At 63.9% G+C, this 57671-nt stretch carries 41 protein-coding genes and 1 pseudogene (2 of these 42 cut by a window edge); 31 read left to right on the forward strand and 11 right to left on the reverse strand.

From position 1 onward, the window contains the following. Together H582_RS29025 and H582_RS29030 are read left to right on the forward strand one after the other, a co-directional pair. Positions 1-4566, forward strand: the 3' portion of a protein-coding gene (locus H582_RS29025; protein ID WP_240479060.1) for a glycoside hydrolase family 66 protein. It extends 549 nt beyond the left edge of the window; only the last 4566 of its 5115 coding nucleotides appear in the window; its start codon lies off the left edge, out of view; the stop codon is at positions 4564-4566. Between the two features lie 174 nt (positions 4567-4740). Next, positions 4741-7131, forward strand: coding sequence for a glycoside hydrolase family 66 protein (locus H582_RS29030; RefSeq protein WP_052333541.1), 2391 nt, complete (start codon positions 4741-4743; stop codon positions 7129-7131). A 123-nt stretch (positions 7132-7254) separates the two neighbouring features. Here the strand turns inward: H582_RS29030 and H582_RS0122050 are convergent, their stop codons facing one another. After that, on the reverse strand, positions 7255-8124 hold the full coding sequence (locus tag H582_RS0122050) for an AraC family transcriptional regulator (RefSeq protein ID WP_028600270.1): 870 nt from the start codon (positions 8122-8124) through the stop codon (positions 7255-7257). A gap of 118 nt (positions 8125-8242) precedes the next feature. On the opposite strand from H582_RS0122050, the gene H582_RS0122055 reads away from it, so the two are divergent. Beyond that, on the forward strand, positions 8243-9589 hold the full coding sequence (locus H582_RS0122055) for an alpha-L-fucosidase (protein WP_028600271.1): 1347 nt from the start codon (positions 8243-8245) through the stop codon (positions 9587-9589). Positions 9590-9913: 324 nt separating this feature from the next. Then, positions 9914-11371, forward strand: a complete 1458-nt coding sequence (locus tag H582_RS0122060) for a SulP family inorganic anion transporter (RefSeq protein WP_028600272.1) — start codon at positions 9914-9916, stop codon at positions 11369-11371. Positions 11372-11488: 117 nt separating this feature from the next. On the opposite strand, the gene H582_RS32210 is transcribed toward H582_RS0122060, so the two are convergent. Continuing rightward, positions 11489-11719, reverse strand: a complete 231-nt coding sequence (locus H582_RS32210) for a hypothetical protein (protein ID WP_127464463.1) — start codon at positions 11717-11719, stop codon at positions 11489-11491. Here H582_RS32210 and H582_RS0122065 point away from each other — a divergent pair. The 7 genes from H582_RS0122065 to H582_RS0122095 all read left to right on the forward strand — a co-directional run bounded on the left by H582_RS0122065 (position 11709) and on the right by H582_RS0122095 (position 17428). Beyond that, the gene (locus H582_RS0122065; RefSeq protein WP_028600273.1) at positions 11709-13334 is read left to right on the forward strand and encodes a copper amine oxidase N-terminal domain-containing protein; all 1626 of its coding nucleotides are present in this window, start codon (positions 11709-11711) and stop codon (positions 13332-13334) included. The two genes, H582_RS32210 and H582_RS0122065, sit on opposite strands and share 11 nt — an antisense overlap. A 202-nt stretch (positions 13335-13536) precedes the next feature. After that, positions 13537-14142 carry a hypothetical protein gene (locus H582_RS32640; protein ID WP_127464464.1) on the forward strand — a complete coding sequence of 202 codons (606 nt, stop codon included), beginning with the start codon at positions 13537-13539 and terminating at the stop codon, positions 14140-14142. Positions 14143-14286: 144 nt separating this feature from the next. Continuing rightward, entirely contained in the window at positions 14287-15132 is an 846-nt protein-coding gene (gene pdaA / locus H582_RS0122075) for a delta-lactam-biosynthetic de-N-acetylase (RefSeq protein ID WP_028600275.1), read from the forward strand. Between the two features lie 117 nt (positions 15133-15249). After that, on the forward strand, positions 15250-15678 hold the full coding sequence (locus H582_RS0122080; protein ID WP_028600276.1) for an SRPBCC family protein: 429 nt from the start codon (positions 15250-15252) through the stop codon (positions 15676-15678). A gap of 4 nt (positions 15679-15682) precedes the next feature. Further along, complete coding sequence (locus H582_RS0122085; RefSeq protein WP_101808550.1) at positions 15683-16066, forward strand: ArsR/SmtB family transcription factor; 384 nt, start codon at positions 15683-15685, stop codon at positions 16064-16066. A gap of 130 nt (positions 16067-16196) precedes the next feature. Continuing rightward, the gene (locus H582_RS0122090; protein WP_028600278.1) at positions 16197-16928 is read left to right on the forward strand and encodes a DsbA family oxidoreductase; all 732 of its coding nucleotides are present in this window, start codon (positions 16197-16199) and stop codon (positions 16926-16928) included. Between the two features lie 158 nt (positions 16929-17086). Continuing rightward, a complete protein-coding gene (locus tag H582_RS0122095; protein WP_228551265.1) occupies positions 17087-17428 on the forward strand; it encodes a hypothetical protein in 342 nt (113 codons plus the stop codon). Between the two features lie 67 nt (positions 17429-17495). On the opposite strand, the pseudogene H582_RS29040 reads toward H582_RS0122095, so the two are convergent. Beyond that, positions 17496-18270, reverse strand: a pseudogene (locus tag H582_RS29040) (ZIP family metal transporter). A 175-nt stretch (positions 18271-18445) separates the two neighbouring features. Between H582_RS29040 and H582_RS0122105 the strand changes: the two are divergent. The 11 genes from H582_RS0122105 (at position 18446) to H582_RS0122160 (ending at position 31597) form a co-directional block, all read left to right on the forward strand. After that, positions 18446-19075: a TVP38/TMEM64 family protein gene (locus H582_RS0122105; RefSeq protein ID WP_043111756.1), complete on the forward strand. Its 630-nt coding sequence runs from the start codon at positions 18446-18448 to the stop codon at positions 19073-19075. A gap of 151 nt (positions 19076-19226) precedes the next feature. Then, a complete protein-coding gene (locus H582_RS0122115) occupies positions 19227-20870 on the forward strand; it encodes an MDR family MFS transporter (protein ID WP_028600281.1) in 1644 nt (547 codons plus the stop codon). A gap of 170 nt (positions 20871-21040) precedes the next feature. Beyond that, positions 21041-22204, forward strand: a complete 1164-nt coding sequence (locus H582_RS0122120) for an MFS transporter (RefSeq protein WP_028600282.1) — start codon at positions 21041-21043, stop codon at positions 22202-22204. 173 nt (positions 22205-22377) lie between these two features. After that, a complete protein-coding gene (locus H582_RS30495; RefSeq protein WP_052333543.1) occupies positions 22378-23712 on the forward strand; it encodes a hypothetical protein in 1335 nt (444 codons plus the stop codon). 94 nt (positions 23713-23806) lie between these two features. Further along, entirely contained in the window at positions 23807-24514 is a 708-nt protein-coding gene (locus H582_RS0122130) for a GntR family transcriptional regulator (RefSeq protein WP_028600283.1), read from the forward strand. Positions 24515-24695: 181 nt separating this feature from the next. Next, on the forward strand, positions 24696-25811 hold the full coding sequence (locus H582_RS0122135; RefSeq protein WP_164820200.1) for an ABC transporter substrate-binding protein: 1116 nt from the start codon (positions 24696-24698) through the stop codon (positions 25809-25811). A 94-nt stretch (positions 25812-25905) separates the two neighbouring features. Continuing rightward, positions 25906-27519, forward strand: a complete 1614-nt coding sequence (locus H582_RS0122140; protein ID WP_028600285.1) for an ABC transporter permease — start codon at positions 25906-25908, stop codon at positions 27517-27519. Continuing rightward, complete coding sequence (locus tag H582_RS29050; RefSeq protein ID WP_052333544.1) at positions 27516-28673, forward strand: ABC transporter ATP-binding protein; 1158 nt, start codon at positions 27516-27518, stop codon at positions 28671-28673. The genes H582_RS0122140 and H582_RS29050 overlap by 4 nt, the downstream gene beginning before the upstream one ends. Beyond that, positions 28633-29580: a ComEC/Rec2 family competence protein gene (locus H582_RS0122150; protein WP_028600286.1), complete on the forward strand. Its 948-nt coding sequence runs from the start codon at positions 28633-28635 to the stop codon at positions 29578-29580. Before H582_RS29050 ends, H582_RS0122150 begins: the two co-directional genes overlap by 41 nt. A gap of 49 nt (positions 29581-29629) precedes the next feature. Then, positions 29630-30478, forward strand: a complete 849-nt coding sequence (locus H582_RS29055; RefSeq protein WP_084137532.1) for an inositol monophosphatase family protein — start codon at positions 29630-29632, stop codon at positions 30476-30478. Positions 30479-30664: 186 nt separating this feature from the next. Then, the gene (locus tag H582_RS0122160) at positions 30665-31597 is read left to right on the forward strand and encodes a manganese-dependent inorganic pyrophosphatase (RefSeq protein WP_028600287.1); all 933 of its coding nucleotides are present in this window, start codon (positions 30665-30667) and stop codon (positions 31595-31597) included. 1647 nt (positions 31598-33244) lie between these two features. Here the strand turns inward: H582_RS0122160 and H582_RS0122170 are convergent. From H582_RS0122170 to H582_RS0122180, 3 genes are all read right to left on the reverse strand, one after another. Then, entirely contained in the window at positions 33245-34753 is a 1509-nt protein-coding gene (locus H582_RS0122170) for a glycoside hydrolase family 30 protein (RefSeq protein WP_028600288.1), read from the reverse strand. 250 nt (positions 34754-35003) lie between these two features. Further along, on the reverse strand, positions 35004-35945 hold the full coding sequence (locus H582_RS0122175) for a hypothetical protein (protein WP_028600289.1): 942 nt from the start codon (positions 35943-35945) through the stop codon (positions 35004-35006). A gap of 70 nt (positions 35946-36015) precedes the next feature. Next, positions 36016-37032, reverse strand: a complete 1017-nt coding sequence (locus H582_RS0122180; protein ID WP_028600290.1) for a LacI family DNA-binding transcriptional regulator — start codon at positions 37030-37032, stop codon at positions 36016-36018. A 247-nt stretch (positions 37033-37279) separates the two neighbouring features. Here H582_RS0122180 and H582_RS0122185 point away from each other — a divergent pair, with 247 nt between their 5' ends. From H582_RS0122185 to H582_RS0122200, 4 genes are all read left to right on the forward strand, one after another. After that, positions 37280-38305: a LacI family DNA-binding transcriptional regulator gene (locus tag H582_RS0122185; RefSeq protein WP_228551266.1), complete on the forward strand. Its 1026-nt coding sequence runs from the start codon at positions 37280-37282 to the stop codon at positions 38303-38305. Between the two features lie 28 nt (positions 38306-38333). Next, entirely contained in the window at positions 38334-39248 is a 915-nt protein-coding gene (locus H582_RS0122190) for an ABC transporter permease (protein WP_028600292.1), read from the forward strand. A 13-nt stretch (positions 39249-39261) separates the two neighbouring features. Then, the gene (locus H582_RS0122195; RefSeq protein WP_028600293.1) at positions 39262-40149 is read left to right on the forward strand and encodes a carbohydrate ABC transporter permease; all 888 of its coding nucleotides are present in this window, start codon (positions 39262-39264) and stop codon (positions 40147-40149) included. Between the two features lie 172 nt (positions 40150-40321). Continuing rightward, positions 40322-41911 carry an extracellular solute-binding protein gene (locus H582_RS0122200; protein WP_307719991.1) on the forward strand — a complete coding sequence of 530 codons (1590 nt, stop codon included), beginning with the start codon at positions 40322-40324 and terminating at the stop codon, positions 41909-41911. Between the two features lie 188 nt (positions 41912-42099). On the opposite strand, the gene H582_RS0122205 is transcribed toward H582_RS0122200, so the two are convergent. From H582_RS0122205 to H582_RS0122220, 4 genes are all read right to left on the reverse strand, one after another. Next, positions 42100-42402, reverse strand: a complete 303-nt coding sequence (locus H582_RS0122205) for a hypothetical protein (protein ID WP_028600295.1) — start codon at positions 42400-42402, stop codon at positions 42100-42102. A 127-nt stretch (positions 42403-42529) separates the two neighbouring features. Then, positions 42530-43141 carry a GNAT family N-acetyltransferase gene (locus H582_RS0122210; RefSeq protein WP_043111758.1) on the reverse strand — a complete coding sequence of 204 codons (612 nt, stop codon included), beginning with the start codon at positions 43139-43141 and terminating at the stop codon, positions 42530-42532. After that, positions 43138-43749, reverse strand: a complete 612-nt coding sequence (locus tag H582_RS0122215; protein WP_028600297.1) for a TetR/AcrR family transcriptional regulator — start codon at positions 43747-43749, stop codon at positions 43138-43140. Before H582_RS0122215 ends, H582_RS0122210 begins: the two co-directional genes overlap by 4 nt. A gap of 134 nt (positions 43750-43883) precedes the next feature. Beyond that, positions 43884-44729, reverse strand: a complete 846-nt coding sequence (locus H582_RS0122220; protein WP_052333545.1) for an AraC family transcriptional regulator — start codon at positions 44727-44729, stop codon at positions 43884-43886. Positions 44730-44854: 125 nt separating this feature from the next. Here H582_RS0122220 and H582_RS0122225 point away from each other — a divergent pair, with 125 nt between their 5' ends. The 4 genes from H582_RS0122225 to H582_RS29075 all read left to right on the forward strand — a co-directional run bounded on the left by H582_RS0122225 (position 44855) and on the right by H582_RS29075 (position 52899). Continuing rightward, positions 44855-46999: a beta-galactosidase gene (locus H582_RS0122225; protein ID WP_028600299.1), complete on the forward strand. Its 2145-nt coding sequence runs from the start codon at positions 44855-44857 to the stop codon at positions 46997-46999. A gap of 1152 nt (positions 47000-48151) precedes the next feature. Then, positions 48152-49390: a DNA-3-methyladenine glycosylase family protein gene (locus tag H582_RS33015; protein ID WP_052333546.1), complete on the forward strand. Its 1239-nt coding sequence runs from the start codon at positions 48152-48154 to the stop codon at positions 49388-49390. 543 nt (positions 49391-49933) lie between these two features. Beyond that, entirely contained in the window at positions 49934-51586 is a 1653-nt protein-coding gene (locus tag H582_RS0122240) for a hydroxysqualene dehydroxylase (protein WP_228551805.1), read from the forward strand. Between the two features lie 23 nt (positions 51587-51609). Further along, the gene (locus H582_RS29075) at positions 51610-52899 is read left to right on the forward strand and encodes a sensor histidine kinase (RefSeq protein WP_052333547.1); all 1290 of its coding nucleotides are present in this window, start codon (positions 51610-51612) and stop codon (positions 52897-52899) included. Here H582_RS29075 and H582_RS0122250 read toward each other — a convergent pair. After that, positions 52877-53317, reverse strand: a complete 441-nt coding sequence (locus H582_RS0122250) for a hypothetical protein (RefSeq protein ID WP_028600302.1) — start codon at positions 53315-53317, stop codon at positions 52877-52879. The two genes, H582_RS29075 and H582_RS0122250, sit on opposite strands and share 23 nt — an antisense overlap. Before the next feature lie 332 nt (positions 53318-53649). On the opposite strand from H582_RS0122250, the gene H582_RS30505 reads away from it, so the two are divergent. Beyond that, a protein-coding gene (locus H582_RS30505) for a CIA30 family protein (protein ID WP_164820174.1) crosses the window boundary here: on the forward strand, positions 53650-57671 show its 5' portion. 1027 nt of this gene lie beyond the right edge of the window; only the first 4022 of its 5049 coding nucleotides appear in the window; it begins with the start codon at positions 53650-53652; the stop codon falls past the right edge of the window.

Raw genomic sequence — 57671 nt, forward strand, 5'->3', positions numbered from 1 at the left:
GGCTACCAGTTCTACGACTGGATGTGGCGCCACGATGTCAGCGTCTATTCCAAAACCGATGCCAGCGGCAAGCCGGTCCGGGACGAGCAAGGGAATTTCGTCACGGAAGCCATTACGCCCGAGGCGCATTATGCCGATCTGCTCGGGCGGGACTTGTATCCGCTCTCGATCAAGCAGCAGGTGGCGGCGGCGCAAAAGTACGGCTCTGCTGCGATGGCCTATCAGATGAACTATGCGGCCCGCGAGAACTACGAGGACTTCGGCGTGTCGCCGAGATGGGGCCTGTTCAAGGCCAAGCCGGATCCCGCCGAGCCGCAGAAGAGCCAGGACGGCTTCACTTTCGACGTGAACGGCAAGACGACCTCGTTGTTCCTGCAGGATCCGGGCAACCCGGAATGGCAGCGGTACATCGCCGGACAGTTCGTCCGGGCAGCGAACGAGTTCGGCTTCGACGGAATGCATCTGGACCAGTGGGGGGCGAACGACAAGAACTTCCTCTACGGGTATGACGGCAGCCAGCGCTACTACTCGCTCGACTACGACAAGATCATCAACGCGACCAAGGACGCGTTGGCCGCCAACGATCCGGCGAAAAGCGACGTCACCTTCAACATGGTCGGAGGCAACGCCGAGTACAGCGCGGTGCCGAATCCGGCGACCAAGACCGATTTCGACTACAGCGAGATCTGGAGCGACCGCAACCATTACCGTGACCTGCAGAAGGTCGTCGAGGATACCCGGTCCAAAAACGGCGGCAAGGCGATGGTCATCGCCGGCTACATGAACTACAAGATGGCGACCGGGGTCAAGACCCGCGGCACGGCTGCCCGGGACGTGCCGGCTGCAGCCGAGTCCCCGTCAAGGATCGCGAAGGCCCATGGCTGGGTCGGCAACTTCGGCCGCAAGGATACGGACGCGGTGACGTTCCGCGTCACGGTTCCTGCGGCCGGAAGCTATCGGCTCAAGCTCGGCTACGGCCATGGCAACGACGGAGGAGCTCCGGAAGGAAGGCTGGCCGTCAACGGCGCGACGGCCGCAGCCGCGATTCCGTTCCCGGAGAAGACCGGATGGGGCGAGCCGACGGCGGAAGCGGTCGTCGAGGCCGCGCTTGTCAAAGGCGAGAACGAGGTCAGGCTGACGCTGAACACAAACGGGCTCTGGCTCAACCTGGCCAGCCTGACCGTCAGCGGCCACGGCTCCGACAAGCGGTACGACGCCGCGGACGCCGAGCTGGACAACGTCATCGTGGACCAGTACAGCCATGTGTACGGCTTCGAGACGAAGGGCGACACGATCCGCTTCGAGGTCGAAGCGCCGCAAGCGGGCGACTATCCGCTGTCGTTCACCTATGCGTCCGACTGGCAGGAAGCATCTCGCGAGCTGAGGGTCGACGGGGAGCGGCAGGCAGACGTCGTATTCCCGGCGGCGGGCGGCTGGGAGTCGTTCGTCCCGTCCGGCGTGCTGGCCCAGGCGCGTCTCAAGGCCGGCAAGAACATCGTCGAGCTGCGCGCTCCGGCGGACGATCTGGGCATCAAGCTGCGGGACATGACGGTCGGAGACCAGAAGCTGCCCGCCTATTTCGCGGAAATACCTCCGGCCGCGAGCATCGTCCTGACGCCTTCGAGCACGGACAATTTCGGCCAGGCGGGACAGAGCGTCACCTACCGGGTCTATGCCGACCGAGCCGTGGATTCTATCGGCGTGCTCTACCGCACGGACAACGAGCCCGCCCTCTCCGTGAAGGTCGACGGCCAGCCTGCGCCTCAGGCGCAGCAGGTGCCGTTCTCCCGCACGCCGGGCGGCTGGGGCGGAGACATGCAGCTCAAGCTGCTGCCGCTCCGCCTGGAAGCCGGAGCGCATGAGGTGCGGCTGGAAATGGCGACTTCGGGCCAGTACGCGAACGTAGCCGGCATCGTAGCAGACGGACGGCTGTACAGCTCCGGCGGCGCGGCGCCGGAGGGCGGCGTCCAGCCTGTCGTCGGGTACGCTTCCGGCTTCGACAACGTGAACGACCGCGTCGCCTTCGAGGTGCAGGCGCCGGAGGACGGCCTCTACGATCTCGACTGGATCTACCGCGCCCAAGGACAGGCAGCCGCGGTCCGCAGCGTGTCGGTGAACGGCAGCGCCGCCGGCGAGCTGACGCTCGATCCGGCCGCAGCGTGGACGGACAAGCGCCAGGCGGGCGTCGCGCTTCGCCAGGGCAGCAACGTCGTCGTCATCAGTCAGGAGGCCGGGCAGGCAGGCTCGATCCAGCTGGACCGGCTGGACGTACGGCCGGCGCAAGGCTCCGGTGCCGTTCGGAGCTATGAGGCGGAAAACCCGCGAAGTGACACGAGCTTCGCTCTCGTCAAGGACACGGTCGTGAACTTCGGCGAGGTCGGGCAGCAGGTCACGTACCCGCTCGAAGTGCCGGCCGCGGGCGAGCAGAGCCTCATCTTCACCTACGCCAACGCGGGCGCCTTCACGACCCGCTCGGTCTATATCGACGGCGAGCGGGCCAAGGATGCGGGCGGCAATCCGCTCAAGATCGGACTCGACGGCACGAAGGGCAAGGACGCGTTCAGCGGCGACGGCTATGTGATCCTGCCGCATCTCGGAGCGGGAGCGCATCAGGTGACGCTGAAAATGGAAGCCGACGACGTGCCGGGATCGATCCAGCTGCGCGGCGTGACGGTCGGGTATTTCGACGAGCCTTCGGTGCGTCTGATGGACGCGGCGCTGGCATCGATGGGTGCGACCCACATCGAGCTCGGGACGGCGGAGCAGATCGGCGAGGGGCCGAACATGCTGGCGCACGAGTATTACCCGAACCGCAGCAAGAAGATGACCGAGAGCACGAAGGAGGCGATGAAGGACTACTACAAGTTCTTCGCCGCCTACGAGAACCTGCTGTTCGACAGCAAGGCGGATGCGGATGCGGCGGTCGAGGCGTTCGACGCTTCGGGGCAGGCGCTGCCGACGAGCCGGGACGGCTCGGAGCGGACGCTTTGGACGACCGTCCGCACCAACGCCGGCAATGAGGGGTATGCCGACTACGACGTCATCCATCTGATCAACCTGCTGGACAACGACTCCAACTGGCGGAACGAGGCGCGGCAGCCGAAGGCGGCGCACGATCTTGCGGTCCGCTATGCGATCGGCGGCCCGGCGGCGGAGCGGCCGGAGCTGAAGGTGTACGCGGCCACGCCGGACAGCCGCGAGGGCGCCATGCAGGAGCTCGACTATGTCTGGGACGGCGATTCCATCGTGATCCAGGTGCCGGAGCTCGACTACTGGACGATGCTCGTCATCGACCGGCAGCCGCAGTCGCCGGAGCCGCAGGCGTTGTTCGGCGGAGACGGCTCCGAGACGAGCCCGACGCCGTCCCCAAGCGCAAGCCCGACGTCGCCTCCGGCCGAGCCGCCGGCGTCCGGCGCAGCGGCATCGGCCGCTCCTTCGCCATCCGCATCGCCAGCGCCGGCAGTCCGCGTCATCGGCGAGAGTGAGCTGTCGGGCGAAGGCGCGGCAGGCCGGATCGACTTGCGTCTCGAGGCTGGAACCGGCCGGGCGCGGATTCCGGTGGCAGCCGCGGGCAAGATTTCGGCCAAGGAAGTCCGGATCGGACACGATGGGGCAGCAGCCGTTTGGAAAAGCTCCGCGCTGAACGCCTTGCTGGCTGCCGCCGCCAAGGATGGAGCGGCCTGGCTTGAGCTGGAGCTGCGGCCGGCAGGGGAGGCCAAGGCTCCGCACGCGGCGTGGACGCCGAGGAGCGCAGTCTATGAAGCCCGCTTGAGCGCAGTCGGCTCCGACGGAACAGCGGTGGGCAGCGCGGCGCTGTACCCTCAAGGCCAGCTGGAATTCCGGGTGCAGGCTCCGCTGCTCGGAGGCAAGACGCTCGGCCTGTACCGGGCGGGCGCAACGGACGCCGAGTGGAGCTACGCCGGCGGCGTTTATAGGCCGGGAGAGCGCGTCCTGCGTGCGGATTGGACCGAATCCGGCTCCTACGCTGTCATGGATCATCTCAAGACGTTCGCGGACGTGCCGCCCAGCCACTGGGGCTACGAAGCGATCGCGTCGCTGGCCGCCAAGCAGATTGTGACCGGCATGACGGAGAGCCGCTTCGAGCCGTCGGCGACGGCCACCAGAGCCCAGCTCGCGGCGCTGCTCGTCCGGACGCTTGGCCTCTCATCCGGCGGCAAGCCATCCGCTTTCCCTGATATTCCGGCAGGCGCATGGCATGCCGATGCGGTCTCCTCCGCCGTCTCGGCCGGCTTGATCCTCGGACGGGAGGATGGCCGGTTCGATCCTGATGCCGCTGTCTCGAGACAGGAGCTGGCGGTGATGCTGGATCGCACGCTCGACTACCTGGGCGGGCAGAAGCAGGCGCCGGCAGCCGCCGCGTCCTCTTCCTTCTCGGATCGCGCGCTGATCGCGGCCTGGGCTCAGGCGGCGGTGAGCCGCCTGGAGCAGGCCGGGCTGCTGCTCGGCGACGCCCGGGGACAATTCCGGCCGCAGGCCGCCAGCACGCGGGCCGAGATTGCGGCCGTGCTGGACCGGCTGCTGGAGCGGACGGCCGCGGCGGACTGACGCCGTCCTGGCGAGGACGGCACGAGATGGCGCAGGCAAGGGGCGGAGGGCTGCAAGTGTGGCTTTCCGCCCCTTTTTTCCATCCAGCGGAAGGGAGGCGATGTCCTGGAATCCGGACGATGCTGGATTCCATGCGCAAGCGACAAGCGATGAACAAAACGAGGAGGAACGATCATGACCAGCAAGCTCTTGCCTGTGTTCGGCCTGGTTGTCCTGCTGCTCGGCCTGGCTGGGATGGCGCCGGAACAAGCTTCGGCCGGCACCGCGCCGCTCCTGCAGCGGGTCAATACCGACAAGGCCCGCTACAATCCGGGCGAGCAAGCCGCCATCTATTTGGATTTGAAAAACGGGACCGGGTCCAGCTTCGCCGGCTCGGTGACGCTTTATTTCCGCCATCTAGGAGCGGAGGCAGGCCCGGACCAGACCCGGACCGTGTCCCTCGGCGCGGGACAAGCGACAACGCTGACGTATGCCTGGACGCCCCCGTCGACCGACTATCGGGGGTATCTGGTGGAGGCATGGGTCCGGGACCAGAGCGGCGCGGTCGTCGACTCCGGATCGACGGCGATCGACGTCTCGAGCAACTGGACCAGATTTCCGCGGTACGGCTATGTGAGCGAGTTCGCGGATACGGTCGATACGGCGAACTCGACGTGGCAGCTGAAAAACTACCATATCAACGCGCTGCAATTTTATGACTGGCACTGGCAGCACCATCGTCCGAACCCGGATCCGCAGTCCCCGTCCTGGCAGGATATCGCCAACCGCCGGGTGGCGCGCTCGACGGTGAACGGCTACATAAGCAGCGCTCACCACTACGGCATGAAGGCGATGAACTACAATCTGATCAACGGCGCCTTCGACAACTATTGGAACGACGGGGTGCAGGTCGCATGGGGACTGTTCAAGGACAGCGGCGGCAGCTACGACCCGAGCCGCCAGGATCTTCACGGGCTTCCGGGCGGCTGGGCAGGCGGGGGAGGAAAGATCTATCTGTTCAATCCCGCGAACCCCGGCTGGCGGAACTACATCTTCACGAGGGAAGAGGAGGTGTTCCAGAACTTCGCATTCGACGGGTGGCACATGGATACGCTCGGTCCTCGGGGCACGCTCTACGACTGGAACCGCAATGCGGTCCAGCTGGACTCGACGTATGCCGGATTCATCAATGCCGCGAAGGCGCGCCTTCAGAAAGAGGTCGTCTTCAACAGCGTCCTGGCCTACGGACAGGATCAGGTGTCCGCGGACTCGAGCGCGGAATTCGTCTACACGGAGCTGTGGGATGACGACGAATCGAACGACGACTACATCGATCTGCTGCGTCTGGTGGAGCGCTCCAAGGCGCGCAGCGACAAGGCCGTCGTATTCGCCGCGTACATGAATTACAAGCATTCGCAGGAGACTCCAGGAGGAACGCAGCGACTGTTCAACGAAGCGTCGGTCAGGCTGGCGGATGCCGCCATGTTCGCTGCAGGCGCCTCGCACATCGAGCTCGGCGACGGCGGAAGCATGCTGTCGAACGAGTATTTCCCGAACAAGAATCTGGTCATGAGCGACAGCCTCAAGGCGGCGATGAAGAATTACTACGGGTTCCTGACAGCCTATCAGAACCTGCTGAGGGACGGCGTCGTCAGCGGGTCGAGCCGGATCGAGCTGACAGGCTTGCCGTCGAGCACGGAGGGCGATGCGGGAGCGGTGTGGAAGTTCTCGAAGTCGAAGGACGGCTACGACATCATCCACCTCATCAACCTGGAAAACAACGTCTCGACCCGCTGGCGCGATGAGAACGCAGCCTACGCGGCGCCGGATCAATTCGCCGCTGTTCCGGCGAAGATCTACTACGAGGGAACGCTGCGCCCGAACGCCAAGGTCTGGGTGGCGTCGCCGGACTACGACCATGGCAAGGCGTACAGCCTGAGCTACTCGACCGGATCGGATGCCGGTGGCAGCTATGTCTCGCTGACGGTGCCCAAGCTGCACTACTGGGTCATGATCTGGATCGAGAAAGGCTCGAATGAAAGCGGCACGGCGCTTTCGGAAACGTTCGAGGACGCATCGGTCGAATCTATGCCGGCCGGCTGGCAGAACGTCAGCGGCTCCTGGCAGGTGTCCCAGCCTGCCGGAGCGACCAAAGAGCTCAAGGCCGCCGCGGCCAACAGCGTCGTGAACTACATTCGCGGCTTCAATACCGGGGACTACAGCGTCGAAGGCCATGTCTACCTGCCGAACACGGCCCATAATGCCGCTGTTCTGGCCCGGATGCAGAAAAGCGGAGGCTTCTATCAGCTGGAGCTGAGGGACGGAGCCTCCTGGAAGCTATATAAATTCGACGGCCGATCCACCTGGACGGAGCTGGCGTCAGGCGCGCACGTCTATTCGCCGGGAAGCTACCATTATTTGAAGCTGACCTGCCGAGGGAACCGCCTGACGGTTGAAGTCGATCTTCAGCAGAAGGCGACGATCACCGACCTGAACCAGCCTTTCCTGAAAGGGACGGTCGGCTTGCGGGCGGAGTCCGCGGACTACCGGTTCGACAACATCATCGTAACCGGACTGGCTGGCTGAGCGCTCTTGAAAAAAGCCCTCCTTTCGTTGCCAAAGGAGGGCTTTCGTGCGTCTGATCCGCCATGGAGCTGACGCGGCAATCGAGGCTGGACAGACCCGGCCCTTCTTCTCTTCCCCTTCAAGTCAGACCGGCTCTTCGCCGCGTGCCGCCCTCGCTCTGGAGGCCTGTCTGGCCCGGTACTCGGACGGAGAGCAGCTCATCTCCTTGCGGAACACCTTGGAGAAGTGGTTGGTGTCCGGAAAGCCGACCTGCGCGGCGATGTCCTTGATGCTGAGTCCGCCGGCCTCCAGCAGGGCGCGAGCGCGCTGCATGCGCTTGCGGTTCAGGTACTTGAGCGGAGAGACGGCGAGATGCTTGTTGAAGTAGCGCACGAGATAGTTGGGATGCAGATGGACATGCCGGGACAGGTCGTCCAGCGTAAGCGCCTCGGACAAGCGCTCTTCGATGAAGGAGTCGATCTGCCGCAGGCGTTCGATCTCGTCTCGCTTGCCGGGGGTGATCCGCAGCTGCGGGTTCGACTCGGCGAGGAAAAAGCCGATGACTTCGAGCAGGACTGCTTTCTCCCGGATCCGCGCCAGCCAGCCGCCGTCGGCATGCAGCTCCGCAAGCTCGCGGAACAGCCGGGTCAGCGAATCCAGCCGGTCCGGCGGAACGTTCAGCAGCGGCGGGACGTCGATCCATTGAAACAGATCCAGCCCTCCCAGCGCTGCGGTGAAATGACACCAATACTTGCGGTAGGGGCGGTCGCTTATGGCGGAGTAGGACTGGCGGACATGCGCCGGCATATGGCAGAGCTGGCCCGCGACGGGGGCATAGGAGCGGCCGTCGATGTCGATCCAGCCCTCGCCGCCGCAGATCAGATAGAACTTATTGTAAGACGGCACATAATCAAGCTCGCGCCACTCGGGCGAGCACTCCGTGTAGTAGGCTTCGACCAGGCTGACTTGAAGATGCTGGAGCATCGCGCCCGGCATGGCGTCATGGTCGTGCATCCGCATCCCTCGTTCAATTGGTTAATTTCATCCCCGCAGGAAGCTAACTTGCTGCCTATAGCTTATCACAATTCATTGCTAGACTTGGGCTATACCGAACATGGGGAGGCGCTAGGGCATGAATGAGTTGATCAGGCAACGTACCGAACGGACGGAGTGGTTCCGACATGACCGCTTCGGCATGTTCATCCATTGGGGAATCTATGCGATTCCGGCACGGGGCGAATGGGTGCGCAGCTTCGAGAGGATGAGCGACCAGGACTATCAGACTTATGTGGACGAGTTCAACCCGGAGCGGTACGATCCGAAAGCGTGGGCGAAGGCGGCCAAGGATGCGGGCATGACCTATACGGTGCTGACGGCCAAGCATCATGACGGCTTCTGCCTGTTCGACAGCAAGCATACGACGTACAAGTCGACGAACACGCCATGCGGAAGGGACCTCGTCCGCGAGTTCCTCGATGCGTTCCGCGAGGAAGGGCTGAAGGTCGGCCTCTACTTCTCGCTCATCGATTGGCATCATCCGGATTTCCCGGCGTACGGAGACCGCATCCATCCGATGCGCGACGACGAGAGCTTCCGGCGCGATCCGGAGCGCTTCGACGCCTACCTGGACGACATGCATGCGCAGGTGCGCGAGCTGCTCACCGGGTACGGCAAGCTGGACATCATGTGGTTCGACTTCTCTTACGACGACATGAGAGGGGAAAAATGGCGGGCGACCGAGCTGATGACGATGATCCGCGAGTTCCAGCCGCAGATCATCGTCGACAACCGGCTCGAGGCGAGCGGAGAAGAAGGGGGCTCGATCTATTCCCGGACCCCGAGCTTCTTTTCGGGCGATTTCGCTTCGCCGGAGCAGATCATCCCTCCGCAGGGCATTACGGACGAGGACGGACGACCCATCCCCTGGGAAGCCTGCATGACGCTGAACAACAACTGGGGCTATGCGGCGAACGACCATGCGTACAAGTCGGCGAAAACCGTCATCCGCAAGCTGGTCGAGTGCGTGAGCAAAAACGGCAATCTGCTGCTTAATGTCGGACCGGACGCGAAGGGAGAGATTCCGCGGCGATCGCTGAGCGTCCTGACGGAGGTAGGAGCCTGGATGCGCCGCAACGGGGAAAGCATCTACGGCTGCGGGGAAGCGGGCCTCGACAAGCCGGAGTGGGGCCGCTACACGCGCAAGGGCGACAAGCTGTATGCGCATATCTTTGAAGAAAGCGTCGGTCCGGTTAATCTGTCCGGTCTGGGCGGCCAGGTGAAAAAAGCGAGGCTGCTGGAAGACGGCTCGGAGCTGTTCGTCTCCCGTCCGTGGAATGCCAAGCTGTATCCGAACGACGAATTTTTCAATTTCGCGCAGCCGGAGCACTTCACCTATCCGCTGCCGGATGAGCTGGATACCGTCGTCGAGATCACGCTGGACGATCCGCATGGGAAATCGGGAAGCCAGGGGAGGCCGTAAGGGCTTGCCGGCACGGCGGCCTCTCCCGCGCCGCATCGCCTGAACAAGCGTCCGCCAACCGGCGAAGCACTCGTTGCTTCGCCGGTTCGCTTTTTATGGCGCGAATCCCCACGGGGCAGGGGGCCGTCTCCCGCCCCGATCTTGACCTTACTTGAATCGATCCCCATAGAAAAGAGCCGCAGCAGCGAGAATGGGCGCGATTCATTTCGATGATTGCGCTTTCTTTGACTTCCGGGCTTGTCGCCTGCTTTTCCTAAAAGCCTTATAATGCTCGGTTAGAAGAGGTGCATCGGAAATTCCGCTCATCAGGAGGGTACATTCGTCTTGAACCGCATATCCCGCTGGAAGCAGGAGTGGCTCCCGAATCCGGGAACGAACATCCTGTCCGGCATCACTGTCGCTTTGGCGCTCATTCCCGAGACGCTGGCCTTTTCGATCATCGCGGGCGTCAGCCCGATGGTCGGGCTCATCACGTCCTGCATGATCGCCATCATCATCTCGTTCGCCGGCGGCCGTCCGGCGATGATCTCCGCCGCCACCGGCGCGCTCGCGCTGCTCATGGTCGGCCTCGTCCGCGATCACGGCGTGGAATACCTGTTCGCCGCGACGATCCTGACCGGCATCATCCAGCTCGTCATCGGCTGGCTGAAGCTCGGCAGCCTGATCCGCTTCGTGCCGCATTCGGTCATGAACGGCTTCGTGAACGCGCTGGCGATCATGATCTTCATGGCCCAGCTCGTGCACTTCCAGGGCCAGGGCTGGACGATGTACGCGCTCGTCGGCCTCGCGCTCGCTATCGTGTTCGGGCTGCCGAAGCTGACCCGCGCGTTCCCGTCCGCGCTCGCCGCGATCATCGTCGTGTCCGCCGTCGCCATGATCTTCAAGCTCGACGCGCTGACCGTCGGCGACATCGCCGACTTCTCCGGCACGCTGCCGATGCTGCATCTGCCGGACTTCGTTCCGAACCTGGACAATCTGCTCATCATCCTGCCCTACTCGGCCTCGATGGCGCTCGTCGGGCTGCTGGAGTCGCTGCTGACGTCCAACATCCTCGACGAGATCACCGATACGCCGAGCGACAAAAACCGCGAGGTCAAAGGCCAGGGCATCGCCAACTTCGCTACCGGCTTCTTCGGCGGCATGGCGGGCTGCGCGATGATCGGCCAATCGGTCATCAACGTGCGCTCCGGCGGACGCACGCGGCTGTCGACGCTGACGGCGGGCGTCGTCCTGCTGCTGCTGATCCTGTTCCTCAGTCCGGTCGTCAAGCAGATCCCGATGGCGGCGCTCGTCGGCGTCATGTTCATGGTCGCGATCGGCTCGTTCAACTGGAAGTCGCTCGGCGAGCTGAAGCGCGCCCCGATCGGCGACTCGATCGTCATGCTGGCGACCGTCGGCGTCGTCCTGTACACGCATAACCTCGGCCTCGGCGTCATCGTCGGCGTGCTGCTGAGCGCGGTCATCTTCGCCCGGCGCATCTCGCGCATCGCCGTGAAGGCGCAGCCGCAGCCGGACGGCAGCCTGCGCTATGCGGTGAGCGGCCAGCTGTTTTTCGCGACGGCGACCGATTTCGGCGACGCCTTCGACTCGGCCGGCGATCCCGAGCTCGTAACGATCGACTTTTCGGACGCCCATGTGTGGGATCACTCCGGCGTCAATGCGATCGCCCGCATCCGGGGCAAGTACCTGGAGGCCGGCAAAAGCTGCGACGTTGTCGGGCTCAACGAGGAGAGCGGCCGGCTCGTCGAGAAGATGGGCTTGGAATCGTACGGCACGCTGTAGAGGAAGACGCATCGCGCAGCCAACAAAGGATGGGAGGAAGCAGCCGCTTCCTTCCATCCTTTTTTGCATGCGCTCCTTTTGAATTAATGTAATATTATGTAATTTGACATGGGCAAGTCAGGGGATGTTGAAGAAGAAAACAATGAATTTACCCGGATAAAACCAGGTTGAAACCGGTTTAAAAAAATAAAAAATAAAGCAAAAAAGAGTCATCCAAACGGATCCGGCCTGCGTTCCACTCCATGAAAGCAGCTCAAGCCGACCGCCGGGCATCATCCCCGGACGGAGCCAGCCACGGCAATCCGCATTGACCCCATACCCGAAGGAGTGACTGTTCATGAAGATCACGAAAGCGCTCGCCCCTGTCCTGACCCTCGCCCTCGCCATCCCAGCCGGATGGGCTGCGGCCGTCCCCGCCCCGGCCGCGGCGCCTACGGCCGTGACGCCGGCCGCCGATCTGCGCGCCAGCCTCGACCATCTGCTCTCGGAGCACTTCGCGCTCGCCGTCGCGGCGATGACCAAAGCGTATGACGGCTCCAAGGATGCGGCGGCCGCCCTCAAGGCGCTCGACCAGAACGCGCTCGACATGCTGCCGGCGATCGAGATGCTGTACGGCAAAGCCGGAGCGGACGAGTTCGGCCGCATCTTCCGTTCGCACAACGCTTCCACCGACGAGCTGGCCAAGGCCAAGAAGATGAACAACGCCGACGCGGTAAAAGCGGCGGAAGCGAAGGTGCAGGGCTTCGTGGACGAATTCTCCACGTTCCTCGCCGCGGCGACCGCGAACAACCTCCCGAAGGCAGCCGCCATGGACGCGCTGAAGCTGCATGAGGCGCAGGTGCAGACCGTATTCGATGAGTATGTGCAGGGCGACTACGCCGATGCGTACAAAGCGTATCGCGAAGGCTACAAGACGATGTTCACGATCAGCAAGGCGCTGTCCGGCGCGATCGTCAAGCAGATGCCGGATAAGTTCGGCGGCTCCTCCGTCGATACGAAGGCCGCCGATTTGCGCTCGACGCTGAATAGGCTCGTGTCCGAGCATGTGGCGCTGTCGGTGCTGCAGATGCAGAAGCAGTTCGACGGAGCGAAGGACGCCTCCGCGCTCGTCGGCGCCGAGGCGATGAACACCGCCGACTGGAAAGCGGCGATCGCGTCCCTGTACGGCAGCGCCGGAGCCGACGCGTTCGAGAAGCTGTGGACCGGCGACCACATCAACGCCCAGTCGGACTACGTGAACGCCGTGAAGGCCGGCGACATGGCCGCCAAGCAGGCCGTTCAAGCGCGCTTCAACACGTTCTCGAAGGACTTCGGCTCGTTCCTCGGCACCGCCACCGAAGGCAAGCTGCCGGCTGCCGCCGCTACCGAAGCGCTTCTGAAGCATGAGAGCCAGATCCAGATGGCGTTCGACAGCTACGCCGCCGGCAATTACGATGCGGCTTACGCGACGGACCGCGAAGGCTTCAAGTTCGTCTTCGGCGTCGGCCAAGGCCTCGGCGACGCGATCGTCAGGCAGAAGCCGTCGATGTTCGCCGAAGCGACGCCAGCGCCGACACCGACGCCGACTCCGGTCGAGCCGTCCATGACGACGGTCTGGATGAAGCTGAACAGCATGCAGCTGAACATCAACGGCGGCACGACCCAGATGGATACGACGCCGGTCATGTGGAACGGCATGACGTACATCCCGCTTCGCTTCCTGAGCGAGGGCATCGGCGCGACGGTCAGCTTCGACGGCAAGGCCAAGGCAGTCTGGATCAGCGCCGGCTCCGACAAGCTCGGCTTCTGGGTGAACCAGAAAACGTACTCGGTCAACGGCCAAAGCATGACGGCTCCGGCCGCTCCGGTCATCGACAAGAACGGCCGCACGCTCGTGCCGCTGCGCTTCATCGCCGAGCTGCTGGACTGGAACGTCGCTTTCGCCGCCAAGGACGGCTCCATCACGCTGACGAGGATGAACTGATCCGTGCCGAGCGCGAGGGCGCTCGCAGCGCCATCGCCGACGAGCCGGACAACGCCGGCATCGCGGCCCGCATCATCCGTGAAGCTCCCGCCCATGGGCGGGAGCTTTTTTGCGTTCCCAGCTGGACTTTAGTCGGGTTTTGCGCCAGCGGGCAACTTATCCAAGCCCCCGCTCGTTGTAGGGATTGGAGGTGTCACTTCATATGAACAAACGTACATCACGGTCAAAAACGAGGCTGCTGTCTCTATCCGGAGCCGTGCTGCTGCTGGCGCTGGCCGGCTGCTCCGGCTCGAACGAGTCGCTGCAGGGGGCATCCCCGTCGCCGCTGCCTAGCGTCAGCCCTTCGCCCTCCGCGGCTCCTTCTCCTTCGCCAAGCCCGCCGGCACCGTCGGCATCGCCTTCGGAAGAGCCTGCGCCATCCGCCGCTCCGTCCGAGCCGGAAGCCAAAAAAGGCGAAGGCAAGTTCAGCGGCCTGGCCGATTCGCATACGATCGAGATCGAGATGGACGGCCGGCATGAGTCGTTCCAGCTTGGCGAAGGAACGGCCGAAGCGGCCTTCGAGCTGGAGCCGGGCGATCTCGTCTCGTTCGAGTATACCGAGCAGCCGGTCGAGGGCGACCCTCAGGCGAAGCAGCTGATGCTGACGTCGCTGGCCAAGGCCGAGCCTCCGGCGAGCTTATCGTCCATCCCCAGCCCTTCGGCCCCGAAGCCGGCATCCGCGTTTTGTCGCGGAGCCGGCTTTTTGCTTTATGCACAGAATTATCCCCACTATGAACAGCCGCTATGCCCAGGAAAGTTAAGCTTGTGAAAAGGTTGCACAGTTATCCACATGAAAAGTTATGCACATGTAAATTAAACGTCGTAACGGATTCCCCTCGGCTTATGCATAAGCGGCCGCCGTTTGCGGCAAAACAAAGCAGAGCGCGCATCATGAAAGCGGGAGGGGAACAGAATGGCGAAACGTTGGTGGCAAGCCGCCGGAGCGGCTGTGCTGATCGCGGGAGCGGTCGCAAGCGCGGGGCTGCCGCTCGGCCGGGCGGCGGCGGAGCCGGCTCCGCCGTCAGCGGATGCGGCTCCTGCCGCAGGCTGGAGCAAGGCGTACCATTTCGGCTTCAAGAAAAGCAAAAACGGCGAGCTGCCGTCGATCGCGGAGGAAGGCTTCCAGCCGATGCTGGAGAAGCATGGCGCCGTATTCCTCGGCGACACGTCCCGCAAGGAGCTGTACCTGACGTTCGACAACGGCTACGAGAAGGACGGGCTGACGGGGACGATCCTCGACGTGCTCAAGGAGAAGAACGTGCCGGCGATTTTCTTCATCACCGGGCATTACGTCAAGACGGAGCCGGAGCTTGTCAAGCGGATGGCGGCGGAGGGCCATCTGATCGGCAACCATTCGTGGAGCCACCCGGACATGAGCACGCTGCCGCCGGAGAAGATCAGGCAGGAGCTGGCCGATGTGAAAAAGGCGGTCGCCGAGCTGACCGGCGTCCAGAAGATGGATTATCTGCGCGCCCCGCGCGGCATTTTTTCGGAGCCGATGCTCGCCGCCAGCGGAGCCGAGGGCTACCGCAACGTCTTCTGGTCGGTCGCCTACAAGGACTGGGACACGTCCGCGCAGCGCGGAGCGGATTACGCTTACCGCAACGTGATGGAGCAGCTGCATCCGGGCGCGGTGCTGCTGCTGCATGCGGTGTCGAGCGACAATACGCAGGCGCTGGGCCGGATCATCGACGGCGCGCGCGCGCAAGGCTATGAGTTCAAAAGCCTCGACGGAATGGAGAAGCGGACTTACCGCTGAGCGCCGCAAGAGGGAAGCGGAGCTGGCAGTCGGCGGTCTCCGTCCCGCCGGGATTGCTAAAAAGGATACCATATGGTATCCTTTTTCTATGTTCAACGAACTCAAGGAGGAATTATGATGCCATCGTCATCCGACCGCCAGCTGCCGGAAATCCGTCAGGTGCAGGTGCTTCGAGCGCCGATCGAAAAAGTATGGGAAGCAGCCGCCACCTCGGCGGGCATTGAGGCCTGGTTCATGCCGAATACGTTCGTCGCCGAGGAGGGCGCCGAATTCATTCTGCATGCCGGGCCGTTCGGCGACTCGCGCTGCCGCGTGACCGAGCTGTCCCCGCCGCATCGCCTGAGCTTCGACTGGGGCGAGCAGTGGAGCGTCGCGTTCGAGCTGAAGGAGCTGGAGCCCGGCGTGACCGAGTTCACCGTCATCCACGGCGGCTGGTCGGAGGACGGCGTGACCGAGTTCGGCCAGTCCCACCGCGAGGTGCGCGAGCGGATGAACGGAGGCTGGGCCGGCATCGTGAAGAAGCTGGCCGCCGTGCTGGAGGGCTGAGCCCGTGCCGCTGCGGGAGCCAAGCGCGGATGTCTATCAGGCGATCGCCGACCCGAGCCGTCGCCGCATGCTGCAGCTGCTTCAGGACGCGGGGGAGCTGCCGCTCAAGGAAGTGACGCCGCATTTCGACATGACCCGAGCCGCCGTCTCCAAGCATCTGCGCATCCTCGCCGATGCCGGGCTCGTGCATGAGCGCAGGACCGGCCGCGAGACGCGCTACCGCATGGACGCCGATCCGCTGCGCGAGCTGAAGCGCTGGCTGGCCTACTTCGACCGCTACTGGGAAAACAAGCTGCAGGCGCTCCGGCTGCATGTGGAAGGGCCGGAGCCGGCGGAGGCAGGCGGCCCGGCGGAGGATCAGCCGGCTGGCGAAGGCGGAGGCTCGTAGCCGGCGGCAAGGCCGCGCGCCGCGAGCCTGCCGGCCGTACGTTTGCCCGCGGGCGATGTCGTATGATACCATGTAACCAATATGGTTACAGTTCAAAGGCGGCTGCAGCCGCCGGAAAGCGGGTATGACGATGAAGGTTGAAATTTGGTCGGACTACGCCTGTCCGTTCTGTTTTATCGGCAAGAGGAGATTCCAGGAGGCGCTCGAAGCGTTCGAGCACAAGGACGGCATCGAGGTCGTCTACCGCAGCTTCGAGCTCGACCCGTCGGCCGTGCACGAGCCGGGCCGCAGCATTCATGAGCTGCTCGCCGCCAAGTACGGCATGTCGGTTGAGAAGGCGCGCCAGAGCAACGAGAATCTCGGCCAGCAGGCGGCGCAGCTTGGCCTCAAGTTCGACTTCGAGGCGATGAAGCCGGGCAATACGTTCGACGCGCATCGCCTCATGGCGTGGGCCAAGGAGCAAGGCAAGGGCGACGCGATGGCCGAGCGGCTGTTCAAGGCCTACTTCACCGACGGCCTGCTGCTCGAGGACCGCAAGGTGCTGGAGGCGCTGGCGGAAGAAGCGGGGCTGCCGCGCGCGGAGGCGTCCGCGGTGCTGGAGTCGGACCGCTACTTCGAGCAGGTGAGGGCGGAGGAGCAGGACGGGGCGCAGCTCGGCATCCAGGGCGTGCCGTTCTACGTGCTCGACCGCAAATACGGCGTCTCGGGCGCGCAGCATCCCGACGCCTTCCTGCAGGTGCTCCGCCAGGCCTGGGACGAGCGCCAGGCGGAAGCCGCCGGTCCGGCCCCCGAGTCTGCCGGCGATGCGGGCGCGGCCTGCGCTCCGGGCGACGAGGCTTGCGAGCTGCCGGAACGGAGCTAGCAGGCCGGCATTACACGCACCTGCGTCTAAAAGGAAAAAGGCTGGCTCCACAGGTCTCGGAAGAGGGACCTGTGGGGCCAGCTTTTTTGTTCGCAGCAACTTTATCGGCTTGAACCGCGTTCATGCAGGTGAAATCATTTTAGAACGGGGGGATGCGGATGGCGGTCATTCTTTTTTGCCTCGTTTTTCTGTTCGGCTCCGCAGCTGCTTTCAAATGGGCGGGGGTTCCGTTGCCGTACGCAAAGGGCATGCTCCTTGCCCTCTTGCTCTGCTTCCTTGCGACTATCTGTCTGGCGCAAAATTACACGCACAACCTGATTCCAGGAGCAAGCGACGGAATTGCTCCCTCCAATTTCGTTGCCCGTTGGGTTTTCGGGGAAGACGGATGGACGATGCAAAAGTTCAGGAGCTCCTTCGAGTTCTCCACAACCCTCGCCGTTCTTTTTCTCCTGGCCTATCCTGTCGTTGTCGCAATCGAGTCGAAATGGGCAAAAAAATAAAGCAAGGAGCCCCCTCCTCCGTCAGGAAGAAGGGGGTTTCTTGCTTCAGGGCCGACATCGCCCCGCCTTACCCGAGCGAATGCGTCATCGCGATCATCGTCAGCAGGCCGATGATGAACGAGAACGTCGCCACGCGCTCGTTGCCGTCGCCGTGGCTCTCGGGGATGAGCTCCTTGTAGACGACGAACAGCATCGCGCCGGCGGCGAAGGCGAGTCCGTAAGGGACGACCGTCTCGATCGCCGCCACGAAGCTGACGCCGACAAGCGCGGCGATCAGCTCGAGCACACCGGTGCCGATGGCCATGAGCACGGCGTAGCCGCGGCGCATCCCTTGGGTAATGAGGAACAGCGCCGTCAGGAAGCCCTCCGGAATGTTTTGCAGGCCGATGCTGATCGCGACGATCGGACCGAGCTGGGCTTCGCTGCTGCCGTAGCTGACTCCGACCGACAGCCCCTCCGGCAGGTTGTGCAGCGCCATCGCCGTCAAGAACAGCATCGAGCTGCGGTCCATGCCGAGCCAGCCGCGCCGCGCCGCGGCCGAGCCGGGCGACAGGTCGAGGTCGGAGTCATGCGAAGGATCGGTATGGGGCAGGATGAGCTCCAGCAGCATGAGCACGATCGATCGTGCCGAGCAGGATGCCGATCGCGACCGCCGGCAGCCCGGACAGCTTGAGCGCGCTCGGGATGAGCCCGTACGTCGAGGCGGCGACCATGATGCCGGCCGTGAAGGCGAGCAGGATGTCCTTGCCGCGGTGAGTGATATTCGTAATGAACAGGGCGGGCAGCGCGCCGATGACCGTGCACACCGCCGTCGCGATGCTGCCGAGCAGGATGGGATTCATAGACTCTCCTTCGTGCCGGCCGGCTGGCCGGTAGGTTCGTTTTGTAGGATATGCCGATCAAGGGATAATATGCCGCGTCCGAGGCTTCCTTCCGCGCCAGGCACGGAGTACAATGAAGCCGATAGCCCAAGGAGCTTCCGGCCGCGCCGGCTCCTGCGGAAGGAGTCCATGCCACATGCTTGACCAATTGATGTCTTATATGACGGAAGAACGGCTGCTGGAGCTGCTCGAGCGGTACCGATCCTATGGTCCGCTGCCCGGCATCCTGCTTCCTTTCCTCAAATCCTTCGTGCCCCCGCTGCCGACGCTGCTGCTCATCGGCACGAATGCCGCGGCGTACGGCCTCTGGGCCGGGTTCCTCTACTCCTGGCTCGGCCTCGTCGCCGGCTGCATGACGACGTTCCTGGCCGTGCGGGCCGCCTCCGGCCACCGCCTCGCCCGCCGCTGGGCGGACAAGCCCAAGGTGAAGGCGAGCATGAGCTGGATCCGGCGCAACGCGTTCAGCTACGTGTTCGTCCTCAGCCTGTTCCCGGTCGGACCGTTCGTGCTCGTCAACATGGCGGCCGCGGTGTCGCGCATGCCGATCGGCCGCTTTTTCGCGGCGGTCGGCGTCGGCAAGGGGATCATGGCGCTGGTCGTCTCCTATGTCGGCCACGACGTCGGGCGCTTCTACCGCGACCCGCTGCAGCTCGCCTTCGTCGCGCTGCTCCTGTTCCTTTCGTGGGCGGCCTGCAAGGCGATCGAGAAAAAATTCATGAAGCCGGCGTCGGAGGAAGAGGCTTCCGCACCTGCGTCCACCCCCTGACAGGCAGCTGTCAGGGGATTTGCTTTAGAATAAAAATATCGCCGGGGACATCCGTCTGCGGGCTGATTTTGCGGACGGCTGCCGTGGCTATAATGATGAAGGACGCGTCCCGGCCAAAGGGACGCAAGCAGGAAAGGAAGAGGATCAGCAAATGAAACAAGCCACCCGCAATCCCGTTGGGCTGGTCATTGCCGGGCTGCTGCTCGGCATGCTCATGGCCTCGATGGATCAGACGATCGTGTCGACGGCTATGGGAACCATTGTAGGCGAGCTCGGCGGACTCGACAAGTTCGTCTGGGTCACCTCGGCGTACATGGTCGCCGAAATGGCCGGCATGCCGATTTTCGGCAAGCTGTCCGACATGTACGGGCGCAAGCGGTTTTTCGTGTTCGGACTCATCGTCTTCATGATCGGATCGGCCCTTTGCGGCACGGCCGCCTCGATCGAGCAGCTGGCGCTGTACCGGGCGATCCAGGGCCTCGGCGGCGGCGCGATGATTCCGGTCGCCTTCACGATCATGTTCGACGCGGTTCCGGCGGAGCAGCGCGGCAAGCTCGGCGGCCTGTTCGGAGCGGTGTTCGGCCTCTCCAGCATCTTCGGGCCGCTGCTCGGAGCGTACATTACGGATTACATCCACTGGAACTGGATCTTCTACATCAATCTGCCGCTCGGACTGATCTCGCTGATCTTCGTCTGGGGCTTCTATCGCGAGTCGCAGAAGCATAGCCGCCAGATCATCGACTGGGGCGGAGCGGCGACGCTCGTCGGGGCGGTCATCTGCCTTATCTTCGCGCTCGAGCTCGGCGGCAAGACGATCGGCGGCACGACGTACGGCTGGGACTCCGCGCTCATCCTCGGGCTGTTCGGCGGCTTCGCCGTGCTGACGGTGCTGTTCGTGCTGTTCGAGCTGCGGGCCAAGGAGCCGATCATCACGTTCCGCATGTTCCGCAGCCGCGTCTACGCCTCGAGCAATCTCGTCGGCATCTTCGCCGGCGCGGCGTTCATCTCCGCCTCGATGTACATTCCGATCTTCATCTCCGGCGTCATGGGCGGCAAGGCGACCAACTCCGGCCTCGTGCTGCTGCCGATGATGGTCGGCTCGGTCGTCACGGCGACGCTCGGCGGCTTCCTCATGACCAAGTTCAAGTACCGCACGCTGATGATTCCGACGCTCGCGCTGCTCGTGGTCGGCCTCGCGCTGCTGACGACGATCGGCGCCGGCACGAACATCTGGGTGATGCGCCTGTTCATGGTGCTCGTCGGCCTCGGCATCGGCGCTTCGTTCTCCGTGCTGAGCAACGCCTGCATGTTCTCGGTGCCGGTCCAGGACCGCGGCGCGGCGAGCTCGACGCTGAGCTTCCTGCGCACGCTCGGCATGGCGGTCGGCATCACGGTGTTCGGCATCATCCAGAGCCATCTGTTCACGCGCAAGCTGGAATCGGCGCTTGGCGGAGCGGCCGGCGGCGCCCAGCCGGGGGCGGCTGCCGGCGCCGACGCGGCGGGAGCCGCGGGCACGGCGGGCGGAGCGGTCGCGGGCGCGGCCGACGGAGCGGGCCTTCCCGGCTTCACGCTGCATGATCCGCGCGAGCTGATGGACCCCGCCCTGCGCGCCCAGATTCCGCCGGATCTGCTCGAGCGGATTACGGGCGGCCTGTCGTCGTCGATCGTGCAGACGTTCGCTTGGGCGATCGTGCCGGCGGCGCTGGCGCTGCTATGCGCCTTCTTCATGGGCAACGGCAAGATGGACCCCGCGGCCGTCGCCGAGCAGGAGCGCGAGTACGCTTCGGCCCATTGAGCTCATGCATGCGTTCCCCGGACCGGGGGCTGCAGGGATTTTCCTGCGGCCTCCGGTTTTTTTGCGCAGGCCAGCCCCTCGGCTGTGGTATGCTGGGTAGACGCGCTTCCCATGTCCGACGCCACGATCCGCATGCGCGCGAATTTCCGTGAAAGAGGCTTGACCATCCGATGCGCCAAGGAACGTCCACTCTCAAGGCCTACAACTTCCTCTATTTCTCCCTGCTCGCCATGTTCGTCTCGTTCATGCCCGTCTATCTGGATCAAAAGGGACTGACCCCGATGCAGATCGGGCTCATCACCGGCACCGGCGGCTTCGTCACGATCATCGCCCAGCCGCTCTGGGGCATGATCAGCGACCGGCTGCGCACGGTGCGCAAGATCATGCTGCTGCTCACCGTCTGCTCGGCGGTCATCGGGTATTTCCTTTACGGCACGGCCAGCTTCCCGCTGCTGCTCGGCCTGGCGATGCTGCTGTACTTCTGCTTGATGCCGATCGACCCTCTGCTGGAAAGCCTGAACTTCCGCACGGCGGAGAGCCGCGGCGTCAGCTACGGCTCGATCCGCACCTACGGCGCGTTCGGCTATGCCGTCATGTCGCTGGCGGTCGGCTACATCATGTCCGGCTTCGGCGCTTCCAGCCTCGGCCTCACATTCGCCGCCGTCGGCGCGCTATGCCTGCTGGCCGGATTCCTCATGCCGGATGCCGACGCTTCCGGGGAGCCCGTGCGGCTTGCCAGCCTGGCCGGCTTCCTGCGGAACCGGCAGACGGCGCTGTTCCTGCTGCTGATCTTCATCAGCGCCGTCCCGCAGCGCGTGAACGACACGTTCCTCGGCGTCTACATCGGCTCGCTCGGAGGCGGGCCAGAGCTGCTCGGCCAAGCCTGGTTCCTCGCGGCGGGCAGCGAGATCGCCGTATTCGCGCTCAGCTTCTGGTGGCTGCGCCGCGGCCGCGAGCTGCTGCTCATCTCCATCGCCGGCTTCTTCTACTTCATCCGCTTCTTCCTGAGCGCATGGATCACGGAGCCGTTCGGGCTCGTCCTGCTGCAGCTGCTGCAGATCATCACGTTCCCGGTATTCTACTCGGCGGCGATCCAGTACCTGTACCGGATCGTGCCGCAGGAGTGGAGGGCGACCGGCCAGACGGTGCTGGCGCTGCTGTTCTTCGGCGTGTCCGGCATCGTCGCTTCCTACGCCGGCGGCTGGCTGTTCGACCGCTTCGGCGGCCAGACGATGTATGTGACGATGTCGGGCCTGTCGCTGCTCGGGCTGCTGCTCGGCCTGGCGCTGGCCCGCAGCCGTTCCTCCCGGGCTCTTTCGGACGAAGGACGTTGATTGAATTCGAGCGCAAGGCCCCTTCGGGGGCCTTTTTCGGTTGGATTCCCTGATCCAATTCGGCTTTTCATTTAACAAAGCGCGTCTAGATCGGCGGTGAGGAGCGTGCTTATAATCATAGATGTCAGACAGCTTCAAAAAATAACGCTCGATTTGAAATGGAGGAGCAAGGAATGTGGAAGAAACTGGCTCTGGTCGGATCGGTACTGGCGGCATCGTTGTTGGGAGGCGCAGGCGGGACGAGCCATGCGGCGCCGAGCTATGCGGATCTGGCGGCTCATTGGGCGCCGCAAATTTATCAGGACGTCAACGCAGACCTCGACGCGAGGGCGGACTTCATCTCCAGCTTCAACTATGACGGGGATTATTTGCCGCTCAACAACTGGGACAATCTGCACAACTACGAGCAGAAAGCGTATGTGTACTACAAGGTCGCGGAGACGCTGACGCATTATTTCATCGAGTACGATTTGTTCCATCCTCGGGACGACGCCTATACGAGACCGCTCGACGCGCATGAGAACGACCTGGAAGGCATCATCGTCGTCATCCGCAAGGACGGCTCCGAGTACGGCAAGTTCCATCTGATGGAGACGATGGCGCATAACCAGTGGTATGACTACACGAACGATCCGACCATCACCTCCGGCTCGGACAACGTGGACGGCGGCGTGCTGTTCAACGGAAGCCATCCGAAGGTGTTCAGTCAGGCGAACGGCCAAAGCCCGAGCGGCGGGCACGGCATCAAAGCCTATGACGGGTCGAGCGCGCCTGGCGGCGACGGCATCGTATACGACTATACGGGCACGGCGGAGTTCCCGACGAACGCCACCGGCAGCTACGTCCATCACTACGGCTATGCGCTCCTGGAGTGGGGCGACCTGTGGGCAAAAAGGCATGATTCCTCGATTTTCTCGTCCTGGGGAACGATCCGAGGCGACAACTACACGTCCAATTCCGCCAATGCGCCTTGGGGCTGGGACGACAGCGACGACGGTCCTGCGCTGCAAGGCATGAACTGGTCCGATCCGGCCCATCATGTCGACGTGCATCTGAACGGTCTCGGCGCGTTTTCGCATCAGTATGTGCACAACCCGTATTACTCGCACAAGATCGTGCTCGAGAGCGTGCAGAGCCTGGAGGACCGGGATCCTTTCGGCGGCAAGAGCGACATCTTCATCAAGGCGTACGTCAACGGCCAGGGGCAGACGGATGCGAGGTTCTGGAAAAAGAACGACGCTCCGAAATTGCAGGACTACCGGATCGTATTCGGCGCCAACGATGCGGAATTCGGACCTCAATTCTCCGACAGCTACAATGCCGTCTATGTCGCCAAGCCGTCGAATACGAATGTCGAGATCCACGTGTATGATTCCGACGGAACGTCGGGAGACGACGACATGGGCTATGTGTCCGCCGTCGTGGCGCCAGGGACGACCGCGTCCTGGGTCAATGCCGTGACCAGCAACGGCCAAGCCAAGCTGACCGCATCCGTCGAAGCGAAATAAAGACCGGCGCCGCTCGGCGCTCCGGCATTGCGTTGCCTTCCCTTTTGCGGAATAATGAGGGTATTCTAGCCAAAGACAAAGGGAAACCCGCCAAATGGAAAAGAAACCTCGTTATATCCTGGTCAAAGAAGAAATCGAGCGCAGAATTCAGTCCGGGGAGCTCGAGCCGGGCGACAAGCTTCCGTCCGAGCCGGCGCTCGCCAAGCAATTCGACGTGAGCCGCCCCACTTTGCGGGAGGCGCTGAAGATGCTGCAGAGGGAAGGCGTCCTGCTCAGCCGGAACGGCGTCGGCACCTATGTGAACGAACGGCCTTTTTCGATCGAGAATTCGTTGAACAAGCTGCGCAGTCTCGGCGAGATGATCCAGAGCGTAGGCTACAAGGTGAGCGAGGCGGACGTCAGCGTGTATACGCGCGAGGCCGAGCCGGAATGGATGGAGAAGCTGCGGACGGACGAGCCGGTCGTGGTGCTGGAGCGGATTCGGACGGCGGACGGGCAGAAGGTGGCGTTCTACTACAACATCTTTCCCCGGGAGATCGCAGGCGGTCATTTCGACGAAGGCTTCTCCGGCGCCATATTCGACTTTTTAGACCGCAAGCTCGGCATCCGCATCGCCTATGCGCTGACCGAGATCAGCGCGGTCGGCACGGCCAGCGAACGGGATCGGAAGGCGGCCGAGGTGCTCGGCGGCGAGCTGATCCTGCTGAAGCAGCTGCATGTCGACGAGAACGACCGTCCCGTGTTCTACTCCTTGGATTATTTGAAAAGCAGCGCGTTCAAGCTCGTCGTCCGGCGAGACTGAACGATTTCTCCCCGGCTGCATGAGCATGAATCAGGAAGCATGAAGCATGAAGCATCCGCCTTAATGGCGGATGCTTTTTTTTTCTTAAAAAAGGGTTCACAAAATGCTGACATGGGGCAAATCATTCTCCGTTATTCTAAAGCTGTCAGACAGCTTGGGAGAGATAAAAGGAGGATCTGGCATGGAGTGGAGATGGGGTAAAACGAGAAAAGGCATGATTCTGGCGACTGCGCTTGCCGCGACATTGACGGTGACGGCTTGCGGCCAGAACGGCGGCTCCGCCGGAGAAGCGAATTCCGGGTCGGGCTCTGCGCAAGCGGAGGCCGGAGCCGAGCCGTCGCCGAGCGCGCCGGCGTCGAAAAAGCTGGTCGTCTACTCGGCGTTGAACGAGGATGACGTCATCCAGCTCAAGGACCAGTTCAAGAAAGATACCGGCATCGAGATCGAATCGCTCAACCTCGGCAGCGCTGGCGAGGCGAGCACTCGGGTCCAGGCCGAGAAGGATGCTCCCAAAGCGGACATCCTGGTCGGCGGATCGGTCGAGTTCTACCAGCCGCTGGCCGAGCAAGGACTGCTGGAGAAGTATACGTCGGCCAACGCCAGCCAGATCGATGCCAAGTTCAACGATCCGAACGGCTACTGGCAGGGCTGGTATATGGGCGTCCTCGGCATCGTGCTGAACACGGAGCGCTTCGAGAAGGAGCTTGCGCCCAAGGGCGTGCAGGAGCCGAAAACATGGGACGACCTGCTGGATGAGTCGTACAAGAGGCAGTTCATCACGTCCAATCCGGCGACCGCGGGCGGCGGCTACATCTTCGTCGCGGACCAGCTGTTCCGCCTCGGCGAGCAGCAGGGCTGGGAATACCTCGAGAAGCTGAACGGCAACGTCCATCACTACACGCAAAAGGCCGGCGACGGAATCAACCTGACCGCGACGGGCGAATTCATCGCGGGCATGTCCTGGGCGCACGACATCGTCAAGACGATGAAGCAAGGCTATCCGATCAAGGCGATCGTGCCGGAGCAGACCGCATTTGAAATCGGCGGCGTCGGCATCGTCAAGGGCGGGGCCAATGTCGACAACGCCAAAGCGTTCGTGGACTGGCTGCTGACCAAAGAAGCCGGAGAGCTGAACACGAAGCTGTCGAACCGCTACTCCGTCCGGGCCGATGTGGCGCCTCCGGAGGGCATGCCGAAAATCGAGGAGATCAGCCTCGTCGAGTACGACCGCGAAAAGGCTGCCGCCATGAAGGAAGAAGTCGTGAAGCGGTTCGTCGGAATGACCGGCACGAACTGAAACGCCGAAGTCAGCCTGCTCCGCCGTCTCGCTCCGCTCCGAACCCGGGCGGAGAGCGGCGTCGGAGCAGGTAGTTTTTTCTGAAACGGGGTAGATGGCCATCAAGAAGCTCAAGCGCGAGCCCGTCCTTTTCCTTGTCCTCGCCGCCGTCCTGGCGACTGCCTGCGTATTTGTGCTGTGGCCGGTCGTCAAGGTCGTCAGCTATCCTGGCGCGGCCGATTATTTGCAGCTGCTGACCAACGAGCGCTGGATGCGCGCCGGCTTGAACAGCTTGTTCATGACGGTGCTGTCGACCGCATCCTGCACCGCGCTCGCGTTCCTTTTCGCTTATTCCATCGTCAGGCTCGACATCCCGCTGAAAGGCTTTTTCCGGTTCATTACGCTGCTTCCGGTCGTCTCGCCGCCTTTCATCGTGGCGCTTTCCTATATCCTGCTGTTCGGCAGGCAAGGACTCGTATCCAAGCATCTGCTTCATCTGAACCTCGACATTTACGGCTGGCAGGGGTTATGGCTCGTGCAGACGATCACCTTTTTCCCTTACGCCTTCACGGTCATCCACGGCGTGATGCAGGCCGCGGCCGCTCATCTGGAGCATGCGGCGCATAATCTGGGCGCCTCGCGCTGGCAGGCGTTCCGGCATGTCTTTCTGCCGCTCTGCCGTCCGGGCATTGCCGGAGGCGCGCTGATCGCCGCGATGAACGTGCTCGCGGACTTCGGCAATCCGATGATCATCGCGGGCAACTTCGCCTTGCTTCCTACGGAAGCCTACATGCAGATGTCCGGCTGGTTCGACCTGTCGGCGGCGTCCGTGCTGTCGACCGCCCTGCTCGTGCCCGCGCTTGTCCTCTTTCTCGTCAATCGGCTGTGGGTGGGGAAGCGCTCGTACGTGACCGTCACGGGCAAGGAATCGAGCCTCAAGGCTTATCCCGCGCCGCCGGCGCTCAAATGGAGCCTGTTCGCCTGCTGCCTGTTCGTCTCGCTCTTCGTGCTCGCCGTATACGGCGTACTGGTCTACGGGGCGTTCGCCCGGACATGGGGCTATGACTGGAGCCTCACCTTGCAGAACATGAAGTATGTGACCGCCAAAGGCAGCGAGCTATGGAACAGCATCCGCTTCGCGGCCGTCTCCTCTCTCGGCGCCGTCGCGCTGGCTATGCTGCTCGCTTATCTCGTCCAGCGCAAGCAGGTCGGCATCAACCGGCTGCTCGACGTCCTGGCGATTCTGCCCGGCGCCGTTCCCGGCGTCTTTCTCGGCCTCGGCTTCGCGATGGCGTTCAACGGGCCGCCCTTCGAGCTGGCAGGCACGTCCGCGATCATGGTGCTGGCGCTGCTGTTCTGGAACTTGCCGACCTGCTACAGCGCATGCCTCGCAGGCCTGCAGCAGATCGGAAGATCGCTGGAGGAGGCGTCGCTGAACCTTGGCGGAGGCACCCTCCGCACGCTGCGAAGCGTCCTGCTGCCGCTGCTGAGAGGCCCGATCCTCTCCGGCTTCACGCTCTCGTTCCTGCGTTCGGTCACCTGTCTGAGCGTCATCATCTTCCTGTATTCGTCGTCCACATCCGTCGGCACGATCTCCATCCTGAGCCTCGTCCAAAGCGGCGTCTGGGGAGGCGCGTCGGCGCTCACCGTCACGCTCATCCTGATCGCCTTTGCCCTGCTGGCCGCCTCGCGGCTGATCCTGTTCGCCTACGATCGGAGGAAATCATGAACAACGCTGCTCAGCCGCATATTCGAATCGACGACGTGACCAAGTCGTTCGGCGCCTTCTCCGCCCTGCGGAGCGTCACGCTGGACGTTCCGCGAGGCAGCTTCACGACGCTGCTCGGGCCGAGCGGCTGCGGCAAGACGACCTTGCTGCGGCTGCTCGCCGGCTTCGACGAGCCGGACAGCGGAAGCATCCGCATCGACGGAGCCGAGATGAACGGAGTTCCGGCATTCCGCCGCAAGACGCCGCTCGTTTTCCAGGACTATGCGCTGTTTCCCCATATGACGGTGCAGGAGAATATCGCCTACGGCCTGAAGCTGCAAAAAGCCCGCAAGGCCGAAACGGCCGCGCGGGTCGGCGAGATGATGGACCTGTTCGGCCTGCAGGGGCTGGAAAAGCGGCTGCCGAAGCAGCTCAGCGGCGGGCAGCAGCAGCGGGTGGCGTTCGCTAGGGCGCTCGTCACCGGCCGTGACATCCTGCTGATGGACGAGCCGCTGAGCAATCTCGACGCCAAGATGCGGGTCGAGGTCCGCCGCGAGCTGCGCGAGCTGCAGCGGCGCGCCGGCATTACCGCCGTATTCGTCACCCACGACCAGGACGAGGCGCTGTCCTTGTCCGACTATGTCGCGGTGTTCGAAAAAGGGCGCATTCGCCAGGCCGGCACGCCCTGGGAGGTCTACTACGAGCCGGCCAATGCGTTTGTGGCCGACTTTGTCGGAACGGCCAACCTGCTGGCCGGCATCGTGGAGGACGTGCGGGACGGAGTCCTGCTCGTCCGCTGCCGGGACGTGCTGCTGCGCGCCTCCTCTGCCGGGAGGACGTTCCGGCCGGGCGACAGGGCGACGCTGATGATCCGGCCCGAATGCCTCCGCATCGGAGCGGACGAGGGCGATGCGGAGCCGGAGAACCGCTGGATGGGGGCGATATCCGGCAGCAGCTTCCTGGGGCGCCAGGTCCGGTATGAGGTGCAGTGCGGGGAGACGACGCTGATCGTGGACGATGCCGATCCGAGCGTCACCGGCGTGCTGGACGGCACGGTCCGCCTGTCGTGCGCCGCCGACAAGATCCATGTCCTGTCGGATGAGGCGGATTCCGAAAGAAAGGAAGGCGAGACGCATGAACGCATCCGTCCACTTTCTGAACGTCGGCTGGGGTGACGCCCATTTCATCCGGCTGCCGTCCGGGGCGTTGACGCTGATCGATGGCGGAGACGGCTCGCTCGCCGAGGGGCGGGACCATCCGCTTCGCTGGATGGAGCGCCGCGGGTTGCGCCGGCTGGACGCCATGATCGTGACGCATCTGCATGAGGATCATCTGAACGGCTTGCTCGACGTCGTCCGCAGCGTCGAGGTCGCGCTCGCGATTTTGCCGTACGGGCTTCCCGAGCGGGCCGTCCGCTTCCGTCCGGAGCTGGAGCGGGAGGCTTCGGAGCTGACCAGGCGCGTTTGCGGCATCCTGGAGACGTATCGGGAGCTGATCCGGCTGCTGGAGGCTCGGGGAACCGAGATCCGCTGGAGATCTCGGCACGCATCGGCGGAGAGCTCCGTCGTCTGGGAGGAGCACGGCTTCCGGCTGGAGCATCTGTACCCGTGGCAGGACGATCCGCTCCCCGCGCTTGAGGTTCTCCACAGCGTTTTCGATGCGGACGGACGTCCCGAGGAGGAGCGGCTGGCCGAGCTGGCCGGCTTTTTCGACAAGTCGAACGACGACAGCTCGGTCTACCGGCTGACGGCGGATGGCGACGAAACGGTCGGCGTGCTGTTCGGCGGCGATCTGATGGAGGGGGGCTGGACGCGTCTGGCGCGAAGGAGCCGACTGGCGAGCCGGATATGGAAGGCGCCGCATCACGGGCTGGAGGACAGCTTTCAGGCTTGGCTGCTGGAGCTGGTGCGGCCGGAGGCATGCGTCATCCCGATCTGCGCGGAGCGGGCGGAGCCGCTGGCAGAGCGCTGGAACGGAATGCTTCGCGGCTCCGGGAGCAGGCTGTGCCTGACGGGATCGGTGCCGCCGGGGGAGAGCCTCCTGCTGGCGCGCGGACGGATCCACGCGGAGATCGGCGGCTGAAAGGCGGCGCTCCGCGATTCTAGGCCAAGAAAGGGAGTTTCCGGATTCAATGAATAGAGACCAAGAAGGCGGAGAAGCGATGCTGGCTTCGGCGATCCGTTATGCCAAAGAGGCGGGCGACCAGATTCTGCGAGGCATGAGCGAGCCCTACCGGATCCGCGACAAAGCGAACCACGCCGACCTGGTGACCGAGGTCGATCTGCGCAGCGAGCAGCTGCTGCGGCAGGCGATCGCGCGAGACTATCCGGACCACTGGATCCTGTCGGAGGAGACGGACGGCGCGGGCGATCCGTTCCGCTTCATGGAGCAGCCGCTGCCGGGCTGCGGCTGGATCGTCGATCCGATCGACGGAACGATCAATTTCGTGCACGGAATCGAGCATTTCGCCGTGTCGATCGGCATCATGAAGGACGGCTGCCTGCTGCATGGCGTCGTCTACAATCCTTCGACGGGGGAGCTGTACCATGCTTCCGCCGGCAAAGGCGCTTATCGGAACGGCCAGCCGATCCGGGTCAGCGAGGAGCGGTCCTTGCCCGACGCGACGCTCGCGACCGGCTTTCAGGCATCCGACTGGCGCGAAGGCTCGCGAGCGATCGCGCAAATGAACCGCATCGCCGGCACGGCGCGCACGGTCCGGATCTTCGGCGCCGCCAGCCTCGATCTATGCCTCGTGGCCTGCGGCAGGCTGAGCGGATTTTGGCATGACGGGCTGTATCCATGGGATGTCGCGGCCGGGCTGATCATCCTGCTCGAGGCGGGCGGCGCGGCGACGACCGCCTCCGCCGGCCCTTACCGCTTGAGCGAGCGCAGTCTTGTCGCCTCGAACCCGGCCCTGCAGAGCGGGCTTCTGGACGCGTTGAGGCTGAAGGGAGACGAGGCGCGGGCCGGCAGCGTTTGAACGGGCCGGCGGGGAGGGCGTCCGTCGGCGGCAGAGGAGAAAAACCGAGCGGGAACGGGGGGCCGCAGCGCGATCGGAGGGGTCGGATTGACGATGAAAGGGATGGTTCTCGGGGCGGATTTAAGGTATAATCGGGGACAGGTCTTATTCGAATCCCGATTCCAGTTAGCGAAGGAGAACATTGACATGAGCAAAGTACTTGTTTTCGGCCATAAAAATCCCGACACGGACACGATCTGCTCGGCGATCGCCTATGCGGAGCTCAAGAACCAGATCGGCGTCGAAGCGGAAGCGATCCGCCTCGGCGCGGTCGGCAGCGAGACGCAGTATGCGCTGGACCAGTTCGGCGTCGCCGCTCCCCGTCTCGTCGAAGCCGTAGCCGCCGAAGCGAAGCAAGTCATCCTCGTCGACCACAACGAGCGCCAGCAGAGCGCGGCCGACATCGACGAAGTGACGGTCATCGAGGTCATCGACCATCACCGCATCGCCAACTTCGAGACCAAGGCTCCGCTGTACTACCGCGCCGAGCCGGTCGGCTGCACGGCGACGATCCTGCTCAAGCTGTACAAGGAGCACGGCGTGCCGGTCAAAAAGGAAATCGCGGGCCTCATGCTGTCGGCGATCATCTCCGACTCGCTGCTGTTCAAGTCCCCGACCTGCACGGAGCAGGACGTGGCGGCCGCTCGCGAGCTCGCCGAGATCGCCGGCGTGAACGCCGACGAGTACGGCCTGAACATGCTCAAGGCCGGCGCTGACCTGAGCGACAAAACCGTCGCCGAGCTGATCAGCCTCGACTCCAAGGAGTTCTCGATGGGCTCCGCCAAGGTCGAGATCGCGCAAGTGAACGCGGTCGACCTGAACGACGTGTTCTCCCGCCAGGCCGAGGTCGAAGCGGCGCTGAACGACATCATCGCCTCCAAAGGGCTGGACCTGTTCGTCTTCGTCACGACGGACATCCTCAACAACGACTCCGTCGCGATCGCGCTCGGCAAGCATACGGCCGCGTTCGAGGAAGCGTTCGGCGTCAAGCTCGACGACAACAAGGCGACGCTGAAGGGCATCGTGTCCCGCAAGTCGCAGGTCGTTCCGGTTCTGACGGACATCCTGTCCAAAAAATAAAGGGACCAGGGGGGGGGGCCGAAAGGCCGATCCTGCTCCTCGTTGCGGTTGCGCAAGATCAAAATCGGCCCTGGCGACAGGGCTGATTTTTTGCGTGAAAGGACTGCTTTGAGCGGGCCTTCGGAACGAGCGGGAGCAGCCGGTTTATGGGACAAGGAGGCCGCTGCGCAGGCCAAGGGGAACTGCCTCCCGCATACCCGGGAGACGGCAGTCTTAGTCGAAATCGAGCTGGCAGGTGCTTGGAGGCGCGAAGTCGAGCCAGCAAGTCGAAGAAATCGAGTTGGTTGGAGTGCGCTGTCGGCGGAACGGGCGGAGTTGCGCGGAAAAACCGAGTAACTCAGGTGTGCAGTAGGGGAACCGGGCGGAGTTGCGCGGAAAAACCGAGTAACTCGGGTGCGCAGCAGGGGAAACGGGCGGAGTTGCGCGGAAAAACCGAGTAACTCGGGTGTGCAATATGGGAAAGGGGCGGAGTTGCGCGGAAAAACCGAGTAACTCAGGTGTGCAGTAGGGGAACCGGGCGGAGTTGCGCGGAAAAACCGAGTAACTCGGGTGCGCAGCAGGGGAAACGGGCGGAGTTGCGCGGAAAAACCGAGTAACTCGGGTGTGCAATATGGGAAAGGGGCGGAGTTGCGCGGAAAAACCGAGTAACTCGGGTGCGCAGTAGGGGAAACGGGAGGAGTTGCGCGGAAACACCGAGTAACTCGGGTGTGCAGACAGTTGGAGAATTAGGGAGCAATGGTCAGCGGAGCGCTTGGATGTGAGTCCGATTTCAGTAATCGGAGGCTCCCCCGCGAAGCGGTGCATGTTCAAGGACCAGCAGCGAAGAGCACGGGGACTCGTGGAGAAGCAGCAGCGGTTCCCTTGGAGGCCGAATTCCCCCCTGCAGGGGAGTGGGTTCAATGGAATCTGGGCAGCAGGGAGATCGGAGCGAGTCCCTGCTCCGCGAAGCGGTTTGCCGGTTTCGATGCCCGCTCTGAAAAGCGGGGCCTTTTCGGTCCCGCTTTCCGGTCGTCTACCCCATTTTATTCACGTTTGAGGACATCTGCTTTGCGGGCGGCTCCGCTCTCCGGAGAGCCCGCAACCCGATTTTATCGGGTTGCAGCACTGGAACCGAGCTGCCGAGAGCCTGCAACCCGATTTTATCGGGTTACAGCACTGGAACTGAGCTGCGGATAGCCTGCAACCCGATTTTATCGGGTTGCAGCACTGGAACCGAGCTGCCGAGAGCCCGCAACCCGATTTTATCGGGTTGCAGCACTGGAACTGAGCTGCGGAGAGCCCGCAACCCGATTTTATCGGGCTGCAGCACTGGAACTGGGCTGCCGAGAGCCTGCAACCCGATTTTATCGGGTTGCAGCATTGGAACTGAGCTGCGGGGAGTCCCTAACCCGATATTATCGGGTTGCAGCACTGGAACCGAGCTGCGGAGAGCCCGCAACCCGATTTTATCGGGTTGCAGCACTGGAATCGAGCTGCGGTCTCCCCGGACTGCAGCCTGTTTTTTGTACGGAAGAGCCCGCCTGCCGTCCCGACCTACCGGTCGTGGCCGTCGGCTCGGGCATCGGCCATGGCCCTCCGCCTGCCGTCGCCGCCTGCCATCCCGGCCGATAGGCCGTCCCGTCCTGCCCGCCGCTCTCCCGGCTTCCGCTACGAGCGGTTGCCGTACCATTTGTACGTCATCGCGGACTTGCCGGGCACGCTGACGTTGAAAGACTGGCTGCCCCACTGGACCTTGACGTTCCGGGCCGAGCTGGACGAGTTGTAGGCGACGACGACTTTGGAGCCGTCCGGATTGCGGAACGCGACGCTTTTGATCTCGCTGCCGGTATTGCTCTGCACGCGGTACGCGCCGGGCACGACGAACTTGCTGAAATGGCCGAGCAGATAATACTGCTTGTGATACGTCACGACGTTCTCCGGCGCGTCGTTGCGGTTGTCGGAGTTGCGGATCGTAATCATGCCCTTGTTGGTGTTGTTGGCCGCGAGCAGCGCCGGGCCGTCCTTCTGGTCGAGCGCGGCGTTCCAGAGGATGATCGTCTTCGACCAGTTGCGGGTGATATTGATGAACTCGTTCATCATGTTGTCGAAGCCCTGTGACGTGCCGTTCTGCGGATCGTTCCAGTTGCCGAAGCCGCCCTCGGTGAACCAGATGCCCTTGTCCGGATGGTTGTTCCGCAGCTGCGTCATCGTGGAGCCGTCGCCGCTGTCGTAGTGATGGAACGCGCTGCCGTCGATGTAGCCGCCCTTGCCGGAGCTTTTCAGGCTGTTGATGACGGTGTTCGGGAAGCTCCAGTCCAGGAAGTTGTGGTCGAATGCGATGATCTTCGTGTTGATGCCGGCGCCGCGCAGCGTCGGGCCGAGATAGTCGCCGATGAAGCCGATCTCGTCTTGCGTGTTCATGCCCATCGAAGGGTAATGCGTCGGCTCGTACAGCGGCTCGTTCTGCACGGTGACGGCGTAGATCGGGATGCCTTGGGCCTGGTAGGCCTGAATGTATTTCTTGAAATAGTTCGCGTACGTGCCGTAATGCTCCGCGCGCAGCTTGCCGCCGTTGAGCGTATTGGAATACTTCATCCAGGCGGGAGCGCTCCAAGGGGAGCCGAACACCTTGATGTTCGGGTTTTTGGCGATCGCCTGCTTGACCATCGGCACGATGTAGGGCAGATCCCTTCCGATGGAAAACTGGTTCAGCGCCGTGTCATTGGCCGTATCGGCATACGTATAGGCGGACCAGGCGAAGTCGGAGCTGCCGATCGGCTGGCGCAGCACGCTGAGGCCGATGCCGGTCTGTCCGAACAGCCGCTCCATCACCTCGGCGCGTTTGTTCGCGTCCAGCTTGTAGTTCATCAGCCATGCCGACGAATCGGTCATGGAGACGCCGAAGCCGTCCATCTGCTGGAACGTCGTGTTCTCATCGACGCTGATCGTGAAGTCGGCGCTTCCGGCGCTCGTACTGAAGCTTTTGTCGCCGATGCGCGTCAGGCGGGCGCTCGGGCTGAGGCCGACGGCGGGCTCACTGTTCGGATCGGACGTGGAAATCCACACTTCGACCTGCTCTCCTGCGGCTTTGGCGGGCGGGGCGGAATAAGTGCCTCCGGCGGAGACGAGGGCAGCGGCGAGCGCGACGGCGGCGGTTTTTTTCTTCCAGTCGGACATGATCGGGTTCTCCTTTCGGGGATGGGGTCGGGATGAGAAGAATTGATGCGGACAGGCACGGACAGCTCTGCAGCCGGCCGCGGATGGCTGCCTCACCTCGATTCAGAAGCATGAATTTGTAATCGATTACAAACTTCCATTGAAAAAAACTCGCCCGAAAACGGCTTGCATTGATGCAGCTTCTGGAAGCGTTTCCTGCGGAGTGGGAATATCGTACTCGATGAATGGGCCGGAAATCAACCCCTTTTTTTCAGGTGCGCGCGGCAGGTCGCTTTCTCGTGCGCGCTCGGCAAAAACAGGTCGGGCCATGGGAGAAATCGCGCACCGGCGCCACGAGGGAGTCGAAAGTGCCTTGGTTGGCGGGAACCCGGCGCGGCGACGCGGCGAGGGAGTCGAAAGTGCCTTGGATGGCGGAAACCCGGCGCACCGGCGCGGCGAGGGAGTCAAGAGTGCCTTGGTTGGCGGAAACCCGGCACATCAGCGCGGCGAGGGACTCGAAAGTGCCTTGGTTGGCGGAAATCCGGCGCAACAGCGCGGCGAGGGAGTCAAGAGTGCCTTGGTTGGCGGGAATCCGGCACATCGACGCCACGAGGAAGTCGAGAGTGCCTTGGTTGGCGGAAACCCGGCGCACCGGCGCAACGAGGGAGTCGAGAGTACCTTGGATGGAGGGAACCCGGCACATCAGCGCGGCGAGGGAGTCGAAAGTGCCTTGGTTGGTGGAGACCCGGCGCGGCGACGCGCCGAGGGAGTCGAGAGTGCCTTGGATGGAGGGAACCCGGCGCACCGGCGTGACGAGGGAGTCGAGAGTACCTTGGATGGCGGGAACCCGGCGCAACGGCGCGACAGGGGAATCGAAAGTGCCTTGGTTGGCGGAAACCCAACGCGGCGACGCGCCGAGGGAGTCGAAAGTGCCTTGGATGGCGGGAATCCGGCGCACCGGCGCGGCGAGGGAGTAGAGAGTGCCTTGGTTGGCGGAAACCCGGCACATCAGCGCGCAGAGGGAGTCGAGAGTGCCTTGGATGGCGGAAACCCGGCACATCAGCGTGACGAGGGAATCGAAAGTGTTTTGGATGGCGGGAATCCGGCGCACCGGCGCGGCGAGGGAGTAGAGAGTGCCTTGGTTGGCGGAAACCCGGCACATCAGCGCGGCGAGGGACTCGAAAGTGCCTTGGTTGGCGGGAACCCGGCACATCGACGCCACGAGGGAGTCGAGAGTACCTTGGATGGCGGAAACCCGCCTCGGCAGGCGGCTGAGAGTCAGGCTAGCCTTCCCGTCGGAAGGACGAGCTGCCGCGCACGAGCAGCTCGGAGTCGACCTTGAACACGCGCTTGTCGCCGAACTGGTCCTCGTTCATGGAGTCGATCAGCTTCTCGACGAGCAGCGCGCCCATCGTGTACTTCGGCTGGTTGACCGTGCTGAGCGACGGCGAGATGTACTTGCTGATCCGGTTGTTGTCGACGCCGACGACGGCGATATCCTCGGGGATGCGGAGGCCGCGCTCGCGGCAGCATTTGTAGACGCCGAGCGCCATCTCGTCGTTGGCCGCATAGACGGCGGTCACGGAGCCGCCGGAGCGGTCGAGCAGCCGGCCCATCGCCTCGTAGCCGCCGCTCTCGCTGAAGCCGCCGCTGTCGATGAGCTCCGGCCGGAACGGCAGGCGCTGCTCCTTGAGCGCCTTCATGTAGCCCTCGAGCCGCTCGTAGCTGTCGATGGAGTCGGCGAAGCCGCTCAAGAACGCGATGTCGCGGTGGCCCATCTCGGCCAGATGGCGGACGACCTCGAGCGAGAACTTGACGTTGTCCGTATAGATGCACGGAATCTGCTCATGCCCGATATGCCGGCCGATGACGGCGATCGAGTAGCCGCGCTCCGCGATCTCGGCGAGCTGCTCGTCGCCGACGAGCGGCGAGACGAGGATGGCCGCGTCGACCGTGCGGTTCATGAGCAGGTTGAGGTACTCCAGCTCCTTGGCCGCCTGGTTTTCCGAGTCGCAGATGAGCACCTTGTAGTGCTTGACGTACGCCATATTTTCAATCCCCTTCACGATCTCGGTGAAGTAGGAGACGTTGATGTCCTGGACGATGACGGCGATCGTCTTCGTTTTCTGCACGCGCAGGTTTTTGGCGACCGCGTTGGGATGATAGCCGAGCTCCCGCACGGCGGATTCGACGCGGCTGCGCGTCTTCGGCGTGACGCCGGGGCTCCCGTTCAGCACGCGCGACACGGTTGCGGTGGAGACGCCGGCAGCGCGGGCGACATCGATGATTTTCACGTCCATCGTAGACTCGACCTTCTTTGCGGAGTAATCGTTTTCAGACCAACTTTCATTTTAGCCGACATTCGCAGCCCGAGGCAACCGGAAAAAAAGTTGTTGAAATCGATTACAAATTGCTGATATATTCGGCTTACCGGATGAAGAAGCGCCGGATGCGAGCCGGTTCGGACCGCAGGAGCGCTTTCGGGGCCGCTTGGCTTCGTCCGATGTAATCGATACCAATCGGGTTCGGGAGAGAAAGGGATGCCATTTGCCATCACGCAAGCCGGATGCCACGATTGTAGACGTGGCGCGGACGGCCGGCGTGTCGGCGGCGACGGTGTCGCGGGTGCTGAACGGCAGCGGTCCCGTCAGTCCGTCGGCGCGCGGCCGGGTCGAGGAGGCCGTCCGGCGGCTCCGCTACATGCCCAACGCCTCGGCCAAGAGCCTGCGCCACCTGAAGACGTCGACCTTGGCCGTCATCGTCTCGGACATCCTGGTCTCCTATTATGCCGAGATCATCAAGGGCATCGAGAACACGGCCGGCGCGCTCCGCTACAAGATCCTCATCTGCGACGCGCAGAACCAGCGGGAGAAGGAAGCCGACTACATGACGCTGGCGATGGACCGCACCGTCGACGGCATCATCCTGATCGCGCCGATGCTCGGCGACGCGGAGCTGGCCGCCTATGCCGACCGCGGCTACGCGCTCGGCGTGATCGGCCGCCGGATCGACCATCCGGCCATCCCGTGCGTCTATACCGACAACGTCGGCGCGGCGACAGAGGCGGTGACGCATCTGATCGCGCAAGGGCATGAGCGGATCGCCTTCCTGAGCGGCTTCGCGGACGCGACCGACAGCTACGAGCGGCTCGAGGGCTACATGAAGGCGCTGCGCCAGGCGTCGCTGCCGTTCCGCCCGGAGCTGATCGACAGCGGCGGCTTCAGCGAGCCAGGAGGCTACGAGGCGTTCCTGCGGCTGCGCGAACGATCGTCCGCGTTCACGGCCGTCTTCGCCGCCAACGACGAGATGGCGCTCGGCATCTACCGCGCCTGCGCGGAGCTCGGCATCCCGATCCCCGCGGGCATGGCCGTCGTCGGCGTCGACAACAACCGCGTCGGCAGGCATGTCGATCCGGCGCTCAGCACGGTCGATCCGCCCAAGCATGCGATGGGCGCGCTGCTCGCCGAGAAGCTCATCGACCAGCTCGGCGAGGGCCGCTGCCCTGGCACGCGCTGCTTCGAGGTCGGCTCGCGGCTGCTCGTTCGGGGCTCGTCCATTTTCAATAATAAGTAATCGATTACACAAATTCGGAGGTGCTCTGATGCAAGGCTTCTTGAGGGAATGGTCGCGCAACCGGATGCTGTTCCTCATGATCGCGCCAACGCTGCTGTTCTTCGTCGTCTTCTCCTACCTGCCGATGATCGGCGTCTACTACGCGTTCACCAACTTCAGCTTCGACGGAGGGCTGTTCGGCAGCGAGTTCGTCGGGATGCAGAACTTCCGCTTCCTGTACGAGTCGGGCGTGCTCTGGACGCTGACCAAAAACACCGTGCTCTACAACCTGGCGTTCATCCTGCTCGGCAACGCGCTGCAGCTGATCTGCGCCATCTTCCTCAGCGAGCTGCCCGGCAAGTGGTTCCGCAAGATCACGCAGTCGGTCATGTTCCTGCCGTTCTTCGTCTCGTTCGTGCTCGTCGGCGCGTTCGTGTTCAACCTGTTCAACTCCAGCAACGGGCTCGTGAACACGGTGCTCGTGCAGCTCGGCTTCCAGCCGTACGACTTCTACCTGAACACGGCGCCGTGGAAGTACATCATCGTCTTTTTCAACCTGTGGAAAGGACTCGGCTACGGCACGATCATCTACCTCGCCGCGATCATGAGCATCAGCGACGAATACCACGAGGCGGCCAAGATCGACGGGGCGAACATCTTCCAGCGCATCCGCCACATCACGCTGCCGCTGCTCGTGCCGACGTTCATCCTGCTCATACTGCTCAGCCTCGGCGGCATCCTCAAGGGGCAGTTCGACCTGTTCTACCAGATCATCGGCAACAACGGCGTGCTGTTCAACTCGACGGACATCATCGACACGTACGTGTACCGGTCGCTGGCCGTCAACTTCGACATCGGCATGGGCACCGCGGCGGGCCTGTACCAGAGCTTCTTCGGCCTCATCCTCGTGCTGGCCGTCAACTACGTCATTCGCAAGACGCGCGAAGACTACGCCCTGTTCTAGGAGGAATGAAAAGGTGAAGATCCGTACCGAACGCTCGACCGTACTGTTCAACACGATCGGCTATGTCCTCATCAGCCTGTTCGCGCTGCTCTGCCTGCTGCCGTTCCTGCTCGTGCTGTCCGGCTCGTTCTCGTCCGAGCAGGAAATCATCGCCGAGGGCTTCAAGCTCATCCCCGACCAATGGTCGCTCGAAGCGTACCGCGCCGTCTTCAGCAATCCGGAGCAGATCTTCGACGCTTACCGCGTCACGATCCTGCTGACGCTCGCCGGCACCGCGCTGGGGCTGTTCCTCACCTCGATGGCGGGCTACGTGCTGAGCCGCCAGGAGTTCAAGTACCGCAACAGCTTGAGCTTCTTCATCTACTTCACGACGCTGTTCAGCGGCGGCCTCATCCCGTGGTACATCCTCATCGTCAACTACCTGCAGCTCAAGGACAGCTACCTGGCGCTGCTCGTGCCGGTGCTGGTGAGCGCGTGGAACATCATCCTGATGAAAAACTTCATGAAGTCGATCCCCGAGTCGATCCCGGAATCGGCCAAGATCGACGGCGCCGGCGAGTTCACGATCTACCTGAAGCTGATCCTGCCGCTGTCCGCGCCGAGCCTGGCGACGATCGGGCTGTTCATGGCGCTCGGCTTCTGGAACGACTGGTTCATGGCCAATCTGTTCATCACGACCGAGTCCAAGTACCCGCTGCAGTTCCTGCTGTACAAGATCCTCGCCAGCGCCGCCGTGCTCAAGACGAGCATCGCCGGCAACCTGTCGCCGGACTTCAAGCCGCCGGCGGAGACGCTCAAGATGGCCGCGGCGATCATCGTGACGGGGCCGATCGTGTTCCTGTATCCGTTCGTCCAGCGCTTCTTCGTGAAGGGACTGACGATCGGGGCGGTGAAAGGCTGACCGAAAGCGGGCCTCTCCGCGTCCGTGCCGGAGCCGGATCAGGCGCGGACGGCCGGGTCCGATCGGGCCCGGCGAAGCGACTGTCTCTGCCGAGGCAGCCGCTTCGCCGGGCTCGACCGGACGGCGGAGGACTTTTTCAAAGCATAGGGATGAACCTAGAGGAGGAGTCAACGTGAGCAAAAAAACAATCGGCCTGCTGATGACGACGGCGCTGCTGGCGACGGCGCTCGCCGGCTGCAGCGGCAACGGCAATGGAAACGGCAGCGGAGGCAGCGAGGCGAACGCGAACGCGGGGGCGGCGGCGAACAGCGGCTCCGGCGAAGCGAAGGCGATCGACACGTCCAAGAAGGTCGAGCTCGTCTGGTACGTGCTCGGGGACGGCCATGCCGACAGCCCGAAGATCCAGGACCAGATCAACGCGATGCTGGAGAAGGACATCAATGCGACGATCAAGCTGAACTTCACGACGTGGAACGACTGGCAGACGAAGTACAACCTGCTGCTGACGTCCGGCGAGAAGGTCGACATGGTGTTCGCCTCGACATGGGCCGACTACTACAAGTTCGCGGACCAGGGGGCGTTCAAGGAGCTGAACGACCTGCTCCCGACCTACATGCCCGAGACGTGGAAGGCGGTGCCCAAGCAGGACTGGGACGAGGCGACCGTCAACGGCAAGATCTACGCCGTGCCGAGCACGTACCCCGAGTACACGCCGGACGGCCTCGTCTATCGGGAGGACTGGCGCAAGGAGCTGAACGTGCCGGAGATCAAGGATCTCGACTCGATCGAGGCGTACCTGGACGCGGTCAAGACGCAGAAGAAGGTGACGCCGATCAACGGCAAGGCGTGGAACGAGGTGTTCACGCTGTTCAAGGCATACCACGGCTACGAGCAGATTGGCGGAGACAGCGGCGTCATCGTCGCCAAGTCGTATGATGCGCCGCGCGACATCGTCAACTACGCGGAGACGCCGGAGTTCGAGCAGTTCGTGAAGCGGATGAAGACCTGGTCGCAAAAAGGCTTCTGGACCTCCGATACGCTGAGCTCGCAGAAGGAAGCCGGCGATGCCCTGAAGGCCGGCACCGGCGGCGCCTACTGGCGCAACGCGCCGGGCGCGGGCGGCTTCATCGTCGACGCCGAGAAGACGAACAAAGGCACCGACTACGCCTACTTCCCGTTCACGCGCTTCCATGGCTACGCGATGCCGACGCTGTCGGTCAACAACGCGATGGCCGTGCCGAAAAGCTCCAAAAACGCCGAGCGCTCGCTGATGGCGCTGGAGAAGATCCGCACGGACTCCCGCTACTTCGACCTGCTGACGTACGGCATCCAGGACACGCATTACTCGCTTAGCGACGATGGCAAGCTCGCCATCTCGCCGCCGAAGGGCAAGGAGAACGACAAGAACTTCAAGGGCTACGGCATCACGAGCTGGGGCTGGCGCGTCACGAGCCTCGCCAAGGAGCAGCAGGCGGGCGGCTGGACGGAGTTCCCGGCGCTCATGGAGGAGTTCAAGGCCGAGAGCAAGCCGAACATCTTCGCGCCGATCATCATGGACTATAAGCCGGTCAAATCGCAGCAGGCGGCCGTCAACCAGGTCATCCAGCAGTACGGCATGCCGCTGATGATGGGCCTCGTGCCGGACGTCGACAAGGCGCTCGAGACGTACCGCAAGCAGCTCAAGGCGGCCGGTGTCGATCAAGTGCTCGCCTATGTGCAGGAGCAGGCGAACGCCTACTTCGACGAGAAGGGCATCCAGTAGGAGCGGCGGTACGGCGCCGTCAGGCAGCTGAACCCTGTCGGCAAACCAAACACGCCCCGGTCCACATCAGGACCTTGGGGCGTGTTTTGGCGCGTCGATGAACTCTTTCTTATCCTTCACTTTTCCTATAATAGTCTACCTTATGAAATGATTTGAGGGGAGACCTTTCATCCCGTGAACGGTCAACGTCAGCAAGGAGCGGCTGCGGAAGCCGCGACGAGCGGCACCGCCTTGGCTCGCTTTGACCAGAGGCGGTCATGCGTCTGCAGCAGGCGCGGCCGCAGCGGGCTGCGCGGGGAGTTGACGGAGCGGCGCAGCAGGACGGGAACCGCTGAGCTGCCGACGAAAACGGCGACGCGGGTGAAGTCGTTCTCCTCCATCACCCATCCGCAAAGCGAGCTGGCGCCGAAGTCGCACCAGAGGAACTGATGGATGGAGTACCTCGGCACGATGACGAGGATCATCCGCTTGCGGAGCAAGCGCTGGAGCACGGCGGTTCGCCTCCCTTCCGGACGCGGATGCGGAGTGTCTGCGCCTCAGTGTATGCCGGCGAGGAATTGTCCCATGATGGAGAGTTGAACAAAGCCTGCCCGAATCTCGGGCAGGCTTTGCAACGTCTCACGCCTTCTCCAGACGCAGCGAGATCATGTGATGGAACCCGGCTCTGCGGGCCTGCTTGGGGGATAGGGACTTGCGCTTGTATTCCGTGAACCCCAGCTTCTCATACAGGCGCATGGCCGGAACATTGGTATCCGCGACCTCTTCGATCAGATAGGTGCGGTACGGCAGATGATCCAGCATATGTCGAATCACCGCCGAAGCCGCTCCTTGGCCGCGGAAGGACAAGGCGGTGCCGATGAACTCGACCGACCCCGTTTCCGCCGGCGGGTCGACAAAGGGCTTTTGGAATTCCCTCTTCAGAATGAGAGCGGCCATCGAGCCCTTGAACCAGCCCAGATGCCGGCGGAGAGGCGCGCTCTGAAGGTTTACGGAGAAGCGGCGACAGTCGGTGCAGGCGCCGAAGGCCGCCACGCGATCGCCGGCGAGCGCCACATAAAATTGATCCAGCACGAACATATGGGCGAATGCCTTTGCGATGATATCCCGGTCCTTGGAAAAAAACGAGAGCCACTGCGAGAAGCCTTCGGCGAAAATCTCCGCCATTTGGTTCCTGGCCTCTGGGCCCGCGCGGTCGGCCCGAACAACTTCAAAGGCGTCGGAATGCTTCATGACGATTCCCCTTCCTTTTTGAAAACCAAGGTCAAGAGCGGTCTCGACGGCATCGAAAATCCTTCCCCCAGCATCACCTTCATCGTCGCCAGTCCCTGAATCGAGGAAAAGAAATAGAGCGCCATCTCGAGAGCATTGCCATTGCGAATCTGGCCTTGACGCTGTCCTTGAACGATGAGCGCGGCAGTCGCTTGCAGAAGATCGGCATTGATCTGCATGAGAGCCGCTTTCCGATCGGCCGTCTCCGCGGAGAAGAAGGATTGCGTCATCAACAGCATGAGGTGTCCCAAGTCATCGCCGGAAGACAGATCCGAATACACCTCGTCCGCGAACCGTGCCAGTTCCTCAGCAGGCTTGTCGCAGGTCTGAAATCTGGCGATCAGCGTCTCCAATCCGGAGATGGCGAACTGCAGCAGCTCCTCGAAAAGCTGCTCCTTTGTCTTGTAATGACGGTACATCAGACCCGTGCTGATGCCCGCTTGATCGGCAATATGCTGAACATTGGTGGAACCGTATCCTTGACGAACGAACAGCTGCATCGCCGCTGTCTGGATTTTGACTCGGGTTGCAAGGCGCATGGCCTCATATTGTTCCGGTGTACGGGGCACTTCACCCTCCCCTTTAATGAATGAAATTTTATTCATTATAAAATCAATGAAGCAGACTGTCAACGTGCACCGTCAAGGCGCATCGCCGCGAGCCGACTCGGCGAGTACGGTCCGAATCGGCTGATTTCGCCGGCTTACGGCCGGCCGCTGCGGAACCGGTCCGGCGTATCGCCGGTCAGCCTGCGGAACGTGGCGATGAAATGGCTGACGTCGCGGAAGCCGCTGTCCTGGGCGATCGCCCGCAGCGGAGCGCCGGGGCGGCTGAGCAGCAGCTCGCGCGCCCGGCGGATGCGCAGCCGCAGCAGATAGGCGTAGGGCGAGAGGCCGAACAAGCTGCGGAACAGCGTGTTCAGCCGCCGGCCGGATACGCCGGCCTGCGCCGCCATGTCGTCCAGGCCGACGGCCGGCCGGTGCAGGTTCGCCTCGAGCCAGGCGAGCAGCGGCTCCAGCTGGCGCAGCTGCTGCATGACGGCGGTGCCGGCGTCGGCGCTGGCGTACGTGCCGAGCGCGAGCAGGAAGCGGTACGCCTGCTGCGACGCTTCCAGGCCGAGCGGATCGGACGCGGCCTCGAGCTGGCCGAGCGAGCCGAGCAGCAGCGAGCCGAGCGGAGATTCCTCCTCCCAGCGGTACAGCCCCGGCGCGGCGAGGCCGAGCGAGGCGAGCAGCGCCGCGGCCTCGCCGCCGCTGAACGTCATGTAGACCGTTTTCCAGATCGAGTCGTCCGCGCTCCGGTACCGGTGGGGCGCTCCCGGAGGCAGCAGCAGGCCGCTTCCGGAGCGGAGCGTCTCCGAGCGTCCGCCCCATTCGATCCGGCCTTCTCCGGAGACGGTCTGCAGCCAGTGGTAGACGGAATAGCCGTCCGGACGATGGAACGGCTCCTGGTCCGGATTGAAGCCGAGGCTTTCCAGCCGGAGCGGAAGCGGCCTTTCCTTGAGCTCGACGGCGACGATGCGGCGATGACGCGGTCCGGGCTGCTGCATGCGGCTCTCTCCTTTCGACAGTTCCATATTGTTATATTAGATGTCCATATCCTTGGATATCAAGGGAATTGGGGAAGGGATACAATGGGGATATCCTTATATCCCATTCGAAAGAGGGGCTTCTGATGATCTCGAACAAGCTGCCTAAGATCTGGTATGGAGGCGATTACAATCCCGAGCAGTGGGACGCCGAGACATGGTCCGAGGACCATCGGATGTTCAAGCTCGCCGGCATCGACGTCGCCACGATCAACGTGTTCTCGTGGGCGCTCGACCAGCCGGACGAGGACACGTACGACTTCGCCTGGCTCGACGAGCAGTTCGAGCTGCTGCACGGCCAAGGCATCGGCATCTGCCTGGCGACCGGCACGGGGGCGCATCCGGCGTGGATGGCGCGCCGCCATCCCGACGTGCTGCGCGTCGATTTCGACGGGCGCAAGCGGCGCTTCGGCGGCCGCCACAACTCCTGCCCGAACAGCCCGGCCTACCGCAAGTTCAGCGCCGCGCTGGCGACGAAGCTGGCCGAGCGCTACGGCAGCCATCCGGCGCTGCTCATCTGGCATGTGAGCAACGAGTACGGCGGCTACTGCTACTGCGACAACTGCGCCGCGGGCTTCCGCTCCTGGCTGCAGCAGCGCTACGGCTCGCTCGAGGAGCTGAACCGCTCCTGGAACACCCGTTTCTGGGGCCATACGTTCTATGATTGGGAAGAGGTCGTGCCGCCGAACGCGCTGAGCGAGGAGTGGGGCGGCAGCCGCACGAACTTCCAGGGCATCTCGCTCGACTACCGCCGCTTCCAGTCGGACAGCCTGCTGGACTGCTTCAAGCTGGAGCGCGATGCGGTGAAGGCGCTTACCCCGGACATTCCGGTGACGACGAACCTGATGGGATTTTACCCCGAACTCGACTACTTCAAATGGGCCAAGGAAATGGACGTCGTCTCCTGGGACAACTACCCGTCGATCGACACCCCGCACAGCCTGACCGCCATGGCCCATGACCTGATGCGCGGCCTGAAGGACGGCCAGCCGTTCATGCTCATGGAGCAGACGCCGAGCCAGCAGAACTGGCAGGCGTACAACTCGCTCAAGCGGCCCGGCGTCATGCGGCTGTGGAGCTGGCAGGCGGTCGCGCACGGCGCGGACACGGTCATGTTCTTCCAGCTGCGCCGCTCGATCGGCGCCTGCGAGAAGTACCACGGCGCGGTCATCGAGCATGTCGGGCATGAGCATACGCGCGTGTTCCGCGAGGTGGCGGAGCTCGGCGGCGAGCTGCAGGCGGTCGGCGGCGAGCTGCTGGACGCGCGCGGCGACGCCGCGGTCGGCATCGTCTTCGACTGGGAGAACCGCTGGGCGATCGATCTCAGCAGCGGTCCGACCGTGGCGCTCGATTATGTGAAAGAAGCCCACAAGTACTACGACGCTCTCGCCAAGCAGCAGGTTGCGGCCGACATGATCGGCGTGGACGCGGACTTCTCGCGCTACCGCGTCGTCATCGCGCCCGTCATGTACATGGTGAAGCCGGGCTTCGCCGCGGCGGTCGAGCGGTTCGTCGAGGCCGGCGGCACGTTCATCACGACGTTTTTCAGCGGCATCGTCGACGAGCGGGACATCGTGCGTACGGGCGGCTACCCGGGCGAGCTGCGCCAGGTGCTCGGCATCTGGTCGGAGGAGATCGACGCGCTGCTGCCGGAGCAGCGGAACCGCATCGTGCTGAGCTCGGCTTGGAGCGGCGGCGCGGAGGATGCAGCTGCCGAGGCGCAGCGGCAGACCGCGGCGGGCTCGGAGCATGCCGGCACGGCGGCGGCAGGGACGTCCGCGCGGATAGCTGGCGGCGCGTCCGGGCTCGCCGAGTACGAGTGCGGCCTGCTGTGCGACCTCATCCATAGCGAGGGTGCCGAGGTGAAGGCCGTGTATGGCGACGACTTCTATGCGGGCATGCCGGCGCTGACCGTCAACCGCTTCGGAGCCGGACGGGCGTGGTACGTCGCGACGAGCCCGGACGAGGCGTTCCTCGGCGACTTCCTGCGCGAGGTGTGCGCGGAGAACGGCATCGAGCCGCTCGTCGCCGAGGCGTCGGCGGAGCTGGAGACGGCGGCGCGCGTGAAGGACGGCCAGCGCTACCTGTTCCTGCTCAACCATGCGGCCGAGGAAGGCTGGGCCGAGCTGAGCTCGGGCGGCGACGACCTGCTCGGCGGCGGCGCGAGCGTGGCGGCCGGACGCGTCAGCGTGCCGGCGCGCGGCGTGCGGATCATCCGCCAGCGGGCATAGCGCCGGCGCGCGGCGTGCGAAGCCAGCTCTTTATAATTGAAGCCGCTCCGAACGTCCGTATGGACGCTCGGAGCGGCTTGTTTTTCGTGGAGGACATGAGACTCCCTCGAGGCGTCGCCGCGCCGGGATATCCGCCAGCCAAGGCACTTTCGACTCCCTCGTGGAGTCGCCGCGCCGGGTTTCCGCCAACCAAGGCACTCTCGACTCCCTCGTCGCGTCGATATGCCGGGTATCCGCCAGCCAAGGCACTTTCGACTCCCTCGTGGAGTCGCCGCGCCGGGTTTCCGCCAACCGAGGCGCTCTCGACTCCCTCGTCGAGTTGCCGCGCCGGGTTTCCGCCAGCCAAGGCCCTCTCGACTCCCTCGTAGCGTCGATGGGCCGGGTTTTCACCAACCAAGGCCCTCTCGACTCCCTCGTGGCGTCGATATGCCGGGTTTTCACCAACCAAGGCGCTCTCGACTCCCTCGTCGCATCGCCGCGCCGGATATCCGCCAACCGAGGCACTCTAGACTCCCTCGTCGCGCCGAAGTGCTGGGTTTCCGCCAACCAAGGCACTTTCGATTCCCTCGTGGAGTCGCCGCGCCGGATATCCGCCAACCAAGGCACTCTAGACTCCCTCGTCGCGCCGAAGTACTGGGTTTCCGCCCACCAAGGCACTTTCGACTCCCTCGTCGCATCGATATGACGGGTTTCCGCCAACCAAGGCCCTCTCGACTCCCTCGTGGCGTCGATGGGCCGGGTTTTCACCAACCAAGGTACTCTCGACTCCCTCGTGGAGTCGCCGCGCCGGGTTTCCGCCAAGCGAGGCACTCTAGACTCCCTCGTCGCGCCGAAGTGCTGGGTTTCCGCCAACCAAGGCACTTTCGACTCCCTCGTGGAGTCGTCGCGCTGGGTTCCCACCAACCAAGGCCCTCTCGACTCCCTCGTGGAGTCGCCGCGCCGGGTTTTCACTAATCAAGGCACTCTCGACTCCCTCGTCGCGTCGCCGCGCCGAATCATGCTGGCGCCGTTCTGCTAGCCGAGCTCCGAGAAAAGATAGAACGAGTAGGAGGCAACACTCCCGGAGAGTCCCATGAAAGCGCAAGATTCGGCTATGGACAACTTGGGCGCGAGAAAGGTAGAGTCAGGGAATGACAGGAGGGAGGAAGCAGCATGGAAACGACCGATAGAAACGGAGCGGCGCAGGAAGAGGCGAGCCGCCTGCGGATTGAGTTGCCGGAGCTGTTCAGCTGGCCGGCGGTGCTGGGCTACTTGGCGAGATCGAGCGACGAGGCGCTGTACCGGGTCGACGGCAGCGAGGTGACGAAGCTGTTCGAGCGGGAGGGCGAGCTGGCGCTGGTCCGCTTCCGTTGCCGGGACGATGTCCATGCGCTCGAGGCGGAATTCGTGCCGATCGGCACGGATGCGAGCGAGCCCGAGCCCGCCGCTCCAGCCGCGGGGCGCGCCGGGCCAACGTCCGCCCGATCAATCGGCGGCCTCCCGGCAACCGCCTCCGCCGCCGACTCGTCGCCGTCCGCAGCGCCGTCCGCCGCCGCGGCTGCACCCGCAGCGCTCTCGGCCGCTCACCCAGCGAGCGAGCCCGCGCCTGAAGACCCGGCGAGCGGTCTCCCGCCCGCCGCTCCAGTCGCGCCAACGTCCGCCGCTGAGCCCTCGGCCGCTCGCCCGGCGCTCGAGCCCGCCGACCCGCCCGCGCCTGCCGCCGCCCGGCCTTCCCCGGCGATGCAGGCGCATGTGCGGCGCTACGCCGAGGAGTGGTTCGACCTGGACCGCGACCTGGCGCCGTTCTACCGGCTGGCGGCCGCCGACCCGCTGCTGAAAGAGGCGGCGGAGACGTTCCGCGGCCTGCGGATGGTCGGCATCCCCGATCTGTTCGAGGCCGCCTGCTGGGGCATCATCGGCCAGCAGATCAACCTGCCGTTCGCCTATGCGCTCAAGAAGCGCTTCACGGAGTCGTTCGGCCGCTCGGTCCGCCACGGCGGCTGGACGTACTGGTGCTTCCCGAAGCCTGCGGCGGTCGCCGCGCTGGAGCCGTCCGACATCGCGGCGCTGCAGATGACGACGCGCAAGTCGGAGTATCTGATCGGCGTCGCGCGTCATGTCGCGGCCGGCGAGCTGGACAAGAGGGAGCTGGCGGCGGCCGGCTGGTCGGCTGCGGAAAAAAGGCTGACGGCGGTCCGCGGCATCGGGCCGTGGACCGCGCATTACGTCATGATGCGCTGCCTGCGCATGGCCGAGGCGCTGCCCGCCGCCGACGTCGGCCTGCAGCATGCGATCCGCGTCCAGGCCGGCTTGGAGCGCAAGCCGACCGAGCCCGAAGTGCGCGAGCATGCCCGCGCCTGGGCAGGCTGGGAGGCCTATGCGACTTTTTATTTGTGGCGGACGCTGTATTAGGTCTAGGGCGTGCTTGCAAACCCGCTCAGGGGCATCTATCCCCGCCTTTTTGCCCCCTGCTTCGTCACGCAGGCTTGACGTACCCCCGGTACGCCTTCGCCTACGTTCCTCGCAGGGATCAAAAATTCGGTCACATCTGCTTCCTTCGGGGCATGCAAACACGCCCTAGCGAACGATGGCGCGAGAGACGGAGGCTGCGGCCTTCCGTCTCTCTTTTTTTTGCTTTCCTGCGGCAGCGGCCGAGCGCCCGGAAGCCGCCTCGGAACGGCCCTTCCGCCTGCCGAAAGCCGCTTCCGCGCAACGCCCGCCGCTGGAGAAAGCGATGCGCTGCGCGGATTTCCAAGCGATTCCATTTCTCGTAGAGCGACCATTAACGAGAAATATTTCAATAACCGATAATAATCGACAGCAACTGACATTAGTGCGATGGTACTATATGGGGAGCGTTTATACGAGTGCAGGCCTATTGGTGAAGCCGATCAAATCGAGGATGCTAGAGGAGGAGAAGGAAGCTTGGAGAAAAGGCTGCCGAAAGTTGTCATATTGGGCGGCGGAGTCGCGGGAATGAGCGCAGCCCATGAGCTGGCCGAACGCGGTTTCGAGGTGTCCGTCTACGAGGCGAGAGAGGTTCCCGGCGGCAAGGCCCGCAGCATGGAGGCCAAGGGCACGGGCATCGACGGAAGGAAGGATCTGCCGGGAGAGCACGGGTTCCGCTTCTTCCCGAAGTTCTACCAGCATGTGACCGACACGATGAAGAGGATCCCGCTCCAAAGCGGCGCGCGCGGCGGCGTGCTCGACCAGCTGCTCGGAAACGGACGCAAGAGCGTGTTCGACAACCTGGTCGAGGGCACGCGGCTCGGGCTCGCCTTCGACGACCGCGACATGCTCCCGTTCATTACGGAGTTCCCCGAATCGATCTCCGATCTGAAGGTGCTGTTCACGTCGCTGTTCGAAAACCATCTCGGCCTGACGGCGGAGGAGGCGGCGCTGTACGGCGCGAAGCTGTTCGAGCTCGCCTCCAGCAGCAAGCTGCGCCGCTACCTCGACTACCAGCGGGTGTCGTGGTGGGACTTCATCGAGGCGGACAAGCAGTCGGAGCAGTTCAAGCGCATCTTCGTCGGCCTCTCCCGCATCCTCGTCGCGGCCAAGGCGCAGGAAGCGAACGCCTGCACGATCGGCACGGTCGGCGCGACGCTCATGCTCGACATGGTGACGCCGGGCGGCAGCGCCGACCGGCTGCTGAACGGGCCGACCAACGAGGCTTGGCTGTTCCCCTGGTACGATCATCTCGAATCGCTGGGCGTAAAATTCTACCGAGGCGCGCCGGTCAAGGCGATCCATTGCGAGAAGGGCTCCATCGTCGGAGCGACCGTGCTGCTGGACGGACAGGAGCAGCTTGTCGTCGGCGACTGCTACATCGCGGCGCTGCCGGTCGAGGTGATGGCGGGCCTGCTCACCGACGAGCTGGTGCAGGCCGATCCGCTGCTCGGCAGCATCAAGCCGCTGAGCGAGTCGGTCGAGTGGATGAACGGCATCCAGTTCTATCTGAACGAGGACGTCGAGCTGATCCACGGTCATATCATCTGCATGGACAGCCCGTGGGCGCTGACGCTCGTCTCCCAGAAGCAGTTCTGGCCGGGCGTCGATCTGTCCGAATACGGCAACGGCAAGGTCAAGGGCATCCTCTCGGTCGACGTCTCCGACTGGGAGTCCAAGGGCGTCCTGTTCGGCAAGCCGGCGATGCAATGCTCGGCCGAGGAGATCAAGCAGGAAGTATGGCAGCAGCTCAAGGACCATTTCAACCATAGCGGCGACGTGCTCCATGACGGGCTGCTGGAGGCGTGGTTCCTCGACGAGGACATCCAGTTTCCGAATCCGCACGGGGCGACCAACATGGAGCCTCTGCTCGTGAACCGGGTCCATACGTGGGATCTGCGGCCGAACGCCTACACCGCGATCCCCAATTTCTACCTCGCCTCCGACTATGTCCGCACCAATACGGACCTGGCGACGATGGAGGGAGCCAACGAGGCGGCCAGGCGGGCCGTCAACGCCATTATAGATCATTATGAGATCAAGGCCGACAAATGCCGGATCTGGGACATGTACGCGTTCGAGCTGCTCGGGCTGTGGCAGCGCAACGACAAGTCCCGATGGGAAGACGGCCTTCCCTGGAACGGCAAGATTGTCGGCTAGCTGATCGGAAGGAAAGCCTTGCCGTGATCGAATACATTCTTGCGCGCGAATTTCAGGGGTTGATGTACTATCTGACCGCCTGCCTGCTGTTCCTCATCATCACGCCGCGGGTGTCCTTCATGCGCTTCGGACGCAAGCTGCTGTTCGTCGGCATCCTGGCGCTGATGTCCTACTTCTATCTGGGCTACGAGGAGATCGATCCGCTCGTCTATGCCTTCCACCTGGTGCCGGTATGCGTCGCGCTGATCGCCATCTACGAGGGCTGGATCCCGGGAGTGGCGACAGCGGCCGCGTTCATCTGGGGCAACATCTTCATCGCGGGCAACGAATGGGCGCCGGGAACGATCTCCGCGACGATCGTCGCGGCGGCCGGCATCGCCTACCACTACCGGATGCCGTCGCCGGAGACGGTGAGGCGCATGCTGACGATGCACTTCCTGCTCGTCAGCGGCTACATGGCGCTGTTCGTCGGCGTGTCGCTGGCGACCTCCGAGACGATGGACCATCAGCGGATGCTGGCGACCGGCATCGGCACGCTGCTGTCGTCTCCGCTCGTCGCCTACACCTACTATCTGGTCAAGCACCAGGAGCGGCTGACGGAGGAGCTTTTCAACGCTGAGAAATATCATCTCATCGGCCAGCTGACCGCCTCGATCTCGCATGAGATCCGCAATCCGCTGACGACGGCGCGCGGCTTCCTGCAGCTGATGGGCCGCTCCGGCCTCGACTCGGCGACGCTCGAGCGCTACCGGACGAACGCGCTGGAGGGCATCGACGGAGCGAACGCCATCATCACCGACTACCTCAACTACAGCAAGCCGTCCGTGGACGAGCCCCGGCTGCTCGACGTCCGCCAGGAGCTGGCGAGCGTCGAGCAGTGGGTCAAGCCGCTGTGCGTCATGACCGGGGTGGAGCTCGTGTCGAGGCATGGCGTCCACGACGAGCTGCCGGTCGTCGGCGACTCCAAGAAGCTGCAGCAATGCCTGCTCAACATCATGAAAAACGCCGTCGAGTCGATGCCGGAGGGCGGCGTGCTGACGGTCAGCTCCCGCAAGGAGAACGGCAAGGTGCTCATCTTCATCCGCGATACCGGCATCGGCATGAACGAGCAGCAGCTCAAGCGGATCGGCATGCCGTTCTACACGACCAAGGAAAAAGGAACCGGACTCGGCCTGATGGTCGTCACCAATCTGATCCAGGCGATGGGCGGAAGGCTCTACTTCCGCAGCAAGCCGGGTCAAGGCACGATCTGCGAGGTGCATCTGCCGCTCAAGCCGGAGGACGAGCCGGTCATCCCCCTACCCGCTCCATAGTCAGCTCCCACAGCCTGCCTGCCGCAGGCGGAGCGGCGCCGCGCGGCAGCGGGAGCGGAAAGGAGCGGTCCTCGAGCTTCAGCAGGCAGCCCGCGGGCAGCCGGGCGAGCAGCCAGCCCGATACGCGGCCGTCCTCGGGCGGATCGTACAGCATGCCGGCGAGCAGGCTGCCGCCGACCGTCAGGCAGGGCAGCGGCGCCGTGCCGGCGAAGCCCTCGGCCGTGACGCGGATCAGATAGACGCCGCCGGCGGCGACATGGATCGCGACGCCTTCGCTCTTCGGAGCGGAGGCGTCTTTGCGTTGTTTTTTCGGGCCGGCCGGCGAGGAGGGGGCGGCGTCGGCGGCCGGAGCTTCCAGGCGGACTCGGACCTGATGGCGGCAGACGAGACGCGACGGGCGTCTGGGGCGGGCGGGCATGGGCCGTCCTCCTTTCCTTCCGGCAGCCGCTACAGGCAGCGGCTAGCGGGCAGCAGCTACTACCGACAGCGGCTATCGGCAGCGGCTACCGATAACGGATACCGGCAGCGGCGCGGATTCCTCTGCCTTAGCTTATGCGGTGCGGCCGCTTTTTTGGAAAGTTGATTAAAATTAAAATTTGTTGACATAAAGTTTAGGTAAAACTATAATTTCGTTGAATTATAGGAAACGCTGCCAATCCGTTCGCCTAACAAGCTCGGAAGGGAGGGCAAGTCAAACCGCTTGGCCGCAGTTCGGGCAACTCACAATCACATTCGGGAGGCATGAGCTTCATGAACAAGCATCATCCGCAATCCATTATGAAAGCGTTTTTATGCTGGCTTCTCATCCTGGCCCTGGCCGCTCCGGCAGGAGGCATCGGCTCGGCTGCGGCTGCTGCGCCTGCCGGCCAGCCGGACGAGCCGACGGCCGCCGAGGCCGTGTACGGGCTCGCGGAGCCGTCGGCCTTCCAGACCTACATCACCGTAGACGGCGACAGGCTGATGGACGGCGAGCAGGAGTTCCGCTTCGCCTCGCTCAACTATCCCGGCGCGCTCGGCGATCCCGAGTTCGCGCAGGACGACGCGCTGCGCACGATTTCCGCGATGGGCGGCAAAGTCACACGCTCCTACGTGCCGTCGGTGCTGCGCTATGACGGCTCCAACGCCGGCTCGGCGTTCATCCTCGGTCCGGACGCGGACGGCGTCATGCAGTTCAGCGAGGAGGGCTTCCGCAAGATGGACCGGATGCTTGCCCTGGCGAACCGCACCGGCGTGCGGGTCATCGTGCCGTTCGTCGACCAGTGGCAGTGGGTCGGCGGCATCGAGAGCTTCGTGAACTTCGTTTATCCCGGCACGATCACCGGCGACGCGGCGACGGACCCGGACGGCTGGAAGTTCTACACGGATGACAAGGTCATCGATCTGTTCAAGCAGACGGTCGCCTACATGCTCAACCGGACGAACACGATCACCGGCGTGAAATACAAGGACGACAAGGCGATCCTCGCCTGGGAGACCGGCAACGAGCTCGGCGGCTACAACCAGGACAAGTTCCCGCAGGCGTGGACGACGGAGATCGCCCGCTACATCAAGGAGGAGCTGCAGCCGAAGCAGCTGCTGCTCGACGGGCGGTTCGCGATCCATCCGGATTCGCTGACGGACCCGAACATCGACGTCGTCGGCAACCATTTCTACACCGGCAACTTCATCGACAAGGTGAACGGGGACCGGGCCGTCTCCAAAGGAAAGAAGCCGTACATCCTCGGGGAGTTCGGCCTTTACACGGACAAGGAGCCGGTCGACGCGCTGTTCGACGCGGCGCTGCAGAACGGCACCTCCGGCGCGCTCATCTGGTCGCTGCGCCCGCACAAGGAGGACGGCGGCTTCTACTGGCATGACGAGAACCCGGGCAACTGGGCGTCCTACCACTGGCCGGGCTTCTCGGCCGGCGATTATTACGGCGAGACCGGCATCATCCGCACGGTATACAAGTACGCGCATTATATGGACAAGCTCGACGCGGCCAAGACGACGGCGGTGCCGCCGATTCCGGCTCCGGACGGCGCGCCGAAGCTGCTGCCGATCGAGTCGGTCGCGGACATCCGCTGGCAAGGCTCGGTCGGGGCGTCCGGCTACGAGGTGCAGCGCTCCGAGGACAGCGAGACGTGGGAGACGGTCGTCGAAAGCTTTTCGGACGGCGGACGCGCCGGGACGAAGGCGTTCCATGACGAGCGGGCCATCACCGGCGTCAGCTACCAGTACCGGGTGCGCGGCGTGAACGAGAGCGGCCAGTCCGCCTGGTCGAACGTCGTCGCCGTCGAGGCGGCGCGCCATCTCATCGCCGATGAGATGAGCCTGCTGCAGAGCCCGCTCGAAACCCGCAGCACCTATGCGTTCGACCATACGTCCAACGTGACGAACGCGGCGGACAGCTGGAACGAGCTCGGCATCGGCTTCAAGGCTCATGTCGGCAGCGAGTCCGGCGGCACGATCACGTATGCTTCCCCGGTCGCGCTGAAGCGCGCCGCGGCGAAGGTCGAAGGCTCCGGCCAGGTCCGCTGGTTCGCGTCGAGCGAGCCGTACGCGGGGTATGCCGAGGTCGCGGCGGACGTGCAGGACGGCTGGTCGACGGCCGGCAGCCTGCCGGCGGACACCCGCTTCGTCAAGCTGCTGCTCGAGGGCGGCGCGCGGGTCAAGGTCGACCGCGTCGAGCTGGAATACGACTATGCCGGCACGGGCTGGCAGGCGGTGCCGGAGCGCAGCCGCAAGGGCTTCGTCGTCGACCGCGAGTTCGCGGAGCTGCCGGCGTCCAAGTCGGACGCGCTGGAGCGGCGGGACGGCAGCGAGGCGACCGGCGGCCAGGCGGTGCTGGCGAATGCGGGATCCGCAGAGGCGTCGCTCGTCTATTCGGTGCCGGCCGATCTGAGCTCCTACCGGTTCGTCGCCTATGCGCCGGAAGGCAGCGCGGGGCTGAAGCTGGAGGCGTCCATCGACGGCATCGCCTACGTTCCGCTGCAGCCTGCCCTGACGAAGGAAGCGGCCGCCGAGGGCTGGAGCAAGCTCGCCTATTCGAGCTTCGATCTGCCGGCGTCGGTGCGCTATGTCCGCGCGCTGTTCCCGGACGGGGCGGACGGAATCGGGCTGGCCCGCGTCGAGCTCGGCTACGGCAGCAGCCTCGTGCCGCTGACGGAGGCTCCTCCGGCGAATGTGATGGAGGACGGCGAGTACGACTTCGGCCGCGACGACTCGATCGCCGCCCGGTATGAGCGCAATGAGAACGGAGACGGAATCTCGATCGCGCTGGACGGCGAGTCCCGCTTCAAGGGCAGCTACGGCGTCCGGCTCGGCTACGAGCTCGGCTCGGCAGGATATGCCGGCTTGTCCCGCCCGCTCGGCGGAGCGGATCTGAGCGGCTTCGACGCGCTGCATGCCTGGGTGAAGCCGGACGGCAGCGGCAACAAGCTGAGCTTCCAGCTGACGGCCGGCGATGGGCGCGTCTGGGAAGCGCCGGTCGCGCTGTCCGGGACGGCGGCTCGCGTCGTGGAGATCAAGCTGGCGGACTTCGTCCAGCCGGAGTGGAGCAAAGACGCCGCCGGCGAAGGGGCGATGGACCTGAGCTCGGTCCAGCGGTTCGCGCTGATCGTGAGCGGGGGCGAGTCGGCATCGGCTTCGTCCGGGTCGATCGCAATCGACGAAGTGAAGCTTGCGAACGCGTCCAAGCTGGACAACTTCGAGGGCTACGGCGGCTACAACGCGCTTGTGCAGAAGGCGTTCGCCCGCAATGCCGGCGGCGGCCTGCTCGACGTGTCGCTCGACGCCTCGCGCAAGTCCGAAGGCGGCTACGGCCTGCGCATGGACTATGACTTCAGCGGGCCGGGCTATGCCGGAGGCAGCTTCTCGCCGGACTACCTGCGCCTGAGCGGCTATGACGGCTTCAGCTTCTGGCTGCAGCCGGACGGCGCGGGCAACGAGCTGGCGATCCAGTTCTCGGACGACGACGGCAAGTTCTGGGAAACGAAAATGATCATGCGCGGCAGCGATCCGCGGCTCGTGCAGGTGCCGTTCGACGCGTTCCGCCATCCGGGCTGGTACGGCGGCAGCGCCGACGCTCGTCCGGATTCGAGCCGGCTGATCAAGACGTTCTCGCTTTATCTCGGCGGATTGCCGGACTCGCGGTCGAGCGCGGGCACGATCTACATCGACGACATCCAGGGCGCGAATTTCCTCGAGGAGCTGGAGGGCGCGCAGGTGGCGATCGACAAGTCCGTCTCCGAGGTGAAGACGCTGCCGACGACGCTGCGCGGGACGGCGAGCGGCGTGAAGGACGTGCTCCTGAGCATCGGCAAGGACCGCTTCTATGCGCCGGTCGGAGCGGATGGACGCTGGTCGTACTCGACCTCGCGCATCGCCAACGGCGAGAAGGAGGTCGTCGCGGCGGCGGAGCGCTTCGACGGCACGGCCTTAGCCACGGACAAGCTCGTCCTGAAGGTCGACGTGCCGGGCAACACGTATGACGACGGCGCCGAGCCGGTCGTGAAGAACCTGCTGCTCAATCCGGGCTTCGAGGAAGCCGTCGACGAGGCGGCCTGGCCGGTGCTGCCGAAGCATTGGGGCAGCAAGGACGCGGCCGGAGCCGACGTGACGGGCGGCATCGTCAAGCTCGAGGGCGGAGCCCGCACGGACAAGTTCTCGCTCGTCCACTGGAACGACACGGCCTATGAAGTCACGACCTCGCAGGAGGTGGCAGGGCTCGAGCCGGGCGTCTACGAGGTTCGCGCCTGGACGAAGTCCAAGGGCGGCCAGCTCGCCGCGGA

The organism is Paenibacillus pasadenensis DSM 19293, from assembly GCF_000422485.1.
Classification (GTDB): Bacteria; Bacillota; Bacilli; order Paenibacillales; family Paenibacillaceae; genus Paenibacillus_O; species Paenibacillus_O pasadenensis.

Excerpts from the sequence above, each read along its gene's own strand:
- H582_RS29030 (WP_052333541.1), top strand. The coding sequence starts at position 4,741 with ATGACCAGCAAGCTCTTGCCTGTGTTCGGCCTGGTTGTCCTGCTGCTC.
- H582_RS0122050 (WP_028600270.1), bottom strand. The coding sequence starts at position 8,124 with ATGCACGACCATGACGCCATGCCGGGCGCGATGCTCCAGCATCTTCAA.
- H582_RS0122055 (WP_028600271.1), top strand. The coding sequence starts at position 8,243 with ATGAATGAGTTGATCAGGCAACGTACCGAACGGACGGAGTGGTTCCGA.
- H582_RS0122065 (WP_028600273.1), top strand. The coding sequence starts at position 11,709 with ATGAAGATCACGAAAGCGCTCGCCCCTGTCCTGACCCTCGCCCTCGCC.
- H582_RS32640 (WP_127464464.1), top strand. The coding sequence starts at position 13,537 with ATGAACAAACGTACATCACGGTCAAAAACGAGGCTGCTGTCTCTATCC.
- pdaA (WP_028600275.1), top strand. The coding sequence starts at position 14,287 with ATGGCGAAACGTTGGTGGCAAGCCGCCGGAGCGGCTGTGCTGATCGCG.
- H582_RS0122080 (WP_028600276.1), top strand. The coding sequence starts at position 15,250 with ATGCCATCGTCATCCGACCGCCAGCTGCCGGAAATCCGTCAGGTGCAG.
- H582_RS0122090 (WP_028600278.1), top strand. The coding sequence starts at position 16,197 with ATGAAGGTTGAAATTTGGTCGGACTACGCCTGTCCGTTCTGTTTTATC.
- H582_RS0122095 (WP_228551265.1), top strand. The coding sequence starts at position 17,087 with ATGGCGGTCATTCTTTTTTGCCTCGTTTTTCTGTTCGGCTCCGCAGCT.
- H582_RS0122105 (WP_043111756.1), top strand. The coding sequence starts at position 18,446 with ATGCTTGACCAATTGATGTCTTATATGACGGAAGAACGGCTGCTGGAG.
- H582_RS0122115 (WP_028600281.1), top strand. The coding sequence starts at position 19,227 with ATGAAACAAGCCACCCGCAATCCCGTTGGGCTGGTCATTGCCGGGCTG.
- H582_RS0122120 (WP_028600282.1), top strand. The coding sequence starts at position 21,041 with ATGCGCCAAGGAACGTCCACTCTCAAGGCCTACAACTTCCTCTATTTC.
- H582_RS30495 (WP_052333543.1), top strand. The coding sequence starts at position 22,378 with ATGTGGAAGAAACTGGCTCTGGTCGGATCGGTACTGGCGGCATCGTTG.
- H582_RS0122130 (WP_028600283.1), top strand. The coding sequence starts at position 23,807 with ATGGAAAAGAAACCTCGTTATATCCTGGTCAAAGAAGAAATCGAGCGC.
- H582_RS0122135 (WP_164820200.1), top strand. The coding sequence starts at position 24,696 with ATGGAGTGGAGATGGGGTAAAACGAGAAAAGGCATGATTCTGGCGACT.
- H582_RS0122140 (WP_028600285.1), top strand. The coding sequence starts at position 25,906 with ATGGCCATCAAGAAGCTCAAGCGCGAGCCCGTCCTTTTCCTTGTCCTC.
- H582_RS29050 (WP_052333544.1), top strand. The coding sequence starts at position 27,516 with ATGAACAACGCTGCTCAGCCGCATATTCGAATCGACGACGTGACCAAG.
- H582_RS0122150 (WP_028600286.1), top strand. The coding sequence starts at position 28,633 with ATGAACGCATCCGTCCACTTTCTGAACGTCGGCTGGGGTGACGCCCAT.
- H582_RS29055 (WP_084137532.1), top strand. The coding sequence starts at position 29,630 with ATGAATAGAGACCAAGAAGGCGGAGAAGCGATGCTGGCTTCGGCGATC.
- H582_RS0122160 (WP_028600287.1), top strand. The coding sequence starts at position 30,665 with ATGAGCAAAGTACTTGTTTTCGGCCATAAAAATCCCGACACGGACACG.
- H582_RS0122170 (WP_028600288.1), bottom strand. The coding sequence starts at position 34,753 with ATGTCCGACTGGAAGAAAAAAACCGCCGCCGTCGCGCTCGCCGCTGCC.
- H582_RS0122175 (WP_028600289.1), bottom strand. The coding sequence starts at position 35,945 with ATGTGCCGGGTTCCCGCCAACCAAGGCACTTTCGAGTCCCTCGCCGCG.
- H582_RS0122180 (WP_028600290.1), bottom strand. The coding sequence starts at position 37,032 with ATGGACGTGAAAATCATCGATGTCGCCCGCGCTGCCGGCGTCTCCACC.
- H582_RS0122190 (WP_028600292.1), top strand. The coding sequence starts at position 38,334 with ATGCAAGGCTTCTTGAGGGAATGGTCGCGCAACCGGATGCTGTTCCTC.
- H582_RS0122210 (WP_043111758.1), bottom strand. The coding sequence starts at position 43,141 with ATGAAGCATTCCGACGCCTTTGAAGTTGTTCGGGCCGACCGCGCGGGC.
- H582_RS0122220 (WP_052333545.1), bottom strand. The coding sequence starts at position 44,729 with ATGCAGCAGCCCGGACCGCGTCATCGCCGCATCGTCGCCGTCGAGCTC.
- H582_RS0122225 (WP_028600299.1), top strand. The coding sequence starts at position 44,855 with ATGATCTCGAACAAGCTGCCTAAGATCTGGTATGGAGGCGATTACAAT.
- H582_RS33015 (WP_052333546.1), top strand. The coding sequence starts at position 48,152 with ATGGAAACGACCGATAGAAACGGAGCGGCGCAGGAAGAGGCGAGCCGC.
- H582_RS0122250 (WP_028600302.1), bottom strand. The coding sequence starts at position 53,317 with ATGCCCGCCCGCCCCAGACGCCCGTCGCGTCTCGTCTGCCGCCATCAG.